Origin of the sequence: [Clostridium] fimetarium (genome assembly GCF_900111235.1) — a bacterium.
Lineage (GTDB): Bacteria > Bacillota > Clostridia > Lachnospirales > Lachnospiraceae > Clostridium_N > Clostridium_N fimetarium.
Genome location: NZ_FOJI01000003.1, coordinates 1 through 57,671, shown reverse-complemented (window position 1 = coordinate 57,671; position 57,671 = coordinate 1). Strand labels below are relative to the sequence as shown.

At 33.5% G+C, this 57,671-nt stretch carries 56 protein-coding genes (1 of these 56 running past the window's edge); 53 read left to right on the top strand and 3 right to left on the bottom strand.

Translation table 11 applies throughout. The features are described 5' to 3' along the window. The 27 genes from BMY18_RS04725 to BMY18_RS04610 all read left to right on the top strand — a co-directional run. Nucleotides 1-299, top strand: the final stretch of a protein-coding gene (locus BMY18_RS04725) for a DUF4007 family protein (RefSeq protein ID WP_092451124.1). Its footprint begins 583 nt before the window's first position; the window shows 299 of its 882 coding nt (coding positions 584-882); its start codon lies off the left edge, out of view; the stop codon is at nt 297-299. Between the two features lie 6 nt (nt 300-305). Further along, complete coding sequence (locus BMY18_RS04720; protein WP_092451122.1) at nt 306-3,854, top strand: hypothetical protein; 3,549 nt, start codon at nt 306-308, stop codon at nt 3,852-3,854. Nucleotides 3,855-3,868: 14 nt separating this feature from the next. Beyond that, nucleotides 3,869-5,473 carry a phosphoadenosine phosphosulfate reductase domain-containing protein gene (locus tag BMY18_RS04715; RefSeq protein WP_092451120.1) on the top strand — a complete coding sequence of 535 codons (1,605 nt, stop codon included), beginning with the start codon at nt 3,869-3,871 and terminating at the stop codon, nt 5,471-5,473. Then, on the top strand, nt 5,470-6,594 hold the full coding sequence (locus BMY18_RS04710; RefSeq protein ID WP_092451118.1) for an aminotransferase class V-fold PLP-dependent enzyme: 1,125 nt from the start codon (nt 5,470-5,472) through the stop codon (nt 6,592-6,594). The genes BMY18_RS04715 and BMY18_RS04710 overlap by 4 nt, the downstream gene beginning before the upstream one ends. Nucleotides 6,595-6,598: 4 nt before the next feature. Beyond that, entirely contained in the window at nt 6,599-6,787 is a 189-nt protein-coding gene (locus BMY18_RS04705; RefSeq protein ID WP_092451116.1) for a putative Se/S carrier protein, read from the top strand. 10 nt (nt 6,788-6,797) lie between these two features. Continuing rightward, nucleotides 6,798-8,954: a DEAD/DEAH box helicase family protein gene (locus BMY18_RS04700; RefSeq protein ID WP_092451114.1), complete on the top strand. Its 2,157-nt coding sequence runs from the start codon at nt 6,798-6,800 to the stop codon at nt 8,952-8,954. After that, on the top strand, nt 8,944-9,108 hold the full coding sequence (locus tag BMY18_RS20960) for a hypothetical protein (RefSeq protein WP_170841298.1): 165 nt from the start codon (nt 8,944-8,946) through the stop codon (nt 9,106-9,108). Before BMY18_RS04700 ends, BMY18_RS20960 begins: the two co-directional genes overlap by 11 nt. Next, complete coding sequence (locus BMY18_RS04695; RefSeq protein WP_092451112.1) at nt 9,105-11,126, top strand: AAA family ATPase; 2,022 nt, start codon at nt 9,105-9,107, stop codon at nt 11,124-11,126. Before BMY18_RS20960 ends, BMY18_RS04695 begins: the two co-directional genes overlap by 4 nt. Further along, nucleotides 11,119-11,706: a hypothetical protein gene (locus BMY18_RS04690; RefSeq protein WP_092451110.1), complete on the top strand. Its 588-nt coding sequence runs from the start codon at nt 11,119-11,121 to the stop codon at nt 11,704-11,706. The genes BMY18_RS04695 and BMY18_RS04690 overlap by 8 nt, the downstream gene beginning before the upstream one ends. A gap of 29 nt (nt 11,707-11,735) precedes the next feature. Then, nucleotides 11,736-12,611: a hypothetical protein gene (locus BMY18_RS04685; protein WP_092451108.1), complete on the top strand. Its 876-nt coding sequence runs from the start codon at nt 11,736-11,738 to the stop codon at nt 12,609-12,611. Further along, nucleotides 12,608-13,744, top strand: a complete 1,137-nt coding sequence (locus BMY18_RS04680; protein ID WP_092451106.1) for a hypothetical protein — start codon at nt 12,608-12,610, stop codon at nt 13,742-13,744. The genes BMY18_RS04685 and BMY18_RS04680 overlap by 4 nt, the downstream gene beginning before the upstream one ends. Before the next feature lie 44 nt (nt 13,745-13,788). After that, complete coding sequence (locus tag BMY18_RS04675; RefSeq protein WP_092451104.1) at nt 13,789-14,793, top strand: HNH endonuclease signature motif containing protein; 1,005 nt, start codon at nt 13,789-13,791, stop codon at nt 14,791-14,793. Then, nucleotides 14,786-15,370, top strand: coding sequence for a class I SAM-dependent methyltransferase (locus BMY18_RS04670; RefSeq protein WP_092451102.1), 585 nt, complete (start codon nt 14,786-14,788; stop codon nt 15,368-15,370). The genes BMY18_RS04675 and BMY18_RS04670 overlap by 8 nt, the downstream gene beginning before the upstream one ends. Before the next feature lie 145 nt (nt 15,371-15,515). Then, nucleotides 15,516-16,802 carry a DNA sulfur modification protein DndB gene (locus BMY18_RS04665; protein ID WP_170841297.1) on the top strand — a complete coding sequence of 429 codons (1,287 nt, stop codon included), beginning with the start codon at nt 15,516-15,518 and terminating at the stop codon, nt 16,800-16,802. Between the two features lie 54 nt (nt 16,803-16,856). After that, a complete protein-coding gene (locus BMY18_RS20955) occupies nt 16,857-17,033 on the top strand; it encodes a hypothetical protein (RefSeq protein ID WP_170841296.1) in 177 nt (58 codons plus the stop codon). A gap of 232 nt (nt 17,034-17,265) precedes the next feature. Next, nucleotides 17,266-17,664, top strand: a complete 399-nt coding sequence (locus BMY18_RS04660) for a type II toxin-antitoxin system PemK/MazF family toxin (protein ID WP_092451098.1) — start codon at nt 17,266-17,268, stop codon at nt 17,662-17,664. A gap of 707 nt (nt 17,665-18,371) precedes the next feature. Continuing rightward, nucleotides 18,372-18,551 (top strand): hypothetical protein, encoded by a 180-nt coding sequence (locus tag BMY18_RS04655; protein WP_092451096.1) that lies wholly within the window; start codon nt 18,372-18,374, stop codon nt 18,549-18,551. A gap of 208 nt (nt 18,552-18,759) precedes the next feature. Beyond that, the gene (locus tag BMY18_RS04650) at nt 18,760-18,969 is read left to right on the top strand and encodes a hypothetical protein (RefSeq protein WP_092451094.1); all 210 of its coding nucleotides are present in this window, start codon (nt 18,760-18,762) and stop codon (nt 18,967-18,969) included. A gap of 187 nt (nt 18,970-19,156) precedes the next feature. Further along, the gene (locus BMY18_RS04645) at nt 19,157-19,495 is read left to right on the top strand and encodes a helix-turn-helix domain-containing protein (protein WP_092451092.1); all 339 of its coding nucleotides are present in this window, start codon (nt 19,157-19,159) and stop codon (nt 19,493-19,495) included. Nucleotides 19,496-19,659: 164 nt separating this feature from the next. Beyond that, the gene (locus BMY18_RS04640) at nt 19,660-20,016 is read left to right on the top strand and encodes a recombinase family protein (RefSeq protein WP_092451089.1); all 357 of its coding nucleotides are present in this window, start codon (nt 19,660-19,662) and stop codon (nt 20,014-20,016) included. Further along, nucleotides 20,003-20,134 (top strand): hypothetical protein, encoded by a 132-nt coding sequence (locus BMY18_RS21500; RefSeq protein ID WP_278280980.1) that lies wholly within the window; start codon nt 20,003-20,005, stop codon nt 20,132-20,134. Before BMY18_RS04640 ends, BMY18_RS21500 begins: the two co-directional genes overlap by 14 nt. Before the next feature lie 94 nt (nt 20,135-20,228). Continuing rightward, nucleotides 20,229-20,513 (top strand): hypothetical protein, encoded by a 285-nt coding sequence (locus tag BMY18_RS04635; RefSeq protein WP_092451087.1) that lies wholly within the window; start codon nt 20,229-20,231, stop codon nt 20,511-20,513. Nucleotides 20,514-20,631: 118 nt separating this feature from the next. Beyond that, complete coding sequence (locus tag BMY18_RS04630; protein ID WP_092451085.1) at nt 20,632-21,054, top strand: sigma-70 family RNA polymerase sigma factor; 423 nt, start codon at nt 20,632-20,634, stop codon at nt 21,052-21,054. Between the two features lie 45 nt (nt 21,055-21,099). After that, entirely contained in the window at nt 21,100-21,360 is a 261-nt protein-coding gene (locus tag BMY18_RS04625) for a DUF6870 family protein (RefSeq protein ID WP_092451083.1), read from the top strand. Between the two features lie 99 nt (nt 21,361-21,459). Next, nucleotides 21,460-23,133 (top strand): recombinase family protein, encoded by a 1,674-nt coding sequence (locus tag BMY18_RS04620; protein ID WP_170841295.1) that lies wholly within the window; start codon nt 21,460-21,462, stop codon nt 23,131-23,133. Further along, complete coding sequence (locus BMY18_RS04615; protein ID WP_092451079.1) at nt 23,133-24,827, top strand: recombinase family protein; 1,695 nt, start codon at nt 23,133-23,135, stop codon at nt 24,825-24,827. The genes BMY18_RS04620 and BMY18_RS04615 overlap by 1 nt, the downstream gene beginning before the upstream one ends. Further along, nucleotides 24,811-26,424, top strand: coding sequence for a recombinase family protein (locus BMY18_RS04610; protein ID WP_092451077.1), 1,614 nt, complete (start codon nt 24,811-24,813; stop codon nt 26,422-26,424). Before BMY18_RS04615 ends, BMY18_RS04610 begins: the two co-directional genes overlap by 17 nt. Nucleotides 26,425-26,697: 273 nt before the next feature. On the opposite strand, the gene BMY18_RS04605 is transcribed toward BMY18_RS04610, so the two are convergent. Further along, the gene (locus BMY18_RS04605) at nt 26,698-27,705 is read right to left on the bottom strand and encodes a LacI family DNA-binding transcriptional regulator (RefSeq protein ID WP_092451075.1); all 1,008 of its coding nucleotides are present in this window, start codon (nt 27,703-27,705) and stop codon (nt 26,698-26,700) included. A 201-nt stretch (nt 27,706-27,906) separates the two neighbouring features. On the opposite strand from BMY18_RS04605, the gene BMY18_RS04600 reads away from it, so the two are divergent. From BMY18_RS04600 to BMY18_RS04580, 5 genes are all read left to right on the top strand, one after another. Then, nucleotides 27,907-29,307, top strand: a complete 1,401-nt coding sequence (locus BMY18_RS04600; RefSeq protein ID WP_092451073.1) for an L-fucose/L-arabinose isomerase family protein — start codon at nt 27,907-27,909, stop codon at nt 29,305-29,307. Nucleotides 29,308-29,317: 10 nt separating this feature from the next. Then, nucleotides 29,318-30,142 (top strand): transketolase, encoded by an 825-nt coding sequence (locus BMY18_RS04595; RefSeq protein WP_092451644.1) that lies wholly within the window; start codon nt 29,318-29,320, stop codon nt 30,140-30,142. 1 nt (nt 30,143) lies between these two features. Further along, nucleotides 30,144-31,082 (top strand): transketolase family protein, encoded by a 939-nt coding sequence (locus tag BMY18_RS04590; RefSeq protein ID WP_092451071.1) that lies wholly within the window; start codon nt 30,144-30,146, stop codon nt 31,080-31,082. A gap of 15 nt (nt 31,083-31,097) precedes the next feature. Continuing rightward, nucleotides 31,098-32,579 carry a glycerol kinase GlpK gene (gene glpK / locus BMY18_RS04585; RefSeq protein WP_092451069.1) on the top strand — a complete coding sequence of 494 codons (1,482 nt, stop codon included), beginning with the start codon at nt 31,098-31,100 and terminating at the stop codon, nt 32,577-32,579. A gap of 319 nt (nt 32,580-32,898) precedes the next feature. After that, nucleotides 32,899-33,897: a nucleoside hydrolase gene (locus BMY18_RS04580; protein WP_092451067.1), complete on the top strand. Its 999-nt coding sequence runs from the start codon at nt 32,899-32,901 to the stop codon at nt 33,895-33,897. A 380-nt stretch (nt 33,898-34,277) separates the two neighbouring features. On the opposite strand, the gene BMY18_RS04575 is transcribed toward BMY18_RS04580, so the two are convergent. Beyond that, nucleotides 34,278-35,645 carry a methyl-accepting chemotaxis protein gene (locus BMY18_RS04575; RefSeq protein WP_092451065.1) on the bottom strand — a complete coding sequence of 456 codons (1,368 nt, stop codon included), beginning with the start codon at nt 35,643-35,645 and terminating at the stop codon, nt 34,278-34,280. A 106-nt stretch (nt 35,646-35,751) separates the two neighbouring features. After that, a complete protein-coding gene (locus BMY18_RS04570) occupies nt 35,752-36,960 on the bottom strand; it encodes a helix-turn-helix transcriptional regulator (RefSeq protein WP_092451063.1) in 1,209 nt (402 codons plus the stop codon). 266 nt (nt 36,961-37,226) lie between these two features. Here BMY18_RS04570 and BMY18_RS04565 point away from each other — a divergent pair, with 266 nt between their 5' ends. The 21 genes from BMY18_RS04565 (at nt 37,227) to pgmB (ending at nt 56,935) form a co-directional block, all read left to right on the top strand. Continuing rightward, on the top strand, nt 37,227-38,714 hold the full coding sequence (locus BMY18_RS04565) for a sugar ABC transporter ATP-binding protein (RefSeq protein WP_092451061.1): 1,488 nt from the start codon (nt 37,227-37,229) through the stop codon (nt 38,712-38,714). Nucleotides 38,715-38,729: 15 nt separating this feature from the next. Then, nucleotides 38,730-39,722, top strand: a complete 993-nt coding sequence (locus BMY18_RS04560) for an ABC transporter permease (RefSeq protein ID WP_092451059.1) — start codon at nt 38,730-38,732, stop codon at nt 39,720-39,722. A gap of 46 nt (nt 39,723-39,768) precedes the next feature. Continuing rightward, nucleotides 39,769-40,932 carry a sugar ABC transporter substrate-binding protein gene (locus tag BMY18_RS04555; RefSeq protein ID WP_092451057.1) on the top strand — a complete coding sequence of 388 codons (1,164 nt, stop codon included), beginning with the start codon at nt 39,769-39,771 and terminating at the stop codon, nt 40,930-40,932. Between the two features lie 71 nt (nt 40,933-41,003). Further along, complete coding sequence (locus BMY18_RS04550) at nt 41,004-42,008, top strand: ABC transporter permease subunit (RefSeq protein ID WP_092451055.1); 1,005 nt, start codon at nt 41,004-41,006, stop codon at nt 42,006-42,008. A 32-nt stretch (nt 42,009-42,040) separates the two neighbouring features. Beyond that, nucleotides 42,041-43,783 (top strand): glycoside hydrolase family 3 protein, encoded by a 1,743-nt coding sequence (locus tag BMY18_RS04545; RefSeq protein WP_242940958.1) that lies wholly within the window; start codon nt 42,041-42,043, stop codon nt 43,781-43,783. A 13-nt stretch (nt 43,784-43,796) separates the two neighbouring features. Further along, nucleotides 43,797-44,849: a mannonate dehydratase gene (gene uxuA / locus BMY18_RS04540; RefSeq protein WP_092451053.1), complete on the top strand. Its 1,053-nt coding sequence runs from the start codon at nt 43,797-43,799 to the stop codon at nt 44,847-44,849. Between the two features lie 2 nt (nt 44,850-44,851). Continuing rightward, a complete protein-coding gene (locus tag BMY18_RS04535) occupies nt 44,852-45,703 on the top strand; it encodes an SDR family oxidoreductase (RefSeq protein ID WP_092451051.1) in 852 nt (283 codons plus the stop codon). A 113-nt stretch (nt 45,704-45,816) separates the two neighbouring features. Beyond that, the gene (locus tag BMY18_RS04530; RefSeq protein WP_092451049.1) at nt 45,817-46,665 is read left to right on the top strand and encodes an HAD family hydrolase; all 849 of its coding nucleotides are present in this window, start codon (nt 45,817-45,819) and stop codon (nt 46,663-46,665) included. A gap of 48 nt (nt 46,666-46,713) precedes the next feature. Next, nucleotides 46,714-49,413, top strand: a complete 2,700-nt coding sequence (locus BMY18_RS04525) for an alpha-L-rhamnosidase (protein ID WP_170841294.1) — start codon at nt 46,714-46,716, stop codon at nt 49,411-49,413. Nucleotides 49,414-49,440: 27 nt separating this feature from the next. Further along, nucleotides 49,441-49,677, top strand: a complete 237-nt coding sequence (locus tag BMY18_RS04520) for a polya polymerase (protein ID WP_092451043.1) — start codon at nt 49,441-49,443, stop codon at nt 49,675-49,677. A gap of 42 nt (nt 49,678-49,719) precedes the next feature. Continuing rightward, the gene (locus BMY18_RS04515) at nt 49,720-50,049 is read left to right on the top strand and encodes a hypothetical protein (protein WP_092451041.1); all 330 of its coding nucleotides are present in this window, start codon (nt 49,720-49,722) and stop codon (nt 50,047-50,049) included. Beyond that, nucleotides 49,989-50,444 (top strand): hypothetical protein, encoded by a 456-nt coding sequence (locus BMY18_RS04510; protein WP_139197214.1) that lies wholly within the window; start codon nt 49,989-49,991, stop codon nt 50,442-50,444. Before BMY18_RS04515 ends, BMY18_RS04510 begins: the two co-directional genes overlap by 61 nt. A 230-nt stretch (nt 50,445-50,674) precedes the next feature. Next, nucleotides 50,675-50,806, top strand: coding sequence for a hypothetical protein (locus BMY18_RS21495; RefSeq protein WP_278280979.1), 132 nt, complete (start codon nt 50,675-50,677; stop codon nt 50,804-50,806). 21 nt (nt 50,807-50,827) lie between these two features. Beyond that, nucleotides 50,828-50,929, top strand: a complete 102-nt coding sequence (locus BMY18_RS21690; protein WP_278280984.1) for a class II aldolase/adducin family protein — start codon at nt 50,828-50,830, stop codon at nt 50,927-50,929. Between the two features lie 176 nt (nt 50,930-51,105). Continuing rightward, nucleotides 51,106-51,759: a fructose-6-phosphate aldolase gene (gene fsa, locus BMY18_RS04505; protein WP_092451037.1), complete on the top strand. Its 654-nt coding sequence runs from the start codon at nt 51,106-51,108 to the stop codon at nt 51,757-51,759. A gap of 44 nt (nt 51,760-51,803) precedes the next feature. Beyond that, nucleotides 51,804-52,637, top strand: coding sequence for a transketolase (locus tag BMY18_RS04500; protein WP_092451035.1), 834 nt, complete (start codon nt 51,804-51,806; stop codon nt 52,635-52,637). Between the two features lie 2 nt (nt 52,638-52,639). Next, nucleotides 52,640-53,620, top strand: coding sequence for a transketolase family protein (locus BMY18_RS04495; protein ID WP_092451640.1), 981 nt, complete (start codon nt 52,640-52,642; stop codon nt 53,618-53,620). A 32-nt stretch (nt 53,621-53,652) separates the two neighbouring features. Next, nucleotides 53,653-53,820: a hypothetical protein gene (locus BMY18_RS20950; protein WP_170841293.1), complete on the top strand. Its 168-nt coding sequence runs from the start codon at nt 53,653-53,655 to the stop codon at nt 53,818-53,820. 186 nt (nt 53,821-54,006) lie between these two features. Continuing rightward, the gene (locus BMY18_RS21770) at nt 54,007-54,156 is read left to right on the top strand and encodes a hypothetical protein (RefSeq protein WP_408644894.1); all 150 of its coding nucleotides are present in this window, start codon (nt 54,007-54,009) and stop codon (nt 54,154-54,156) included. A gap of 119 nt (nt 54,157-54,275) precedes the next feature. After that, on the top strand, nt 54,276-55,970 hold the full coding sequence (locus tag BMY18_RS04485; protein WP_092451030.1) for a glycoside hydrolase family 3 protein: 1,695 nt from the start codon (nt 54,276-54,278) through the stop codon (nt 55,968-55,970). 323 nt (nt 55,971-56,293) lie between these two features. Further along, nucleotides 56,294-56,935: a beta-phosphoglucomutase gene (gene pgmB, locus BMY18_RS04480; protein ID WP_092451028.1), complete on the top strand. Its 642-nt coding sequence runs from the start codon at nt 56,294-56,296 to the stop codon at nt 56,933-56,935. Nucleotides 56,936-57,671: the final 736 nt, after the last annotated feature.

Below are 57,671 nucleotides of genomic sequence, written 5' to 3'. Positions count from 1 at the left end.
AAAAGAATCAGTTATCAAAGCATGATGTACCACTTGAAATTCTTATATATTCTATAGCTATGGATAATTTAGAAGCCAGTAGGAGTAAAAAACAGGTAAGTATAGATACAATCATGGATGAAAAACTCCAAATTGGCAAGTATTTTAACATGAAGTATTCGAAATTAATAGAAATGCTCATTGAAGCAGAAAATAGGAAATACATTTCTCTAAATAATAACTTTGGAAATAGATTTATTGAGTTTTTAGATATGGACTATTCAAAACTGCTTAACAAATATTATATGGATAAGGAATGATGATTTATGAATTATTTAGATTTAATATCAAAGAAAAAGCAATATAAATATTCTGCTAATATTTGTTTTGACTTAAAGGATGAAGAAAAGCTGGCAAACTTTATTCCTAATGTTACAACAACAGAAATAATTAGAGAGTATTTATTGGGGATAATAAATGGAACTGCAAACAATCATTCGAGAATACTATATGGATCTTATGGAACTGGAAAATCACATCTGTTAACAGTACTGTGTGCGATTCTTGGTTTAATTAATACAAGTGGAAATGGGTTTAAAGAATTTGCTAGATCAATTGAACAATATGATAAAGATCTGACAAATGATTTGCGAACATTTGTAAAAGAAGATAAGCCGTTTTTAGTGGTTCCAGTTTTTGCAGATTTTGATGAATTTGATAAGTGTATTTCATATTCATTAAAAAAAGAATTAGAAAGAAATAATATTAAAATTTGCTTTAAAAGTTATTTTGATGAAGCAAGAAAGCTTCTGAAAAAATGGGAAACTGGCGAAGAATCAGCAAAAAGGATAGAAGAAGAATGCGGAAAGAATTCAATTGATTTAGGCGAATTATATCAAGGTCTAGAAAATTATGATTCAAAAAGTGAAAAAAAGTTTAATGATATATTTAAAGGGATGACATACGGAGCAACGTTTGTAAGTGGAACAGGTAATCTTATTGATAATATTGAACTTGCAAACGAGACAATAAAGGGTACACATAAGGGAATAGTGTTTGTATTTGATGAATTTGGTAGATATATAGAGGATTTTGGTGAAACAATCAAAGTAAAAGTTGTTCAAGATTTAGCAGAATTCTGTGATCATGGAAAGTTTAACAACTACTTAATTATGGTTTCACATAAACAGTTGTCAATGTACACAGATAAAATGAAAAAAGAATCAAGTGAGGAATGGAAAAAAGTGGAAGGGCGATTCCTGTCTACTTCAATTAATTCAAAATATGATCAGTGTTTATCGTTGATTCCATATATTATTCCAAAGACAAAAAAATGGGATTCTTTTAAAGAAATGCATCAGCAAGAGCTGAATGAATTATACAACCAGGGATGGGATTTTAAGGGTTTTTTGTTACCTCCAAAAAAGATTAACAAGATGGGCCCATTTGAGGGTGGATATCCTTTGCACCCTATTACACTTTATTCGTTGGATAGACTATCGAAGAAAGTAGCGCAAAATGAAAGAACGTTCTTTACATATTTAGCTAGTGATGAAGAACACTCGTTATCAGATCAGCTTAAAAATATGCAGGACGATAGATTTCATTTTGTAGGATTGGATTCAATATTTGATTACTTTGAAGCAAATATCAGAGCATATAAATCTGAAGAAATTTATGCGATATATAAAAAATTGCAATTTGCAATTAATAAATTGGGTGTAATTGATAATAACGAGATTCAAGTGAAAATTTTAAAAGCAATGGCCGTTATATATATCATTTCTGACTTGTCAGTTTTGACTGCCGATAAGGACACATTAATTAATGTGATTGATGAGGATAAGGAACTGCTCTCAATTGCTTTGTCAAAATTAGAAAAAATGAAAATTGTTAGATATATGCGTCAGTATGGATATTTTGATTTTTTAGATAGTAGTATTTATGATCTTGATTCTATGATTGATGAAAAATCAGCAAGCGTAACTGATGATATGGCAATCTCAATATTAAATGAGGATTTCTCGGGATTTGTTGTCTATCCATATGAGTACAATTCAACATTTCATATGAACAGAATATTTGTACCGGTCTTTGTTCAAAAACAAGATTTGGGGAAAAAGACGTTTTTTAATTCATTACCAAAGTTCTACGATGGTGTTATAGCTTTTGTGCTAGATCAGCAGTATGACCCAAATGAGTATGCAAAAATTATAGATATCCCTGAAAGAATGGTAATGCTTATTAATGGAGATTCTAAATTGATTAAGCAGGAAGTAAAGCGATATGTTGCTATTTTATATTTCTACTCAAAAAGAGAAGAACTAAAAAAAGACGATCCAACAGTTGAAAAAGAACTATTAATGTATTTGGGAGAGCAGGAAAGCGTTGTTAATGATTTAATACGAAAATGGAGAAGCATTAGTAATAATAATGTTATTCCAATGGTGAATGATAAGGTATTAAATATTAATTCAGAATTAGAGCTGGTTAAAAAGGCGTCAGAAATAATGTTTGATAATTTTTCAAAGACTGTCATTATTAATAATGATTTAATTAATAAAAATGTTATTTCGGGTGCAATTAAACAGGCACGCTATAAAGCCATGAATTATGTTTTTAACAATGAAAATATTTATGATAATTGTTCAGTATTATCGCCTGAGCATACAGTGTTGCGTTCTGTATTGTCAAAGACCGGCATTAGCGATGATGGAACTGTTGTGGTACAAGATATAAATAAACTTCCGAATGGAACGATTGCAGGACAGCCTGTAATGCATGCGTTAAATAAATATTTAAAAAAATGTGAAAAAGCGCAGGTGAATTTGGAGGAAATATACAGTGAACTAAAGCAGGCTCCATATGGTTTAAGAGATGGTTACCTTCCAGTTTTATTTGCATATGCCCTTAAAAACTATCAAAATGTTTCATTGTTTTTTCATGGTACAGAAAGAGATTATTCAGAAGACGAATTAGTTAAAGCTATCGAAAGTCCTGAAGATTATAGCTTGTATATATGTGATTGGAATGATGGTCAAACGGAATACATAGAAAGTCTTGAAAAGATGTTTGGACAATTTATTAATCAGAATAACGATTCAAAAAACAGACTTAGAGATCTATTATATGCCATGAATACACATTTTGCATCGGTTTCAAAGGCAGCAAGAACAACTGATAAATATGTTTCTGAGATAACAAAACAATATAGAAGTATAATGAGCATATCGTACAAAAATTATAATAAATTCTTTTTTGAAAATTTACTTCAAATTGACGATGATCTACAAAATTTGATTGTTCAGATTTCAAATATTAAGTTTGAATTAGAGTCTGTAGTAGTAAAGCAGTATAGAAATGTTGAAAGGTCAATCAGAGATGTACTAGCACTTAATAATACGGAAAGTATTGTTAAGTATATTTCAAAAAAATATGAAGAAGATTGGCAGGTAAAAAGCTACAAAGCATTTGATTATAATACAAATACATACATGGAATATATGTCATCTATGAATAAAACGGAGACTGATCAAAGCTTTGTTAAGGATGTCGCAAAGATGGTTACGGGTTTTGAAATAGATTATTGGTCAGATTCTAAAATAGATGATTTTGAAGATGAATTTACAAAAATTATAAATCAACTTGAAAATTATCAGGCACAGGATAGTCTGAATCAAAATGAGATGAAAATTATTATTGAAACGGGAACAGATGAGACACGAATCACTCAATTTGATAAAGCAGAGCTTAGTACGAATAGTCAAATGATGTTTAATAAGATTAAGGCTACAATGGATAGCTTTGGACAAGGAATTAGCTATGAAGAAAAGATGCAAGTCGTGGCAAAATTACTCGGAGAAATAATGCAGTAGAAGGGAGATTCAAAATGATTTACTGGTGCAAAAAGTGTAATGAACCCATATTTGATATAGAATTGCATAAGTGTTTTTGCGATGGGGAATTGCGTAAAATATCAGAGGGAACGATTTGCAATCCAGTATTTAAACAGGAGCGCAAGTTGCTAAGTAAAATAGTTGGATGTAACTTGAATGAAAAGAAAATATGGTATTTTGGTGCTAGCAAGTATTTCTATGATGGAGTAATGAACAGAATACCATATAGAGAATGGTATAAAGGAAAGAAACATTTGCAGTATGCTGAAGAACTTAGGACAGACATTGAAATTGAAAGAGGTTATGAAGAATATATAGGAGTTGTGGAAGCTAATAAAAATTATATTCAGAACCTAATCTATGAAGCAGAGCAATATGTTATAGATACACTTAAACATTATCTGAAAAAGGAGTATATTCCCACTGTATCGTTTTCAGGTGGAAAAGATTCAACAGTAGTTAGTCGTATTGTCCGAGATGCATTGCAAGACAATACAATAGTACATTTTTTCGGCGACACAACTTTGGAGTTTCCAGAAACATATTCGTATTCATTGGAAAAATTCAGAGTCGAGAATCCTCTGGTTCCAATGATTCCAAGTGAAACTGAAAATGATTTCTTTAAGATGTGTAAAGTATTTGGTCCTCCTAGTCAGCATGAAAGATGGTGCTGTACAATATTTAAGACAAGTAGCCTAAATAAAGAACAGGATTATATGACTGGAAATAGTCTGACATTTTTAGGAATTAGGCATAGCGAGTCAGCAGCAAGAAAATCTTATGAAAGAACACAGGAGCATTCAAAAATATCTTCACAAGTAAATGCAATGCCAATTATTGAGTGGACTGATTATGATGTATGGCTGTATGTACTTTACAAAAACTTATTAATTAATGATTGTTATCAATATGGATATAAGCGTGTAGGATGTTGGTGCTGTCCTAATAATTCAGATTGGTCGATGATGCTTACGGAAATATATCACCCAGATTCAATGAAAAAATGGAAGAATATGGTTTATGAGTTTGCAATTAAAACAGGTAAAGATGACCCTGATGATTACTATGAAGAAGGACGTTGGAAAACTCGCAGGGGAGCAAGTGGCTTAAAAGTAAAAAATGTATCAATTATGGATACTCCATGCAATTTGTCTGATAGAGCTAGAAATATTATTATTGAAAAAAAAATAAATAAAGATGTAATAGAGTTATTTAAACCTTTTGGAGATTTGAAAATTGCTGAAAAGAAAGATGCTACTTATATTTCAGTATTTGATTTCGATAAATCAGATGTATATAGGAAATGCTTTGAGATTATTATCACGTTTGGAACAAATGTTATAAAAGTTGTTCCAGAAGAAAGAATAGATATTGCAAATTTAGTAAATCGAATAAAATGTCAAATGAGGAAGTATCAGTTTTGTATTAAATGTTCGGCGTGTGATTCAGTTTGTCCATATGGTGCAATTGACACGGTACATGGAAAATATATAATTGACGAAAAAAAATGTACCCATTGTAAAAAGTGCATTGCGAAATTTTACAATGGTTGTATAACTTGTGATGTTTTAGCAGCTAAAAAAAAGGAGGCAAAATGATCTATTTTGATAATGCTTCCACAACTAAGTACAAGCCTGAAGAGGTATATGAAGCCTTTGAATATTATATTAGAGAAATTGGTGTCAGCCCAGGAAGAGGAAGTTATCAACTTGGTATTGAGGCATCTCGAATGTTGTTTAAATCAAGAAAAATAGTTGGAAAATATTTTGGTATGAGTAAACCTGAAAATGTGGTTTTTACAAAGAATTCCACGGAAGCAATTAATTTGTTTTTTTATGGGTTTTTAACACAAGGCGATCATGTTGTCATTTCTTGTTATGAACATAATGCCGTTTTGAGACCATTACAGAAGTTGAAGGAAAATGGAATAATAGAATACTCGGTTATTTCAAGGAATGATTTAGAACTTTCAGCATCTGAAATCTGTAAAAAGTATTTTAAAAAAAGTACAAAGTTATTTGCGACAACTTTAGCGAGTAATCTTTCTGGAAGAATTATATTCCGTGAGGATGTTGCAGAAGAATTTAAGAAAAATGGTGCTACTGTGTTTGTGGATTCGTCGCAAGGAGCAGGGAAGATTTTTCTAAACATGGAAAGGCAGAATATAGATTTTTTAGCATTTACGGGACATAAAGACCTTTTTGCAATCCCAGGGGTCGGAGGACTATGTTTCAATAGCAGCAGAAATCTTGAACCTCTTATTCAAGGTGGAACAGGAATACATGGTGAAGAATATACAAATCCAAATGTTTTTCCAGAAAAATATGAAGCTGGAACTTTAAATATGCCAGCAATTTGGAGTCTTCATGCGGGAATAACGTTTATTCTGAATAATAAAAATTGTATTATAAAAAAAGAAAAAGAATTAACAGAGTATTTGATCATGAAATTAAAAGAGTTAGAAAATATTCAATTATACGACATTGAACATACTAGAGTTTCTACATGCTGTATTAATGTAAAAAATATGAGTTCTAGTGAGGTTGTTGCATATTTAGATAAAAATGAAATATGTGTTAGGGGAGGAATTCATTGTGCGATTTTAGCTCATGAAGCATTGGATACTGTGAAAACAGGGGCGATACGTATAAGTTTAAGCTATTTAAATGAGAAGGAAGAAATTGATGAGTTAATTAGACTATTGAAAGAATGTAGGTGAGGTAATGCATATTGTTTTTTTTAGTACAAGTGATGTATTTTCGGGAGAAGAAATACTTATAGATGCAGGTATATCATATAAAGTTGTCCCGACGCCTGTAACAGATAAAGCATATTGTGGAGTTTGTTTAAAAACAAATAGTGAAAAAGTTGTTGAATTATTGAAAAACTTTGAATTTAAGATTGTAGAATAGAGGTGGTTTGATGTCCTTGCGTGATATAAACTTATTGAGAGAATATCGCTCATATAAAAATAATGTAGTTAAAGAATTTTATATACCAACTCTCAAATCGGCAAAATTGTATCAGAGAGCAGTAGGATTCTTTACGTCAGAAGCATTAATCGAAATTTCAAAAGGGATATCTGGGCTGATGCAAAATGATGGTAAGATAGAGCTGATAGTATCCCCTATTTTGAGTCGAGAAGATATAGAAGCAATTGAGGCAGGATATAATCAGAGAAAAATAGTTTCTGATGCTATGTTGAGAGAATTTCACGAGCCCGATTCGGAATTAGCTAAGGAGCGTTTGAGCTGGATGTCGTATTTGATAAGGATTGGAAGGCTAGAGATAAAAGTTGCATTTACAAAAAGTAATTCACAACTATCAATGTATCATGAAAAAATGGGTATTATTACCGATATTAATGGAGATAAAATTGCCTTTGCAGGATCAATGAATGAAACAGCAAATGCATTTTTCAATAATTATGAGTCCTTTGATGTTTACTGTTCATGGAATCTGTATGAAAATAATCGTGTGAATGATAAAGAAAAAGCTTTTTTTAATATCTGGAATAATGAAGAAAAGAAATTAGAAGTAATGGAATTCCCAGAAGCAGTAAAAAAGGAATTGCTTAAATATTCTACTGAAAATATCAGAACAGAACTTGATGCTGATTTGGAAAATCAAAATATTGAAAACAAATGTAAAGTGAAATTTGGAATCAATAAAGATATTGATTTATATGACTACCAGATTGATGCTATTAACCAGTGGGAGGAACAAGAATATAGAGGTATATTTGATATGGCCACAGGCACTGGAAAAACGTTTACAGGTTTAGGCGCAGCATCTTGGCTTTTTAGAAAAAGGAAGCGTCTTGCTGTAATCATTGTTTGCCCATATCAACATCTTGTAGAACAATGGGTTGAGGATATAGTTAGATTTGGATTTGATCCCATTATTGGGTATTCTACTTCCATGCAAAAAAATTGGAAGGAAAGACTTAAAGATGCGGTCATTGATTTTGATTTACAACTGGAAGATGTTATTTGTTTTGTGACTACAAATGCAACTTTTAGCTCTGATTTTGTAAAAAACCAGGTACAAAAGTTAGGGAAAGATACATTAATAATTGTAGATGAGGCACATAATTTCGGGGCATATAAACTTGGGAAGTCATTAAATCCTAATATTGAATATAGATTAGCATTATCTGCTACGTTGGAAAGACATGGTGATGATGAAGGAACAAAATTGCTTTATAATTACTTTGGTAAGAAATGTATTGAATATGGATTAGAAAGAGCAATCAAAGAAGACAAGTTAACACCATACTATTATTATCCAATAGTTGTACATTTATCGGAAGACGAACTACAAGAGTATATGAACCTATCTTATAAAATATCAAAGTGTTGTGGTATGTCTAATAATGTAGATTCTATAAGCGAAGCAGCAAAATCATTATTAATTAAAAGAGCACGTATTGTTGCAGGTGCAATTTATAAAATAAAAGCTTTAAAAGAAGTTATGAAAAGTTATAAAAATGATAATCAAATGCTGATATATTGTGGTGCAACGAAACCCTATAGCGCAGGTAAAGAATGGGACGCTTCAGAACAAAGTGATGAAAGGCAAATAGTACTGATTTCAAAGATGCTAGGTGCAGAGCTAGGTATGAAGGTTCGACATTTTACTTCTAATGAAAATTCTATGGAACGTGAACATATCAAAGATCAATTTGCAAAAGCAGATCCATATCAAGCATTAGTGGCAATAAAATGTTTGGATGAAGGTGTAAATATACCTAGTATAAAAACTGCATTTATTTTGGCAAGTAGTACAAATCCAAAAGAATATATTCAACGACGAGGAAGAGTATTACGAAAGTATCCAGGAAAAGAATATGCTAAAATATATGATTTTATTACTCTACCACGGAATTTGGATGAAGTGGACGCTTTTGAAAATAATAAGTCGGAAATATCATTAGTAAAAAAAGAAATGGAGCGAATGGGAGAGTTTGGAAGGATATCGAAAAATCCGGAGGATACTGACCGCTTGTTAAAAGAAATTAAAAATGTATATGGGCTAAATTTATTAAATATTGAGGAGGAACCTGACTATGAGTTATGAGTATGAAGATAATGAATATGATGAAAAAAAAATAAAATTTTTAAAAAAACAAATATTGCAGGAAGAAAAAAGTAATATTGTAACAAAAAAAGATTCAGATCAAATGGTTAAGGATATTCGTAAACTAATAGAAAAGGTGGTGGATGCAAATTGAGAATAGAAAATATTGAACTAAATAATTTTAGACAATATATTGGAACTCAAAAAATTGAATTTTCGCAAGATCCGGAACGTAATGTTACCGTTTTAGTTGGAAAAAATACATCTGGAAAAACCACGCTTATTCGTGCATTTGAGTGGTGCTTATATAGAAAATATGGATTTGAAGATGAGATCTTGTTAAATAGTCAAGTGGCTGAGCATATGAACGAAGGCGAGACACAAGATGTATCCGTAACAATATCATTGTGGCATAAGTATTCAATAGATGATAAAGCGACAAGGTATATTATTAATAGAAAAGCTACTTATTTATGCGCAGGATTAGATGCTATTAATGGTAAAAGAAAAATATCTCTAGCTAGACCAATTTCTGGAAGTGTTCAATGGTTAAATGATGATGGGCAAACCTATTCTGATGTTGATGCTGGAAGTGTAAATGCATCTATTACTAGATTATTACCAGAGGATTTATCTGGATATTTTTTCTTGACAGGAGAGCGCATAGGTGCAATTACAGAAAACAAAGATTTAAAAGAATCAGTTAGAGGGCTAATGGGACTTAATGTTCTTGAAAATACGATGAATCATTTAAAGAAAATTTTGTCTACATATAATAATGCATTAAAGCAATCCGGTAATAGTAATATTGAAAATGCTCAGAAAATGATGGAAGAAAAACAAAATCAATTAGATAGATTAGGAGAAGAAATATTTAAAGTACAAGATGCTGTAGATTTTTATCAAAATGAAAAGGCGGAATGTTCTGCAAATTTGAAGAAAAATAATAACGTAATAGAGGATCAGAAAAGAAGAGAACAATTAGAGTCTATTATTGAAGATACTAAAAATACTGTTGCCAGTGGTAAAACAGGAATGGCAAGTGGATTTAGTGTAAATGCATTTTCATTTTTCTTAAAGCCTCTGACAAATAGGGTTAATGAATTTATGGAAAAAGTGGCAGATGAAGTAGATTGTGTTCCGGATATGTCACAACCTTCTATCGATTACATTATAAATATAAGGAAAAAATGTATATGCGGAACAGATGTTTCAAAGGGAACGTTAGCATATCAGCAATTGATTTTTGAAAGACAAAAAATGCCACCAGAAAATATTGGCTCAGCAGCAAGAAGATATCAGGAGTATACTAATCAATATTCAGAGATGGGAGATAACTATTTTACCATTATTGAATCAAAATATAGGGATTATCGAAGAAATAAAAAAGAGTTGGCTAGAAGGATAGATGAAAAACAGAATATTGATAAATCATTGGGAAATGGTAGTATTGATGCAAAAGCACTAAATTATGCATATACTAATGCTGTTTCAATGTTGGAAAAGAAGAGTAGGGAGATTAAGAATTTATATGAACAACAAGGGGCATTAAAAAAAGAAATAGATAATTGTAATAATATTATTAATGAACTCCTAAAAAAAGATAAGAGTAATGTTAAATTGCGGGGATATATAACATATACACAGATGTTATTTGATTGGGTTAATGAGGCATATGCTTCAAAAGAAGTTTCTATACGCTCTCAGCTTGAAATGAAAGTAAATTCTAATTTTGTTAAAATGTATCATGGGAATAGAAATATTTTGATTGATTCAAAATATCGAGTGAAATATTCTGATGTGACGACTGAAGAATCTGACGGATTAAAAGCAGTTAAAAATTTCGCATTTGTTTCAGGGTTGGTAGAAATGGCCAAAGAGGCATTAACAGGGGAAGATGACATTGAATTAGGGACACAATCCTTCCCGATGGTTATGGATGCACCATTTTCAAATATTGATGAAATACATATAGCAAATATTTGCAGTATTTTACCGGATATTGCTGAACAAGTTATTATCGCCGTTATGAAAAAGGATTGGGACCAAGCATCAGATAGATTGTCAAATAAAATAGGAAAAACATATTTAATAGAAAAAGATATTGATTCAAAGGGAAATGAAATTGAAACATCCACACACTTTAAGGAGGTGAAGTTGCTTAATGTTTGATACAGATTATAAGATTAATGGTATATATGCCACATATTGGAAAGAACTATGTAGACGACAAAAAAGAAAAGATGAATCGGAAGAGGAATATAGAAAGGTACATTACAAAATTTTTAATACATATATGGATTGTTATATGGCAGCAACTGTATTAGGTATAAGATATGGTCGGGTAGGCAATCTTGTGCTCCAGGAAAATAAAGATGATGCAGGTATGTTGTCAGAAATATGTATAAAGAAGGCAGAAACTCTAAAATATATATATCAGCTTGTAATGATTCTGGAAAATGAAAGAAATTTGTCTGATGAAGAAAAGTTAGAAAATGCATTTCGAATTTCAGAATATGATGAGAATGGGAATATCGATGAACCGGCGGCTAAAAGAATAAAAGAAAATATGATGATTTTCGAAAAATATTTTTTTGGTGGACTAGAGATTTTGCATGAAGCATTTGTAGAAAAGTGTATTACTGATGATGATTATATTGATGAAATATATAATTTTACAAAGCGATATCAAGATGAATACTCATTTGATGATAGCAAAGAGGTTGATATTGATGCAATACTAAAAGGTTGACGTAGTAAATTGCATGGGGAGGAGGAGCAATGAGTGACGATAAAATAGTGAGAGAAATAAATAAAACACTTCAATTTCTCGATGAATATGCAGTAGCTTTGTTATCAGAATATAAAAAGAAAGATGATATAAAAATTGCAACTGAAACTGAGAAAATATATTTTCGTCTGGAAAAAATTATGAATTCACAGCAAGAATTCAAAAAATTAAGAAGAAAAGTTGATGAAGGTAGAATTGTTGAGTCAAGAGAATATATAGCAAATATCTTAAAGAGTTTTAATGATATTTTACTTCTTAGCAATATTAATAGCCAGACATTTCTAAAAATAGAATTATTGGATAAGAAAATCCAAAGAATTCAAAAAGAAAATAAGATTGATGAATTAGTAAAATCACTTGATTACAGCCACTTATTAGAAATAAGTCCGACAAAAGCTGTATATGCCATTATAACAAAACTATTCTATGAAAATAAAATCACTGAAACCGACCTCAATAACTTGACTAATGATGACTGGTGCCAGGAGAATTTTTGCTTGAAACGAGCAGCTATTTTGCCAATAAAAAAAACAGAAAATGAAGAAAATATACACATTATTAACGGCATTCGAATGTATTTCAGTCACCCATACGTTCTAGGGGTAAGAGAGTATTATGTGTATTGTCTTGGAACAAACAAAATAAAAGAGCGGTTGATTAACTTTTACAAATATAAAATGGATATGATTTCTTTAGATGAATATTTGCAGCTATTAATGGGTGATCAGACAAAAATAACTATGAGTGATGAAGATGATACGAATGATACATTTGTTTTTGATTTCGATGTCGAAAATGTTAATGATGATATTTTTGATGATGCAGAAAAACTCCTTTGTTGGATTAATAAAGGAGGCGCAAATTGAATATAGTAGATGCAATAAAAAAAGATATGGAGATTTTAACATTATTGTTAAATAGACTAAATAAAGAAATAGATAAATCAAACAAAGCTGTTGATATCGGCATGTCTTTGACTCATAATGTGGATTATTTGAATTACATATTAGAAACCATATCAACTATTGAAAATGTAGAAAAATGTAAAAAAGGATTAGAAGATAATTTGAATCTTCTATTAGCAAATAATTTGATTACCAAAGAAGTTGATAACGATACAAAACAAATTCTGATTGAAGCTGTTGAAAGTGGTGATTTTGATGGAAGATTACCAGATTTATCTGTTGAAGAAATACTTGAATTAAAACCACAGGATATGTTAAAATTTATCTTTTCTAAATTAGAATTTGATAATAAGTTATTTTTGACAGACATGGAAAATTTGGAAACTGATGACTGGTGCCAAGAAAATATAGAATCTCCATATGCATTATTAAGAAAGGTTAATTGGAAAATAGATGCGAATTTTCAGAGATGTGTTGATGGAAAAATAAAGTATGCATCTACAACAATCACGATTTTTGGAGATACATATTTCTATTTGTCAGGTATAACAAATAAAATGTCTATACGGTTAATGAGAATGTTCAAAACAAGATATGGTTGGTATGATAAGTATATCAAAGAACAGATGAGTAAATTGAAAAAGATTTCAGTAAAAAACAAGTTAAACAACATCATTATTGAGAATAGTTTAAATATTAAATATTTAGAATATAATGGAATGTTGTTTGATGAATATACATTACCATCATGCTTTTATATTCTTTTTACAAATATGTACAAATCGCATGGTATAGATGGTCAATTTATGGAAGAGATTAATAGTCATGGAGTAAAATGCATTTCGAATAATGCGCAAGAACTAAAGAATCCAAGAATGGTAGATGATAATTTATTCATACAATGTAATTTCTCTGTCAGTGTAACGGCAAACTTAATGAAAGTTGCCCTGAAATCATATGATGATGATGATGCTTACGTTTATGCCGAAATAGTGCCTAAAAAAGCTCTTGATAAAAATATATCATATGAAAATGATTTGTATTCAGAAGATGCTATCATGGAAAAATTGGTAAGAGTATTGGCAGAAAAGTAATGTACATGAATTAATAATACAAGGGGGTAAGGAGGTGGAAATTCATGGCGGGATTTGAGCTGAAAGAAGGGAAATATGTGAATAGACTTGCTTCGGATGATGATTTATGGGCAGCCTTGAGTAGCGTTTTTTCTTCATGTTCAAAAAATGATTCAAGCTATAAATATGGTTTTTTAAAGTCAATCATTGATAATATATATAACGTAGATGAAGAATTAATATTGTCTTTTGATCAATTGTTTTCAAAGTTTGCTGAAATATATTGGAACTTGATACTAAAATATGAAATTAAGCAAAAGTCAATTACTAATGATAATAGACAAACACATTTGGAGCAGATTCTTCATGAGACAGCTCGAAAGTATAAAATATATGAAGGTGTCCCCTTTGAATCTTTACCTAAAAAAATCATTGCCGAGGTATCTCATAAGGTGAAAATGAAATGCAAAACATATGTTGTTGGAGCGTTATATGAAGATACAAAGCAATTGTTCTACTCATTTTCTAAAAAAGATGAATGGATACAAATTAATCCATTAATGTATGAGTTTATATGCAAACATAAATCAATTATAGAAAAATTAAATTATTATGAATGGGCTAAATTTCTGGAAAAAGTAAACAATGATTCGGTAATGTCACATTTATTGGATAAACTTGATGAAAGTGCAAAAAGAAATAATTTATCTGCTTATAGGCAAATATTATTTGAAGAATTTGAAGAAAGAGTTTGCTTTTATTGCGGAAGAAAGTTATCAATAGGAAAGATAGAAGTTGACCATTTTATTCCATGGTCATTTATTAAAGATGATAATTTATGGAATTTGGTTTTATCGTGTTCAGAGTGTAATCGTCAAAAAAGTGATAAGTTGCCAGACAAAATTTATTTAAATACGCTTGCAGAACGAAACAATGTTATTATGATTGAATCAAACTATGGTGGAATGAAAAATTATCGAAATGATAAGTTAAAATATATATACTACTGGGCAAAGATGAATGGATACAATAAAATATGGAAGCCCACAAATGTTGTAAGTCATGAATAGTACACGAAAGTATTATGAGAAAAATTCTAAAACATACTTTGATGCAACGTATAGCATACCAGTAAATTTATATAGTCCTTTTTTAAAATATATTCCAGAGGGTGGTTTAATAATTGACATAGGTTGTGGTAGCGGAAGAGATAGTAAGTATTTTTATGAACATGGATATATAGTAGAAGCTCTTGATGAATCTACAGCATTATGCAAAATTGTCAAAGAAAATATCAGGATAAAGGTCATTAACAAAAGTATTCAGGACTGGAAACCAGAAAAATTATATGATGGTATATGGGCATGTGCCTCATTTTTACACTTGAATATTGAAGATTTAAGTAGCGCTTTTGGGAAACTGAAAAAATGTATAACTGAAGAAGGGGTAATATTTGTATCTGTAAAATCAGAAATTGAAACTGGGTATCAAGATGATGGCAGATATTATATTAATTTCACAGAAGATTTACTTGAAGATATTTTACATCAAAATCAAGAATTGCATTTAGAAGAATTATGGTACACAAAAGATAATATGGATCGAAATGATTTCAAGTGGATGAATTTTATACTGAAGAAACTATAGTTTGGAGTATGTGTTAATAAAAGCATACTCCTTTGTTTTACATAAAAATTGATATGTTTTATAAAACATTTGACATGCTTCGGAAAATGGTGTAATATTCCAGTATGAAGTATAAAATAATTTATAAAACATGGGAGGTATGAAAATGGGATTAACATTGTTAGCTCAAAAATGTAAGATGGGAAATACAGAATATTATCTTACAAAAATTAAGGCAAGTACATTGATTCAAAATGTTGGTTATGCTTCTGAAATGCCAAACTGGCCAGATATGAGTATAGATGAAAGAATGCAAAGAGAAATAAAAGGTGAAAGAGTAGCCTCTGATATAGTACCGTATATAATTAATGATCCTAACTGGTTTTTTGGGGCGCTTATCGTAGATATATATTCAGGATGGGAAAATGTAAAATATCAGCCAATAAAAGAAGTTGTAGACGTGAAATTAGCAGCATATGATGACACTTTAAATGAAGCAGGTTTTTTGACACTTCCAGATAATAAAGTTTTAATTGCATTGGATGGTCAACATCGATTAGCATCATTAAATATGGCGATACGAGGACGAAATGGTGTTCCGGGAAGTGTGAAATTGTCTGAGACAATTTTGAATGAATTGGAGGCACATCCGGAGTTTGCTGATGCAGATATAAGTGTTATTTTTGTTGAACATAAAAATGATAACAATAAAATACGTAAAATATTTAATAAAGTTAATCGATATGCCAAGCAAACCTCAAAAAGTGATAATATTATTACATCTGAGGATGATGTAATAGCAGTTGTATCAAGAAAAATGTTTAATGGAGAAAATGCACCATTAAAGAAAATTAATAATGTTGAGATAGTTAATTGGACATCAAATACTATTCCGTTAAGAAGTAAGCAATTAACAACACTTAGTGCTCTTTATACAATAACAGAAGCAATTTTATCTCATTACGATATAACTGCAAAATCCGCTTCAAGTGATGAAAATATATCAGAAGCAGAAGGGATTATGAAAAATTTTTGGAATCTGTCAATGGAAGGAATAACAGTATTCAAAGATTACATTTCATATGTTAAGAACGGAAAACCACTTGAAAATTTGAGAAAAGCAGATCTATTATTAAAGCCAGTAACCCATATGGCATATGCGCAAGCAGTGTATACGATTTTAGAAATGGGCTTTGAGTATGAAGATGTTATTGAAAAGTTTAATAGAATTGATTGGTCATATGATAATCCTGTATGGATAAATGTTTTGATAACTAATAGTGCATCAAGAAATATGATAACTGGGGGACAAGCAATAAGAAATGCGGGAAAAATTATAGCATACATGATTATTGGAGAGAGTTATTCAAAGAAAGAAAAAGAAGAATTACTTAATATACTTAGGGATGCTGCTGATGATAATACTGTAGAACTTCCCCAAATAATAAAATAAAGTCAACTTAACTGAATGTGATTAATGAGTGTGTAAGTAGAAAGGGTGATTTGAATGCAAAATGTGTCAAGCAAAGAAAATATAATTCATACGCAGGGGATTCCAACAGGACTAGTTATTGGAGAAAAAAAGGATATTAATGGTAGAAGAGCATTAGAAGTAAAGAATCACAATAAAGTAGATTATATTTATGCAGATGAACTTGTGAAGATGTTATTTAGTCCTTTATAGAAAGAATGGATGTTAGGCAATCCTATACGAGAGATTGTCAGCAATAAAAAAATATACAAACTACTTGGACGAGCTGGTCCGATATGAGTCAAAGCCGGAGTAGTGTTATACCATCAGAAGTGATGGTATAACACTGCTTTGGCTTTTTGTTTTGAAAATTAAGGAATCCGGATCCTTTAAATATAGATGTAACTATTAACATAGCAAAATTGATAATGTGGAGGAATATAAAATGGTTAAAAATAATCATAGCAGAGATATTGCCTTAAGACGTGGAAATATCGTGTGGGTGGACTTTGGAATCTACGCAAACAGGAGCAAGCAGGGTGGAATAAGACCTGCATGTATAGTATCTAATAACAAGTGTAACGAACATAGTCCAGTCGTTACAGTAGTACCGATTACATCAAAAAGTAAGAAGAAAGGGTTACCCACACATATAGATGTAGACAAAAAGGATGCCAGTGGACTTATTCGTGATTCTGTTGCATTAACAGAGCAGATTCAATCAATCGATAAAATGGACATCAGAAAAGTGTCAGGCATGATTACTAATCAAAGTGTAATGAAAAAGATTACAGGAGGTATTGCAATTCAGTGCGGTATATATTTGATGCCGGAATTGGATTAAAGACGAATTGAGGTACTACCTATGGTATGAATAACAATAAGATATGATAAATGTAATTACAATCCAAACAGATTAATGGATTTGCGAATAACAAAGGATGGGTATGTATATATTGAAGCAAAGTGCAAGAGAGATGGAATTGTTCAGGTGGATATTACTGAGGATGTACAGAGATCATTTTCATTCTGGAGTGATCAAAAGAGTGCATAGATTTCATTTAAAAAATGGATGCTGCGAGGGTTGTGCTTAATCCTCTGCAACATCTAATAAATAATAAATGCAAATAAGTATCAATATTCAAATTATCTATAAAGCGCAAAATAACTTCGAGACAAATACACTAAATTGATATTAAATATAATATTGTAATAATTATTCAAAATGTAGATATTTAATTAATTAGAAAATACATAATTTATTAGTATGCCCAAGTTAAAATATAAATATACAAATATTTACAAATATTATTGCAATATTTGTAAAATCATGGTAATATATTTTTATATTAAGAAGATAGATATTTTATAATAGTATTTTTTATTATACATAAATAGAATAGTTTTAATTAGGTTTCTCTAATACATAGTTATAAAAATTTGAAATTGGTTATTTTGACAACAATTCTCAAGTGAACTATGTCTTTAGGGATTTTTTTATGCCCTACAGGAGACTTGTTGATCTAACAAACCTAAGGAGGAATCTATTATATGCTAGAAAGAGTAGTAAGAGTAGTTGTAAGAGAAGAAGGATACAAAGGTATTGTATGTGTATTTATTTGCGAGGAAGATGGTTCTGTATATTTAGAAATAAAGGAACCTGGTGTAAAAGAAAAGAAAATAGTTAAATTTAATAAGTATCTTAAAATCATAGAAAGAATTGTAGCATAAGTTATTAAAAAGATAGCGGTGAATGTGTTAAAACTATTAGAACACCACTGCAAAAGCAAGTATCAAATAAAGGACACGAAGCATAAAATAATTCTTGACACAAACGTACGTTCGATTTATAATTATCTCATCGCTACCAAGGAACCGATGGAAAGGTTACCTCAAGATTTTGTTAAGCAGCACCTGAAAATTTCGAGGAGGTGTTTGAATGAGTTTTGCAGATGAAGAAATACACGTACATTGCCCCAATTGTTCTAATAAAAGATTATTTGATTGTGGAGTAGCTTCCGAAGGTGTTATTAGAATTAAGTGCCCTTGCTGCACAGAAGTATCCGTTATTAATTTAAAACATGTGACAGAACAACAAAGACAAAGAAGAATTGTAGCATATAGCAGAATTGCTACTAATTTCATATAGTGACTACTGAGCCACGCATCCGCATAGAGGTTTGACAGGATCAAATCCGTTATAGGGCAAGTTTGAAAACCGCAGCCTATAGCCACGAGAAGCAAATTGCCAGAGTAAGAATGAGACGAATAAAGTCTCTTCTTATTCTGGCATTTTTTTGTTTAAAAAGAATTCAAAACTGGAAGGAGGTAATACCGTGCAATATTTTGACAGCATCAAATATGGTGAACGAATAAAAGAAATAAGAGAAATAAGAAATATGAAACAACTAGATTTGGCAATAGCAGTAGGCTATTCAGATTCAAGACAGATTCAACGTATAGAAGTTGGCAGTAGTACAAGCAGCATAGATAAGTTAGTAGAACTAGCTCAGGCATTAGATATTAGCACGGATTACCTTCTATTTGGAAAAGAGGAACACATAACCGATAATAAAATCTCTGACTTCTTAGTAGACAAATCACAGGCAGAACAGGAATTCGCATTTAAGATGTTAGCAGCATTCTTTGAAAATAAAAACCTATTAGTTAGTTGAAACACGACATCAGATGTCGGGTGCAGCGACATACGGTGTCGTTTAGAAAAAAGATAAAGTAATCTAAAATTAAATCATGGTTGATGGTCACACCGGTTACAAACCTAAAATTGAGTACAAGCGCGCAAAGTAACTCAAGAATTATGAAAGCACAGGTGATTAATATGATTTTAATTTTAATAAAAGAAAGAGCATTTGGATTTGTGAAATCACGTAAAAGTGATTTGAAAGTGATGGATATGGGAGCACAGATGTATCAATTTGCAGAGGATAATGGACTGAAGCTACTAGATGTAATAGTTGATCGCAAGGGTAGTTATGATGTAGATAGACCAATAATTAATGAGCTAATGGAAGGCTTAGAGTCAGGGAGATATTCTGTAATTCTTGTCAGAGATATCAATGATATTACGGCGGATAAGGATGAGCAGAAGTATTTCTTAATGCAGGTTAAGAGATATGGCGGTGAGGTTGTATCTATTTATGATGGTTCAATGAAATGCAACTATGATGAATGCTGATTCAGATAATTATTCATATGTGATTTATGCAAGTGAAGTAGTTGTTTATGCGGCAGATGGCAAGAAGGTAGTTAGCTGTCCAACTGAAGATGAGGCAGTTGAATATATCAGAAATTAGGTAGAAGGCCAATAGAAGTTGCCAGAGCATTACAAAAAAATATTAATTTTGCTCTGGCATTTGTATTAGATGCGTTAAAGAAAGAGGCGTTTAGATGAGAATTATTCGATGCAGAAAATGTAAGCAGAGATTGTTTGATATAGAAGACGATGATTGCAGGAAGATTGCAATTAAATATGAAGACAAGAAACCAGTTCATATAGACTTTTCGAGGGTTTCAAAGGATAGCGTCAATAGTAGAGATGATTTTCTAAGACATGGATTCAATGTTACCTATCATCCGGCAACAACATCAGTGGAATACGCATGTCCACGGTGCAAATTAAAATTCTTGATTAGTTTACACACTGGAAGAATGAAAGAAATAGTAACTAAATAATAGGACCACCAGATATTTACGCTGGGGAATTGCTGTAAAGGGTTTATAGCAGTCGAATTAGCGTAGATTGTCATGGCTATTCAGGCTCCCCCTTTCGCAAAAGAAGGAGGAAGCAGATATGTCAAAGAAATATATAAGTGTAGAAGGTACTTTAGTTGAAGTAACAGAAGCGGTATACAAGGAATATTACAGATTAGCTCGGTTTGAGAGATACCAAGAAGAAAGAGATTTGGAAAAAGGGACATTTGCTTATGAAAATCTTTTAAATGGTGAAACGTCAAGAGGAGATTTAGTCGCAGATATGTTACAGAAATCAGTGGAAGAGCAAGTGGAATTAAATATTCTGAGTGAAGCACTCAGAGAAGCCATTAATATATTAAAGAAAAGAGATCAGGAGTTTATTTATCAGATATATTTTTTAGGCAAGTCAATTCGTATGCTTGCTGATGAAACTGGAAGATCTTCTTCAGCACTTTCAAGACAGCATATAAGAATTATGAAAAAGTTAAAAGATATGATGAGTTGCAAATATTATGCATAGTGGAAAAGCTGTATTGAATAATCTGTATAGATTTGGAGGTGTGAAATGACTCGTATTGAAGCTGAAAATGAGATAAATGCAATGAAAAATGTAGATATCAGAACGGTTGATAAAGGGCAATTAGTTGACATTAGGACAATAAGTATTGACGAGAATCTCCCTTTGGAAGAAAGAATTATGGATTTCTTACAGAAAATTCGTAATCCATATTGTTACCGAGTGGGGAAGATAGCAGTGAAGATTGAATATGAGGATACAGATATCACATTTGAGCAGAGATTTGAAAAAATTTTAGCAAATGGATAAAAAAACTATGGAAATTCTTTGAAAGTTATGTTAACCTAAAAAAGGACTAAACTTTGTGGGATTTCCATATTCCGTTGATAGAATATGGAGGTTCACAATATGAATAAGAATACAAGTACAAATATTATCTATAATGCTGATATCTATGTACGATTATCTAAGGAAGACGGCGACGTTGACACAGGTAATAAGTACGAGAGTAATAGCATTTCAAATCAAAAAGAGCTGATAAAACAGTTCTTAATTTCATACCCGGAAATAAAAGTACATGCCATTCGTGAAGATGATGGTTACACAGGTACTAATTTCAATCGTCCGGGTTTCCAATTAGTATTACAAGATGTAAAAGAAAAGAAAATTAATTGCATAATAGTTAAGGATCTTTCCCGCGTAGGGAGAAACTATCTGAAGGTAGGTCAATACGTTCAAGAAGTCTTCCCATCTATGGGGATTCGTTTTATTGCAATTAACGACAATTATGATTCGTTAAATTCCGTTGGAGTTGATGATGATATTATTGTGCCCTTTAAGAATTTATTGAATGATGCATATAGTAGGGATATTAGCGTAAAGATTCGTTCCAATTTGGAGGCAAAGAGAAGAAAGGGCGAATATACGGGTGCGTTTACTTCTTTTGGATATAAGAAGTCTGAACAAGATAATAATGAGCTAGTAGTAGATGATTATGCTGCTAAAGTTGTAAACGACATCTTTATTTGGAAATTAGATGGGATAAATCAGACTGGAATTGCGGATAAGTTGAATTCGTTAGGAATTCCTTCACCAATGGAATATAAAAGGGTGAAAGGCAGTAATTTTCAATGTAGCTTTAAGACAAATAATAAAGCGAAATGGTGTGCACAGACGGTATCTAGAATTTTGAAAAATGATATTTATATTGGAACACTTACACAAGGAGTAAGATCAAAGCCAAGTTATAGAGCGGATCATCTAGTGGTTAAAAATAAAAAGGATTGGATTATCAAGGAAAATGCAATTGAACCAATTATAGATAAAATGAATTTCATCAGGGTTCAAGAAATAATGGAACGAGATACAAGGACAGCACCAGATGAAACCAAAGTATACGCATATGCTGGTCTATTGTTTTGTGGTGATTGTAAACATAGCATGATTCGTAAGACGGTTCCTGGTCCTAATGGTAAGAAATATGTATATTTTGTCTGTTCCTATAATAAGAAAACAAGTAGTTGCAAGTCACATTCTGTAAAAGAAGAATCATTAAATCAAGCCATATTAATGTCTATACAAAAACATGTTGGTTCTATTTTAGATATGGACACAATTTTGGATGAACTTTCAGAATTAGATTTCAATAAAAGAGAATTAGCAAAACTGGACGAACGTGTTTTATGGAATGACGAAGAGATTGCTAAGTGTAAGAGTCTGAAATTGTCACTATATGAAGACCTGCGAGAAGAAATTATTGATAAAGATGAATATATGTATCTTAAGCAGGAATATCAGCGCAGGATTGATGAGGCCCAAGGGGGAATCAAGCATTTACATGAAGAAATCTCACAGGTATTTGACGATAAAGGTGAACGTAAAAGGTGGGTTGAAATATTTGAAAAGCATAAAAATCTTGATGAGGTATCACGTAAAGTGGCTACTCAGCTGATTGACATTATTTATGTGTATGAAGATGGTAGAATCAGTATTCGGTTTAAGTTTCAGGATAAATTTGATACTTGTACACGATATATTGAAAAACTTCAGAAGCTTTTACAAATGAAAAGGGAGGCAATCTAATGGCAAGAAAATCAAAATATGTTGATAATGTAGTTGATAATCAGACTACAAATATAGAACAAAATGTTGTTCTCACAGCAATCTATGCTAGAAAGTCAATAGAAGATGATAGTTCGCTAGAAATTCAGATTGCGATGCTTAATGATTATATTAATGCACAACATGATTTTGTGTTATACAAAATATATTCAGATAATGGCTTTACTGGAACCAATTTTGAGAGACCAGGCTTTAAACAGATGATTGAAGATATGGAAGCGGGGAAGTTTACAGCAGTTATCGTAAAAGATGGTTCAAGGCTTGGCAGAAACTACTTAGAGGCTGGTGTATATATGGAAAATGTATTTCCAGCTTATAAAATTCGATTTATATCTGTTAATGATCATTATGATAGTGCAGATTTAAAATGTAAGAGAGACACAATATCTATTCCCTTAAAAAATATGATGAATGAACAGTATTCAAAGGATCTCTCAAGAAAGCTAACGTCTGCTTTCCGCACAAAACAACTATCTGGGGAGTATATTGGAGCATATGCACCTTACGGATACAGTAAAGATATAGGTAACTGTAATAAACTTGTAATAGATGAAGAAACAGCACCAGTTGTAAGGCGGTTATTTCAAATGAAAATAGATGGTATAAGCGATTGTGAAATAGCAAAAATACTCAATAAGGAAAGCGTACTATCTCCATTTGCACATCGTTATGAAAAAGGTCTTGTAAAAGCTGATAAATATAAAGGGATGCCTTGGAAAAAGGGAACTATTGCACAAATATTAGTAAGCCCAATGTATCTCGGAAATATGGTACAAGGTCGTTTTAAACAATCACTAAGTAATAGAGAAGTACAACATAAGCGCCCAGAGAATGAATGGATTATAGTAGAAAATACGCATGAAGCATTGGTATCAAAAGAAACCTTTGATGAGGTTTTGCATATTATCAAACTCCGTAAGGAGAAGTATCAAATAAATTTGGAGCAAGCAGGAAATAAGTATTCATATGAAAATCTTTTTAAAGGAAAAATATTTTGTTCAGATTGTGGAAGAGCAATGGTGTTAGGAATTAATCACATAAAATCAGGAACACAATATTATTATCGATGCAGACTTTATGGAGAAAGTAAAGGAACAGAGTGTAAGCAGAGAAGTATAAGAAAAGATCGGCTAGAGGCAGTTGTATTAGATACTATTATGATGCACTTCAAGAATTATTCTGATTATGGGAAAGCCATTCGTGAAATGAATAAAACACCTGAAGCAAGAGTAAAGAAGAAAGAATATCTAGAAAAAATATGTACCCTTGAAAAGGAAAAAGCTAGAAATGTTACGTTGGCTGCTGGGTTACATAGTGATTATAAAGAGAGCCTTTTGGATAAAGAAGAATATCAGTTTGCAACAAGCCAATATAACGACAGAATTAGTAATCTAGATAGTCAAATTGAGGCTTATAGAAATAAGAACAATTTATATTCAGAAGAGTATGGGGGCAGTGATAAATTAAACAAGAATATTCGTAAGTATTGCAAAGTTAAAAAATTGAATCAGGAAATGGTAGACCAGTTAATTAGTAGAATCGAGGTTTGCCAAGGCGGTGATATAAAAATCAATCTTAATTTTAAGGAAAAATTTGATGAGCAGTTGTCAATAGTCATTCAAAGGAGGAACGAAATATATGGAATCGCAGAATAATACAATAGCAGTTTATTTACGGCTATCAGAAGAAGACTATGATGTTGGAAGTAAAGATTCATTGAAAGAAGAAAGCAATAGTATTTCTAATCAACGAAAATTGGTAAATGATTATCTAAAACGTCACAAAGAATTTGCGCAATTAGTTACATTAGAATATTGTGATGATGGATATTCAGGAACCAATTTTGATAGGCCTGGTTTTCAGAGAATGATTAGTGACGCATCTACTAGAAAAATAGGAATCATTATTTTAAAAGATTATTCAAGATTAGGAAGAAATTTTCTTGGGGTTGGACATTATCTGGAAGAGGTATTTCCAGAATTAGAAATACGGGTTATCTCTATAAATGATGGTTATGATAGTGAAAATGTAATGGAAACATCAGATGGTATCAGTATTCCAATGAAGAATCTTATTAATGATTATTATGTAAAAGATTTGTCTAAGAAGGTAAAGAGTGCTGTTCATAGCAGACAGAAAAAGGGTGAATTTATTAGTCCATATGCTATATTTGGATATAAGAAGGCTCCCACTGATAAACATAAGTTGATTATTGATGAAGAGACAGCACCAATTGTCAAACTGATATTTAAGTATGCACTAAACGGTTTAAATGGTTCTAATATAGCACGTAAATTGAATGGACTAGAAATCTTTACGCCAGCGGGTTATAGTAATACTAACAGACACAGAAAGTATGTGATTGATGATAAGACTGTATGGACATCACCGAAGGTCTTGAAGATTATCAGGGACCAAAGGTATGCTGGCGATATGATAAGTAATGTCAGAGTACGTACGAAAATCGCAAAGCAAGAGAGTGAACGTGTAAATAGAGATGAGTGGATTATTGTTAAAGGAACTCATGAAGGGATCGTTAGTAAGGAAATATATTGGAAAGTAAATAATGATATTATGCCCCCTACGGAGAAGGAAACTATTCTGCTTGGTGACTATAGGAGAAAAGGATTCTATTACTGTGCAGATTGTGGAAGATTGCTCAGAAGGAGCCATACGACGATTAATCCTTATTATGAATGTGCTAGAAGTAGATACACTGAAGATAAATGTTCAGAAATTAAGGTGTATGAAAAGGATATGATGAGTACGATGGTTGAATTAATACAAAATCATATTAAGCTGCTATGTGATACAGAAAAACTTATTAGAGACTTGAAACAGAAGATATATAAAGAAAATAAAGCAGAAATGACGGTAGCTGATGCAGATAATGCGATTAATAAATTGCAGCAGACAAAAATGAATCTGTATGAAAGATATCGATTAAACTCAATTTCAAGGGAAGAATATATATTGCGTAAGAAGCAGCTTGCAATGCAAATTGAAGAATTGGAAGAAAGAAAACTGAAAATTTGCAATGGAATTGGTGATAGGGAAGAACGGGAAATATTAGAACATAAATTGAGTGACTTAATAGAAAAATATAAGAATGTAAGTGTTTTTTCAGATGCGGTTATGAATGATTTGATTGATAAGGTGATCGTCTATTCAGAAGAGAGAATTGAAATCAAATGGAAATATCAGACTGAATTTGAGGATATGCTGATGAAGTTGCTGGAGCAGGTGGCATAGTAGTGGGGGAGACGCAGAAATACGTCTCTTTTTCTATGTCCTTATTACTGGAAGGTATGTATGTTAAATTAAGTAAGGTATAATTAGGTAAATAAACAACAAAAGAACAACAGTTCGAAAATCTTGTTGATACATACAATAATTTGTATTATACCTAGATTGAAAAACTAAATTCTATAATGCAAGAGTTCAACCTTTAATTAGTCTTTATATTCGTCAGATGAAAATGTTGCTATTGATGTATCTTCACTTATCCTATGTTAAGAAAGAATTCTAAACGGAAAAACGTTTTACTAGTGTTGTAGAAACCTCGATTTTTGTTGTGTAAGGAACTGGTGTATTAATACATTCCACCAGTTTTCGAACTGCAATCTCAGCCATGTGTAATCTGGGAATGCTGATGGTAGTCAGTGTTGGATCGATGACCCTGCTTTCTGAAATATTATCAAATCCTACGATGGAGATATCTTCCGGAAGCCGATAACCACGGAGCTTTAAGGCCTTCATTGCACCGATGGCAATAAGGTCGTTATCCGCGAAATAACAGTCGGCCAAGGAAACATTCTGATCCAAAATTTCCAACATATCTGCAAAGGCTCCATCAATGGATGGAGCTACTTTATGAACAATACAGTTGGAAGCAGCCATACCATTATCACGGACCGCTTTCTGGAAACCTTCCTCACGCTCCGTAAAATTACGAAGTGGTAGCGATGACTGTAAATGTCCAGGTTGTTTCATTCGGCGAGAAATTAGATAATCTGTAGCAAGATAAGCCCCATGACGGTTATTGATCAACACACTGTTGCAGTTTAAGGAATCATAATAGGAATCCAGGATCACCGTTGGGATGGAAAGGGTGAGAAATGATTTCCCTGCTTCCTCGCTCAGTTCAGTGCCCAGAAGAATAATCCCAATGCAGTCAGAAACACGTAGATCTTCTAATAATCTTTGTAATACATCTCTTTTTTCATAAAAATTAAGGATTTTCACTTTATAGTTCTGAATCTGACATTCCCGTTCAATTCCATCCATCAATTCATTAAAAATAGGAGAATAGGATATAACTGCATTACTGTTCCGGTACCAGATGGTATAAATGCTTCCATTTTTATTTGACTTCATGGATAGCTTGGAAAAGTCATATCCATATTTTTCGGCTGCTTCCATAACCTTTGATCGGGTTTCCGTACTTACTCCAGCTTTATTATTTAAAGCCATGGAAACTGCGGTGGTAGATAAATTTAGTTTTAGTGCAAGTTCTTTTGCTGTGATGGACATATTTAGATCCTTCCCTGGTTACATTCTTATATTCTTATATTCTTATTATATGAAAATATGAAAATATAGCAAGTGTAAAGTTAAAATAAAGTTATAAATAAAGTTTATTCCACTTTATTATTCATTGTAATAAAGTTTTAACAAAACTATACTTTAGTCATAGATAAACTAACAAAACTGATTTTAAGGAGGTTAAGAACTATGGATAAAATCAAGCTTGGCTATGCGCCAACTAGAAGAAGTATTTTCAGTGCACCTGATGCAATCAAATATCGAGGACTGACTGCGAGACGACTAGAGGAGTTGGGAATTTGCTTTGTAGATATCACGGATATCAATGAAGAGGGTCTTCTATATAGAGATGAAGATATGTATAAGATTGCAGAGAAGTTCAAAAGAGAGAAAATCGATGGACTTTTCCTTCCCCACTGTAACTTTGGAACAGAATATGAGTGTGCTAGACTTGCAAAAGAGTTAAATGTACCGGTTCTATTATGGGGACCTTTGGATGAGAGACCGGAAGCCGATGGAACGCGTCTTAGAGATACCCAGTGTGGTCTGTTTGCTACAGGAAAGGTATTAAGGAGATTTGGAATTCCATTCACCTATCTGACCAACTGCAGATTAAGTGACACTGTATTCGAGAGAGGCCTTCGTGATTTTCTTGCAGTATGTAATGTAGTGAAAACTTTTAAGAGTATTCGTATTCTTCAGATTTCCACAAGACCATTTGATTTCTGGACCACCATGTGCAATGAAGGGGAATTGTTAGAGAAATTTAACATTCAGTTGTCACCAATCCCAATGCCAGAGCTGACCAATGAAGTGAAGAAGGCAAAAGAAGATAAGACAGAAGTAGAAGAAGTAATGCAGTTCTGCCGTGATAATATGGAAATCTGTATCAAAGACAACGAACTGGAAAATGTCGCAGCGTTGAAAGTAGCAATGAAGCGTCTGGCCGTTAAGTATGGCTGCAAAGCCATCGCCATCCAGTGTTGGAACCAGCTGCAGAGCGAACTTGGCATTATGCCATGTGCAGCAAACTCTTTATTAAACGATGAGGGAATCCCGGTTGCGTGTGAGACTGATATCCACGGCGCCATTACATCACTTATGGTGGAAGCAGCAGGAATGGGCGAGATCAGAAGTTTCTTCGCAGATTGGACTATCCGCCATCCTGATGTGGATAACGGTGAGCTGTTACAGCACTGTGGTCCATGGCCTATTTCCATTGCAAAAGAGAAAGCAAAATTGACCTATCCACTGGCATTTGATTATCCAGGAAGCATCACTGCAGAGGCAAAACACGGAGAGGTGTCATTGGTACGTTTCGATGGAGATAATGGAGAGTATTCGTTATTATTAGGTAATGCAAAAGGAATTGATGGTCCGAAAGGAATTGGGACTTATCTTTGGGTAGAAGTAAAGAATATTAAGCGTTTGGAAGCAAAAATTGTGGAAGGGCCATACATTCATCATTGTGTAGGAATCCATAAAAATGTGGTCCCAGTTTTATTTGAAGCATGCAAATACATAGGCGTAAAACCTGATTTTTATGACCCGATTGAAGAAGATATAAAAGCTTATCTGAGAGGTGAATGATATGAGTGATATGAAAGAATTAAGCAGACTTGCTTATGATCTTAGAAAAGAAACTATTGATATGATTGTAGCTGGTAATAACGGTCATATTGGTGGAGATATGAGTGTGATGGAGATACTCGTAACACTGTATTTTAAACAGATGAATATCAGTGTTGAAAACATGAATGACAATAATAGAGACCTATTTGTTATGAGCAAAGGACACTGTGTAGAGGCTTATTATGCAGTACTTGCTAGAAAAGGTTTTCTGGATATCAAAAAAGTAACAGAGGACTATAGTAAATTTGGGTCCCAATTTATTGGACACCCAAATAATAAACTGCCTGGAATCGAAATGAATTCTGGTTCTCTAGGGCATGGACTTCCTGTCTGTATAGGAATGGCATTAGCTGGAAAAATGGATAAAAAGGATTACCGTGTTTATACTGTGATGGGTGATGGAGAACTGGCAGAGGGATCTGTATGGGAAGCTGCAATGGCAGGAAACCAGTATCATCTGGATAACCTCTGTGCCGTAGTAGACCGCAACCGTTTGCAAATCTCCGGTAATACAGAAGATGTTATGGGACATGATGATCTTTATACTCGTTTTGCAAGTTTTGGCTGGCATGTGATAAATGTGGCTGATGGTAATGATATTGAACAGCTCAATGCAGCCTTCGAAGAAGCCAAAGTGACCAAAGGTAAACCAACTATACTGATTGCCAACACTGTAAAGGGAAAAGGTTCGACAGTAATGGAGAATAAACCTGCATGGCACCATCATATTCCAACAAAGGAAGAATATGATTTGATAATGAAAGATTTTGAAGCTAGAAAGGAGATGTTATAATATGAATAAAATTCCAAATCGTAAAGCAATCTGCGATGTGTTATTGAAAGAAGCAGAAACAGATAAAAGCATTGTAGTACTCTGTAGTGATTCCAGAGGTTCTGCGTCCATGACCCCATTTGCTGATGCATATCCAGACCAGTTTGTTGAAATGGGAATTGCAGAGCAGGACTTAGTTAGCGTGGCAGCAGGTCTCGCAAAATGTGGAAAAAAATCATTTGCAGCATCTCCTGCATGTTTTCTTACTACCAGAAGCTATGAGCAGTGCAAGGTAGATGTGGCGTATTCCAATACTAACGTAAAACTGATTGGTATCAGTGGAGGTGTCAGCTACGGAGCCCTTGGCATGAGCCACCATTCTGCACAGGATATCGCAGCATTATCAGCAATTCCAAATATGAGAGTATATCTCCCAAGTGATCGTTTTCAGACTATAAAATTGGTAGAAGCATTATTAAAAGATGAGAAGCCTGCATATATACGTGTGGGAAGAAATCCTGTAGAAGATATTTATAGTGAAGAGAATTGTCCTTTTGAAATGGACAAAGCCACAGTGATTTGTGAAGGAACGGATGTAGCAATCATTGCCTGCGGAGAAATGGTTCACCCAGCATATGAAGCCGCTGCGTTACTAAAGGAGTCAGGCATTAGTGCCACGGTAGTAGATATGTATTGCGTGAAGCCTTTGGATAAGGAAGCAGTAGTGAAAGCAGCTCAGAATGCTAAGGTCGTAATTACAGCAGAGGAGCATGCACCATTTGGAGGACTTGGCTCCATGGTAAGCCAGGTGGTCGGAAGTGAATGCCCACGTAAAGTGGTCAACATTGCATTACCAGATGAACCAGTAATCACTGGAACTTCTCAGGAAGTGTTTAGTTACTATGGAATGAATGCGAAAGGCATCGCAAAAACTGCTAAAGAAGTACTTGCAAAAATATAAAGAGAGGAACAACCAATGGAAAAGAAGTATGTTCTTGCAATTGATCAGAGTACCCAGGGAACTAAAGCAATTCTTTTTGATAGAACAGGTTCTTTAGTATGTAGAACAGACTTGCCACATAAGCAGTTAATCAATGAGAAGGGATGGGTATCCCACGACCTCGCGGAAATCTATCAGAATACCATCCAGGTAGTAAAGAATCTGGTGAAAAAATCTGGAATCAAACAGGAAGAGATAGCCTGTCTTGGTATCAGTAATCAGCGTGAAACTTCAGCAGCTTGGGACAAACGGACAGGGGAACCACTGGCACCAGCAATTGTATGGCAATGCTCCAGAGCGGAAGATATTTGTGAACGTGTAAAGAATATCGGTGTGGAAGAGCAGATTCATCAGAAAACAGGCATGTATCTATCTCCATATTTTCCGGCAGCAAAATATGCATGGTTACAGGAAAATGTGGAGAGTGTGAAGAAAAAGAAAGAGAATGGAAGCCTCTGTTTTGGAACCATTGACACCTGGTTGTTATTTAAATTAACTGATGGGAAAATATATGCAACGGATTATTCTAACGCCTCTAGAACGCAGCTTTTCAATATATATACTTTAAAATGGGATGAGGAGATCTGTGACTGGTTTGGCATTGATGCTTCAATGTTACCTGAAGTAAAAGATTCCAGCTATTGCTTTGGAGAGACTAATTTTAATGGCTTTTTCCATAATCCAATTCCAATCTGCAGTATGATTGGAGATTCCCAAGGAGCTTTATTCGGACAAGGGTGTATCAAAAAGGGCATGGTGAAAGTTACATACGGAACTGGATCTTCTGTGATGATGAATTTGGGAGAGACTCCTATCCAGTCTAGTCTTGGATTGGTAACTTCTCTGGCCTGGGGAATTGAGGGAAAAGTATCCTATGTACTAGAAGGTAATATAAACTACACAGGAGCAGTAATCACCTGGCTGAAGGAGGACATGGAATTAATTAAGTCGCCAAGTGAGACACAGGAGTTGGCTTTTCAGGCTAATAAAAATGACAGTACTTATCTAGTTCCTGCATTTTCTGGATTAGGTGCTCCATTCTGGAAACCGGAAGCAAAAGCCATCATCTACGGTATGAGCCGAATCACCGGGAAGAAAGAAATCGTGAAAGCGGCTTTAGAATCCATAGCATATCAGGTTACTGATGTCATCAATATGATGAAAGCAGAGGAGAGAATTGAAATAAAGGAACTTTGTGTGGATGGCGGACCAACTCGAAACCAGTATCTGATGAAGTTTCAGAGTGATATTCTTGGTATTGTTGTAAATCTTCCGCATTGTGAAGAGTCCTCCGCTCTTGGGGCAGCTTATATGGCAGGTCTTTTTAGTGGAATTTACAAAAGAGAAGTAATATTTGCTACAATGAAGCGTAATCGGTTCGTTCCCTCTATGTCCAATAATGAACAGGAAAAAAAATATAATGGATGGAAGAATGCAATTAAAAAAGTAATTGGATAGAATATTTTATGAGAGATTAGTAAGAGAATAGAATTTAGAAATTTGTATACGAGAATAAAATATATGAGGTTATTTATTGACATAGTAAATGTAGAGGATATAATACTAATTGCACGCTGATCCAGCATTAGTAAGGATATCCCAAAATGATATTTTTATAAAGGGCTCCGCCATAGATTTATTGATATTTGTCAAGATATTTATAAAGAAACCCATAAAATTAATAAAACATAGGGTAAATAATAAAAAAAGAAAGAAATGAGTACATACGGAAGTAGAGCTTTCGAGAGTGCTATAAATAAAATTAGGAGGTATCACCATGTTAAAAGAAAAACCGGTTCCATTTCCATTTGAAAAAGCAATACGAGTAATAGTAGATACAGATTGCAACTGTGAGTGCGATGATCAGTTTGCAGTGGCACATTTTCTTATGACACCTAAATTTGATATGAAGGGTTTTATCGCTGAACATTATGGAGAAGAAGATTCCGAGCAGATGAGTTATGATGAAATTGTCAAAGTTACAGAACTAATGGGCCTGGGTGGGGAAGTGAACATTCTTCATGGAGCTGCAAAGGCTATGATAGACGAACATACACCGATTGACAGTGAAGGCGCCAGATTTATTATTGAAGAGGCAATGAAAGATGATCCACGCCCGCTGTATGTATGTAATCAGGGTGCAGTCACTAATATTGCTTCTGCATTTCTGTTGGAACCCAAAATTGCTGACAGATTAACGGTTGTCTGGATTGGCGGCGGTGCTTACCCACATGGAGGAACAGAATTTAATATGAAAAATGACCTAAATGCTGCCAGAGTTGTATTTAAATCAAATCTAAGACTATGGCAGATACCTGCAAATGTATATTCCACGATGGCAATCTCCTTTATGGAGCTGCTAACCAGAATATATCCTTGTGGAGAAATTGGAAAATACCTTTATGAGAATACCATGATTAAAGGTAAGATTATCATGGGTAAGATTAGAAAAACGGTTAGCGTCATTGCGGAAAGAGCCAAGAAGGAAAACAACCAAGATATGCTACAGGCCTTTTTGGGAGGAGATGCATTAGATATGGACCTTGCATTAAGTACTGAAAGCTGGTTGTTAGGTGATTCCCCTTGTGCGGGGCTGTTACATAATCCCAAGGCTGGTAAATATCATATGGCGGAGGCTCCTTGTGATTTGTTTGATGATGGTAAATATGATATGTCGAAGCCGGGAAGCAAGAGAATACGTATCTATGATGAAGTAGATGTCAGATTTATTCTGGATGACATGTGTAATAAGTTCAAGTTCTATTTTGGTGATTAGAGAGAATAATCAGGTAAAGGGAAAAAAGATTACATTTGAAAAATGTCTGGGATGGTTAGAGACGGCATAGTAAAAAGTTCATGCGAATTGTTAGAAGTATGTGCTACAGGGATATTTTCGTTAGCCTATATTATTTCGTAATGGATGTTGAAAAGTTAAGAGACCATAACGGTAACAAAGATTGATTTAGCATTAGTAGGGTCACCTTTCGTAGATGTTAATAGAACTATTCTTACAGAAAAAACAGGAGCATGGGTCCATAACTGAAAATTAGTTATGGACCCATGCTCCTGTTTTTATATGGAAATGCTTCGTTATGAATCATCATTCCAAAGCATTTCCATATAAAAGAAAAGAATCGTGATAGAAGAAACTATAGTTTAGTTAGTTGCATATTTCAAGCCTTCCATCAATATTGCCATATTAGCATTCAACTCTCGGATATTATCTTCAACATTGCTTCGATCACCATTGTTTATATTCCTTATTATTTTTTTCGATAATATATGTACATTTTTATGTGGCTCATATAATTTGGCTAAAGGAGAGTTTGGATTTTGTGAACGGGAACTTTCTATATATAAGCCAAGCGTACATTCTGAATATTCATTAATACTGTTTTCATCTGCTTTTGTAAAACCGCATACTACATTGTATACTTTCCATTTCCATAGTAAATGTTCTGCAATGACCGGTTTTATATTTTCTATTCCATGGAAATCTTTAAACCAAGGTATTCCAAGGTGCCTGCTTTCCTCGGAAAGTAGGCTGAGATTATAAATTCCCTGGCCTGCTTGCATACATATCTCATATAATTTCCCTGTCTGGTTGTTCATTTCTGATATCTTTGCAACAAACTCCTGTGTGGTAGCAGTTTGTTCCTCAATATTAGCGGAAATCCCATTAAACGAATTCTCAATGGTATTTAAGGCTGTTCCCATTTTGTCCATTGACACAACAGCTTTGTCAATATGCCCTTTACCTTCTGAAAAAACTTGGACAGCTCCGGTTATAATGTGCTCAGAAGAATCTATTTCTTCTCTTAATTTTTTTACCATTGTTCTAATATAATTTGCTGAGTCTTTTGTGTTTTCAGCAAGTTTCTTGATTTCTTCGGCTACAACTGCAAAGCCTTTTCCTTTATCACCGGCTCTAGCAGCTTCTATGCTTGCATTAAGTGCCAGAAGATTTGTCTGCGCAGCGACTTCATTAATTATGTTTACGATATTCTCGATTTCTTTTGTGTCGTCAACAACATTATGCATTTTATCCTGTAGAGTTGTAATCTCATTAAATGATTTATTAATATAATCAAATGACTTATTAATAGTCTTTAATGACTCGGTTGACATTGAAACTGTATCAGTAGTTGTTATTAGTGATTCTTGTACAAATATATCAACTTCTTCAATAGCATGGCTCATTTGTTCACTACTTGCGGCAAGGTCTTCGGCAGATCGTTTCTGAGAGTCAATACTATCAACTAGTTCCTTAATGTAATCCATTTGGGTTACATATTCAATCATCTCAGAATTCTTAATAAATAACGTTTTTACTTGGGTAGTCTTTATTAGAAGTAATTTGTTGATTGCTTTTTCGAGCTCATCGTTTCCTTCTAGATAACCAACATCTCCTTTGACTAAGACATAGTTATCAGTAACCCTACACAATACATTAATTCTTTCAATTAGATTTATTTGGTAATTTTCTAACTCATTTACTTTCCTTTTTTTCTTTTTGCTAAACATAATTAGCTCCTTAATTTTATTATTTTAAAACAAAACTATGAGTGGTTGACACCAATGATAGTTTGAAGTTTTTTAACCGGTTAAAGCTATCGGAGTAGCAGATATGTTAGGTGTGGAATTTTTTGCGGTAGTCTCTTGGTGTAACTCCAATCTCTTTCTTGAATATTTTAGTGAAATAATTTATATCATGAATACCTACAAAAAAGGCAATATCCTGAATTTGTTCATTTGTTGTACTTAATAATTTTAGGGAAGTATGAATGCGCTCTTTGTTAATGAAGTCAGTGATTGTAATACCCCTTTCATGTTTGAAAAGACTGGATAAATAGGGAGAACTCACATGAAGCTCATTAGCCAATATGGATAAGGAGAGTGATGAATTTAGATTGAGCTCGATATAGTTTATTGCATTACGAATGATTGGTGAGTATTGGATACGAGATTTGTTTTTAACCATAAGACAATAATCACGGATCATTTTTTCGGTAAGAGCCTCAACTCCTGATAAATCAATTACTTGCTCAATTAACTTAGCAAATTTGCTGGACATTTGGTGTAGGTACAGTGGATGCACTTTACTCTTTTCAGCTGCTTTTCGAAAGAGAGTATTTGCAGTATAAAGCAGGGCTTTTCGTTCATGGAAGACGTCTTTATGACGTTGTTCAAAATTAATATTGGACATTCTTTTATAGGCGATCAACGCTTCTTCATGGTTGCTTTCAGAGATGCATCCTAGCATTTCAGACTCTATTTCATAGCGTTTTTTAACTGAGTCTACAAATAATTCAAAATCGTTAATCGGTATATAATCTTCAGATTCAGGCTCACTAGAAAGATTGATATATTGAAGCTCATATGATCCAGCATTTGGATTGATATAGGTGATTATATCGTTGATGATGACAATGAGGTTTATGTTATTAATAAAAAAGGGAAGTCTATGCATAAATCCCTTTAAAGATTCAATTGCTGTAAAATCTAAATGATTTAATTTAGATATTCCAATAAAGAAATTTTCATTAATAGGTTGACTTGTATATGGACCAATTGAGATTATATCATTGTTATCTTTGAATGGTCGAAAAATGATATATTGCAGCATATATTTATCACGAACAATATAAAAATAATTGTTTTCAGCCATGCTGAATATATCAAGTAGGTTAGAATATAGCTCGTCCGCATGAAATAGGCCTTTTCTTAAATAGCGATCAGATGTTGAAATATCAGTAAAAGGTGCTTGAAAATAATGAAAATCAATGAATAATGTATCAAATAGTATATTTTCTATAAAACTTTGTGTTTTAGAATCCATCTGTTTATTCCTTCCTTAGTTCTGGAGTTTGACTGCATATATGTAACGAAATATAATATACTGATATTTGATGCTACATATATATATATATAACAATAAAATTAGAATAATATCAACCCCAAACTAAAAATGATGTTAAAATAATACGAATTACAATAAACGTATTCTAATAAAAATCGTAAAAAGATGCTAAGATAGCAATATAAAGTAAATCAATCTTTTCTTAAAATATAATTCAAAAGAATAGAAAGTGAGAAGATATGGAAATGGATATTATTTTAGAAACAAAAGGAATAACTAAGACATTCGGCCCAACGGTAGCTTTGAAAAATGTAAGTATTTCAATACGTTCAGGTGAAATCAGAGGCTTGATTGGAGAAAATGGTTCGGGAAAATCAACGTTAACTTCTATTATTGCAGGTATGCAGGAAGCTGACAGTGGAGAGATGTATTACTTAGGAAATGCATATAATCCCAAAAGTATGATAGAAGGGCAAAAGAATGGAATCAGCATGATCCTTCAGGAAGCTGGAACCATTTCCAATATTTCTGTTGCTCAGAATATTTTTCTTGGTAATGAAAGAAAATTCACGAAGCTTGGTATTGTCAATCGAAAACAGATGATTAAAGAAGCACAGTCGCGTATTGACTCCTTCGAAATTTCTTCTATTAAGGCTTCTGATAGAATTAATACATATGGTTTTGAAGATCGTAAGCTATTGGAAATCGTAAGAGTTGTGAATGATGACACTGAAATTTTAATTGTAGATGAAACTACAACTGCATTATCACATGAAGGAAGAGAATTATTATATAAATTAATTCGAAAAATGGCATCTGAGGGAAAAGCAGTAATTTTTATTTCTCATGATTTGGATGAATTATTAGAGGTATGCGATGTTTTAACTGTACTCCGAGATGGAGAAATCGTTGGAGAATTGAGTAAAGAAGAAATGAATGTGTCGATCATTAGAAAAATGATGGTAGGGCGTGATATTGGTGATAAGTATTATCGTACTGATTATAATGGAAGCTTTGGAGATGAAGTAACCTTATCACTAAATAATGTCAGTTATGGTCCTCTTAAAAATTTCAACATAGAGTTACATAAAGGTGAAATCTTAGGTATTGGAGGTCTCTCCGGAAGTGGAATGCATGATGTAGGCAGAATCGCATTTGGAATTGATAAACCAATGTATGGAACAGTAAACAGTCTAAAAGGCAAGGTTTTAAATTCAAGAAAAGCAATTCAGCATGGAATGGCCTATATCTCTAAAGACAGAGATACTGATGCCTTAATATTACAAGGAAGTGTAAAGGATAATCTCGTTTTGCCTTCACTACCATATTTAGAAAAAATATTTTTAATTTCTCCATTTAAAGAAAAGAAACTTGTAATGGAAGAAATAAAAAAATTAAGCATTAAAACAAATCACATGAGCCAAGACGTTAATCAATTGTCAGGAGGAAATAAACAAAAAGTTTCTTTCGGAAAATGGACAGCGATGAACTCGCAGGTATTAATCATGGATTGTCCTACACGAGGAGTGGATATTGGTGTAAAACAAGCGATGTACCAATTGATAGAAACGATGAAGAAAGAAGGGAAATCCATTCTGTTGATAAGTGAAGAATTATCGGAATTAATTGGTATGTGTGACAGAATTGCAATAATGAAAGATTTTGAAGTGAAAAAAGAATTTATAAGAAGCGCTGAATTATCTGACAGCGATATTATAGAATATATGATTTAAAGGAGGTGATTTGAAATGCAGAGTACAAGAAATGAAATAAGTTCAGCAAAATCTAGCTGGATAGATGCAGAAATTATAAGAAGAAATGCAAAGAATATCCTTCCGATTCTCGGTTTGGTTCTGATTTGCCTGATTTTAGGAATGACTAGTAAGGGGCTACTGTTTTCAGCTTATAATATTAAAACGATAATACGAGATACGACCCCTATATTGATAGTAAGCCTTGGCGCAGTATTCATATACTCTTTGGGAGCTATGGATATTTCTATAGGTTCTGTTATTGCATGTGCAGGAATGTTTGCAGTCTTAATAATGAACAAAACTGGTTCTTTGGCATCAGGAATTGTTATTTCAATATTCACTACAACTATTGTGGCACTAATTATCGGATTGATTAGTATAACCTGTAACCTGATGCCAATTATGACATCCATGTGCTTTTTACTGATTGGTAGAGGGGCAGTTGTTATGACAACCACCCAAATTGGTGGGACATCTGTTAGAACTATTGTAAATGTATCTATGTTCAAAAACACATTATTCCAAATAGGAACGATTGTTGTGATTTCTATTGTTTTGGGAATTATATATAATTTCACAAGAATAGGAAAGAATGCCAAAGCAATTGGAAGTAATAGAGTCTGCGCTGCACAAAATGGCATCGATGTAGTTAAATTCTTTGTTTTGCCTTATTTGATTTTGGGAATTACAGTAGGGATTGCATCAATTTTTGTATTATCTACAACTGCTAGTATTTCAAGAACAACAGGGACTGGGTTTGAAATGGATATTATGGTTTCGTTAATACTTGGGGGTATGCCTCTTGCAGGAGGAATGAAATCAAAAATCAGTAGTGCTATCATTGGTTCTTTTTCGTACATTATATTAAAAAACGGATTGTTACTTTCATCATTAATTAGTATTAACCAGGTGGATATGGTTAAAGCAGGAATTTTTATAGTAATTATCTGCTTAACATGCAGTAAGAAGACAAAAATGTTACCTTAATAATTACCCTTAAGGGTTATTATAAAAAACAAAAGGAGAATGTGAAATGAAAAAGAAAAGTATTTCAGTTTTATTAGTTATGATAATGGTACTTTCATCACTATTTGTAGCAGGTTGTGGGAGCACCAAGGATACTACAACAACAGTTACTAGTAAAAATGTAAAAATCGGTGTAATGATGTATGCAACAGATGGATTCTTCCCATCTATTAAGGCGTACTATGAACAATTGGCAAAAGAAATTGGAGGTTTGGAATTCGTCTTTGCTTCAGCAGATTCTACGAATGCAGCGACTAACTTAACTACCTGTGAAGCACTTATTTCTCAAGGATGTAATGGTATCATTACAACAGTTAGTACGGGACTTGCAGATATGGCACAAGCTTGTCAAGAACAGAATGTCTATATTACAACAGCCTTATCAAAACCAGACGCTGTGGATAATGATGCACTCAGCAAATTAACAAACTTTCTTGGAGGTGTGACAGATGGTCCATTAACTGGCGATCAGAGAGGTATTGATGCTGCCAAGTTTATTATTGCGAAAGGATATAAGAACATTGGGACACTTTCCTTTCCATTAACAGTAATGGCAAGTCACAAGGAATCTTATGACGCCTTTGTAAAAACAATTAATGACTACAATGCAACAGCAACTGCAGCAAATAAGATTACATTAGCAAAAAATACAGAATTGTATTTCAAACCAGTAGATGCGTCTTATTTTGCTAATAATAAAGACATCGACTGCGTATACTCCTTAGCTGCAGGAATTAATTTTGCATATCCAATAATGGTTCAAGCTGGCGTCAATGGAAAAGTAAAATTAGTTACTACCGGAATACGCTTTGATGCAGATTGCTATAAGGCAATTACTTCTGGAGATATTGCAATGACAACCTTTACATCAATTGAACAGACATTCTATCCGGTAGCATTAATTTTTGATGCAGTAAATGGACAAAAATATGCTGATGCACCCGCAAATGGAACGATGGTTGGATGTTCATCAATAGATATTAGTGGTGCTGATCAGTTAGCTATACTTCAGGAAAAATCTTACTATTTTAGAAGCAGTGATGATGAAATTAGTCGTCTTCTTTTAAAACCAGCAGATGCAAAGATGTTATTAAAAACATATAATAAAGATGCTACCTATACAGGTTTAACAGCTTATTTAAGCAAACTTGGATTAGACGCATTTAAATAGTACTTATTACTGTATATGTGGTTGCTTTAAATGAGAGTAACCACGCATACAGATACTATAGGAGTGTGAAGATGAAAAAAAAATTAATTATAATTTTAAAAAATATAGTTTGTAGCTTGATTTTACCTGTTGTGGCGTTCATTATTTTTTATTATATTGCAAGAAGTAAAGGAAATAGTAGTTATGGTGATTTCTATACATGGAGAGCGATTTTAACGAATGCGGCAATGCCAATATGCATAGGAAGTGTTATTGGACTTAATTTGAAAAATGGTCGTATGGATCTTTCAAGTGGTGCCAATCTCGCTTTGACAGCTATTATAGCATGTACACTTACGCAAGCAGTGCATGGGAATGGATTCGTTTTATTAGGATTGTGTATTATTTTTGGAGTTTTGTTTAGTATATTAACAGCAACTATTTACATTAGTTTGAAAATCCCTATGGTTATTACTGCCATTGGTATGGTTTTATTTTATGAATCACTCACTAAAGTCGTAAACGGTGGAAATGGTTCTAATATAGTATCGACATCAAATTTAAATTATTGGGGTGCCGTTCCTTATTCATATGTTTTGGCCATTATCGCATTATTGATTTACTATATAATAACAAAATATAGTATTTTTGGATATGAATCGGATGCTATTACAAATAATCAGAATGTAGCAGTAAATGTAGGTATTAAAGAAAAAAGAACCGTTTTAGCTATTTTTATATTTTCTGGTATAATTCTTGGTTTAGGTGCGACTATTTATGCATCAAATAATATTATTGACCAACAATCAAATTTGGCATCAGTAGGCATTGTGTATTCAAATTTCATTCCAATTATAGTTGGACTATATTTGGCAAGATATAGCAATGATGCGGTTGGAATTTTCATTGGTAGTATTACTATTGCAATTATTCGATATAGTTTAAATTTAGTAGGATTTAGTAGTTTAGAAAATATAGTTATAGGTGTATTCATCATTATCTTTAGTATTTTCACTAATAATCAGGATGCTATCATAAAGAAGTTTAAAAATAGAAAATTAAATTTGCAACGGAATGAAATAAATATTTCAAACTAAATAATTTGGAGTGTTTTAGGAGAGATAAATTTATGATAACAGATTTAAGAGAAAAGCCTTTTTTTTTAAGTAATGAGGATGTGCAATGGGTTAAAAAGACCATTGCAGAAATGAGTATAGAGGAAAAAATAGGGCAGCTATTTATTAACCTTGGAAAAAGAGGCGATGAATGCTATATTCGTGATCTGGTAGAAAATTATCATATTGGTGGCGTTCGATTCACTGAAACGGATGCAGAGAAAATCTATGAACAGAATAAAATGTATCAGCAGTTTAGCAAAGTACCCGTTTTAATTGCTGCAAACTGTGAATCTGGTGGAGATGGTGCTTGTAAACAGGGTACTTTCGTAGCTTCTGAAGCACAATGTGCTTCCACAGGTAATATAAAAGCAGCATATGAAATGGGTAGAATCAGTGGAATAGAAGCTACTGCAATCGGATGTAACTGGACGTATGGCCCAATGGTTGATATTTTATTTAACTGGAGAAATACGATAGTGAATACAAGAGCATTTGGAAATGAACCAAATGATGTCATGAATATGGCAAAAGCGTATATTGAAGGCGTACATAAAAGCAATATGCTCGCGTGTGCAAAACATTTTCCAGGTGATGGTGTGGATGAACGAGATCATCATCTGGTTATGGGGTGTAATGATTTAACCTGTGAGGAATGGGATGATTCGTTTGGAAAAGTATACAAAGAATTAATTGATAGCGGAGTAGAAAGCATAATGATTGGACATATTGCGCTTCCTTCTTATAGTAAAAGATTCAAACCAGATATTACTTTGGAAGAAATAATGCCGGCTACCTTGTCGCCTGAACTTGTAACTGATTTATTACGTAAACAATTGGGATTTAATGGACTTGTACTTACCGATGCATCTCATATGGGAGGCTTAATAAGTACAAAACCACGAAGTGAACAGGTGCCAGGAGCAATTGCAGCAGGGTGTGATATGTTTTTGTTTTTCCATGACGTAAAAGAAGACTTCCAATACATGATGGATGGATATAAAAAGGGTATTATTACGGAAGAACGTTTGCAAGATGCATTGGAACATATTCTTGGAATGAAAGCGAAACTAAAACTACATAAAACACATGTTGCTGGTGTTTATGCAGGAGATAAAGATAAATTATCCTTAATAGGGTGTAAGGAACATCGTGACATAGCGAAAACTATCGCGGATGATAGTATAACATTAGTAAAAGATGCCCAAAAGCTCTTACCGATTAATATAAACCATAAAAAACGGGCTCGACTTTACTATTTAGAAAGTGAGCCTGTATCATATGCAAGTGGAACAGATCCAGCGAAGAAGATAGTAATCGAAGAGCTAGAGAAGGCCGGTTTTGAGTTGGATGTTAATGAATCTTATTATGAAATGGAAGAAAAAGGAGCTTCACCTTTTAATAAATTTAGAGCGATGGAATTACAAACTGTTGAAGATTTCAAAGAAAAATATGATGTTATTTTTGTATTTGTACATATGAAAGGTTATGCTCAGGAGAATAATGTCAGAGTGAAATATTCGTCCCCTCATTCCAATGAACTTCCATGGTGGGTTAGAGAAGTACCTACGATTTGTGTATCTTTGAATTATACAAATCATCTATATGATTTACCTATGATGAAAACGTATATAAATGCATATGCGCCAACTAGAGAATGTATACAAGCTACTATTGAAAAAATCTTAGGCGAATCTGAATTCAAAGGTAAATACAATGATAATGTATGGTGTGGCAGGTGGGATACCAGATTATAGAAAGGAGAATAAAATGAAAGCAAGTTTTCGTTGGTTTGGTGACAATGACCCGATAACATTAGAGTATATTTCACAGATACCGGGAATGCGAAGCATTGTATCAGCTGTATATGATGTGAAACCTGGAGAAATATGGCCAGAAGAAAGCATTAGATATATCAAAGAAAGTTGTGAAAAGAAAAATCTTATCTTTGATGTAGTTGAAAGTATTCCTGTTCCTGAAAATATAAAATTAGGAAGTATAGATCGTGACGAGTTAATCGAAGTATATTGTGAGAATATACGACGGGTAGCGAAATATGGAGTGAAATGTGTATGTTATAATTTTATGCCAGTCTTTGACTGGACACGTACACAGCTTGACAAAATGGCTCCAGATGGTTCAACAAGTTTGGTTATGTATTGGGATCAGTTAAATGGCCTAGATCCATTAAAAGATGATATTAATTTACCAGGTTGGGATACAAGTTATACAAAAGATGAAATCAAGGAATTATTTGTAAAGTATGCAAAACTTGGAGAAGAAGGATTATGGGATAACCTTACATATTTCCTCGAAAAGGTTATACCTGTGGCAGAAGAATATAATGTTGTTATGGCTATTCACCCAGATGATCCACCATATCCAATTTTTGGATTACCAAGAATCATTACTTGTGAAAAAAATCTTGATAGATTTCTTGAGATTGTAGATAGTCCTTCCAATAGTCTGACATTTTGTACTGGATCGTTGGGATGTAGCAGAGAAAATGACATTCCGAGTATGATAGCAAAATATAGTGCTATGAATCGAATTGCATTTATGCATATCCGAAATGTAAAAATATTAGAAGATAATTCATTTGAAGAAAGTGGTCATTTGACGAAAAATGGTTCGCTTAATATGTATGAAATTGTGAAATCATTAGTGGATAATAGTTTTGATGGTTATGTTCGACCAGACCATGGCCGCATGGTATGGGGAGAAACAGGAAAACCTGGATATGGACTATATGATAGAGCAATGGGAATGACATATTTAAATGGATTGTTTGAAGCATGTGAAAGTGTAAAAGGAGAAAATTAATCATGGAAAAAAATGTTCTTAATACAGACTTAACTGGAAAAGTTGCAGTTATAACAGGTGCAGGAGGTGTTTTGTGTAGCTCCTTTGCAAAAGTAGTTGCACGTGCTGGTGCAAAAGTAGCACTCCTTGATCGTAATTTAGAAAGTGCAAGTAAGTTCGCAGATGAAATTATGGCAGAAGGTGGTATCGCAAAGGCTTATCAATGTGATGTTCTAAATAAGGAGATTTGTTATGAAGTTGCAGATCTCGTAAAAAAGGATTTTGGTAATTGTGATATTCTAATTAATGGCGCTGGTGGAAATAATCCGAAAGCAACTACAGATAAAGAGTACTATGAGATAGGGGATATTGATGCTGATACAAAGTCGTTCTTTGATTTAGAATCAAGTGGTATAGAATTTGTGTTTCATCTAAATTTCCTCGGAACATTAATCCCAACTCAGGCATTTGCGCGCCAGATGGTAGATCGAGAAGGATGCAGTATCATTAATATAAGTAGTATGAATGCTTATACCCCATTAACTAAAATTCCTGCATATAGTGGTGCTAAAGCTGCAGTTACAAATTTCACGCAATGGCTTGCAGTACATTTTTGTAAAGTGGGTATTCGTGTAAATGCAATAGCACCTGGCTTTTTTAGTACCAAACAAAATGCAGCATTATTATTTGATTCAGATGGAAATCCAACACCTCGTACCGGAAAGATATTGGCAGCAACGCCAATGGGACGATTTGGCGAAAGTGAAGAATTAAATGGTACTTTACTTTTCTTATTGAATAATGAAGCGGCAAGTTTTATAACAGGTGTATGTATACCGATTGATGGCGGATTTTCTGCATATTCAGGAGTATAAGTAATAAGAACTCGCATGCATTTGCTGCGGGTTCTTACTTATATAGTATGAAATTTTAAGACATCATATTATTGAGGATATATGCTTCAAAATAATTTTAAGGAGATAAAGTTATGAATGATATAATGAATTTTAAGCCTCAAAAACAATTTCTTTTATGTGTTGATTCTGATGGCTGCATAATTGATGGAATGACAATTAAACATTTGGAGTGCTTCGGTCCTTGCCTTATTGAGGAATGGGATTTTAAAGAACATGATTTTGAGGTTATAAAATATTGGAATAAGATTAATCTATATTCTATGACAAGAGGTATTAACCGCTTTAAGGGTTTATTAATGGCACTGGAATTTAGCATTAAAGAAGGATATAGTAAGATTGATTCTACAGATATAAAAAACTGGATTGAAAAGACAAAAGAATTGTCAAATAATAGCTTAAAGCTGGAAATAGAAGCAACTAATTCAGAAACATTAAAAAAAGTGTTGCATTGGTCAGAAAATGTAAATGATAGAGTAGAAAACTTACCAGATGAAAAGAAAAAAGCTTTTTTAGGGGTAAAAGACTGTTTGAGGGTTGTATCCCAATATGCGGATATAGCCGTTGTTTCTTCAGCAAATGCGCGTGCGGTAGAAGTGGAATGGAGCCAAAACCATTTATTTGATTATGTTGATGTTGTAATGACCCAAGAATTCGGAAGTAAAGCAGATTGCTTAAAAATAATGCTTTCAAAGGGTTATGCGAACAATAAAGTATTAATGGTTGGAGATGCACCTGGTGATATAGAGGCTGCAAAAGACTGCAGAGTTTTATATTATCCAATTATAGTAGATAGAGAAGTAGAGTCATGGGTAAATTTTAAAGAAGATATTCTAGATTCTTTTATTCATGAAACTTATGAAAAAGAATTGATGAAAGAATGCGAAAGTCAATATATAAAGGATTTAATGAAAAGAAATTAGATTATAAAGCAAATAAATTTATAGATTATTAAGCGAATGGAGAAAACTATGAAATTATATGATCTTAAAATTAATAGAATGTTAAATCCGATTGGGTTAAGTGCAGACTCTTTGCAGTTTTCATTTAAAGCAGCAGATGGAGATAAATTTAGGGTAAAAATATACAGTGAAGATAAGGTGACGGAAGTTTATCAAAAGATAATAAAATTAAAACAAATTAGCTGCTTTTATCTTCCTTATTGCTTTGAATTAGGCAAAGTATATTTTTGGATGGTGGAATGCGAAAGTTACCAAAGTGAATTTGCTTCTTTTGAAATTGCTCTACCACTTGATTCCGAATTTATTACGCCAGTCAAAGATATTATCTGCCCGACTTTTATAAAAGAGTTCAGACTTGATGAAATTAGTAAAGCAAGGCTTTATATTACCGGACTGGGGCTTTATAGAGCATTCTTGAATGGTAAGAGAATTGGTGATAGTTACTTAACCCCTTTTTGTAATGATTATGATGCTTATCTTAGATATCAGACCTATGACATCACAGACTTACTAAAAGAGAACAATAAACTAGAGGTCGTTCTTGGCGACGGGTGGTATAAAGGAAGATTTGGAATAATTGGACATGGTGGTAATACCTACGGCGATAAATACTTATTAAAGGCTAAACTTGTGGTAGAGCAAATGGATGGTAGTATTATTGAGATGAAGTCCGACGATTCATGGTTGGCTACCGATTCAGTTATTCTTGATACCTCGATTTATGATGGGGAAACAAGAGATGATACAAAAAAACTTATGGAGCCAACTGCGTGTATAACATACAATGCAAAGTTTATGACTGTTCCTGATTTTTCATCTCCCGTAAAGAATAAAATGGAACGCAAGCCATCCTTATATGTATCACCGAAAGGAGAGCAGATTCTTGATTTCGGTCAGAATATGGTTGGATTTTGTAAATTTATGTGTCACGAGGAGAAAGGAAGCGAAATACAGTTGCAGTATGGCGAATTATTGCAGCAGGAATGCTTCTATAATGATAACCTGAGAACTGCAAAAGCGGAATTCAATTATATATCAGATGGAATAGACAAGGAAGTAGAACCATTTTTTACTTTTTACGGATTCCGTTATGTTAAGGTTAGTGGTATGAAAAATGTCAATCCTGAGGATTTTACTGGGACAGTTTTATATTCTGATCTTACGCAGACACTTCAAGTAGCAACAGATAATGATAAAATAAATCGCTTAATGCAAAATTCTTTATGGGGCCAGAAAGGTAATTTTGTTGATGTACCGACTGATTGTCCACAACGAGATGAAAGACTTGGCTGGACGGGAGATACACAGGTATTTGTAAATACAGCATGTTATCATATGGATTGTTTCAATTTTTATAAAAAATACATGAAGGATCTAAGATATGATCAATCTACATACTATGAAGGTGATATACCGATGTATTCTCCATCTATCAAAAAAATGGCAGGTAAAGGAGGAGCAGTATGGGCTGATGCCGGTACGATTGTTCCATGGAATGTATATCAAGCTTATGGAGATGCCCAATTGCTCTCTGAAAATTACAGTATGATGAAGGATTACGTTGATACCGTCATTGCTGCAGATATCAAGGAAGGTAATCATCATATTATAACATCTGGATTCACATTCGGAGACTGGCTTGCACAAGACGGTGTATGTGCACAAGCATCACTTGGTGGAACAGACAGTAATTTTATTAAAACAGTGTACTATAGAAATAGTCTGGAATTAGTATCAAAAGCAGCTAAGGTATTAAAGAAAAAAGAGGATGTTAAATACTATGCATCTCTTGCAAATAAAGTAAAGAAAGCTATATTAAATGAATATTTTTCTGATAACGGAAGACTTGCAGTTGATACGCAGACAGCTTATGTGATATCTCTTCATTATAATATCTATAAAGATAAAAATAAGTTAATAGAAGGTTTTAAGATTAGATTAAATAAAGACTTCTATAGGATGAAGAGTGGATTTACGGGTACTCCGCTTATGTTGCCTGTTTTGTTCGAAAATGGCATGGTTAATGATGCATATCGAATTTTATTTAATGAGAAATGTCCTGGATGGTTATATGCGGTCAATCTCGGTGCAACAACCATCTGGGAAAGATGGAATTCAATACTACCGGATGGAACAATTAGCGGTACCAATATGAATTCACTAAATCACTACGCTTATGGAGCAGTTTGCGAAGCAATTTATGCGCATATTGGTGGTCTTAAATGTGCAAGCCCGGGATGGAATAGTGCTTTAATTGCACCGAAACCAAATCATAGGCTAAAACATATGAAAATAGTATTTGATTCACCGAGGGGTATTTATCAGGTTGAATGGAAAATCCTTGACGATGGTAACTTTAAGTTAGATGTAGTGATTCCATTTGGAACGACAGCAACAATTCAACTTCCTGATCATGAGGGAAATCTTTCAACTATAGTATCAGCCGGAGAATATAAATATTGTTATATGCCAGTTATTGATTATCTTCACCCATTTAATCAATATTCTATTATGTTAGATATTCTTTGTAATGAAGAAGCAGCCAATATTTTTAAAGAAAAATTGCCGAAAGTATATGATCAGGTTACTGGAGAAAATGAAGAATATCTTTCAATGAACTTTGTAGCATTAGGTTATCTTCCGATATTTGCAACGAACTCGAATGAGGTAGCGACAGTAGGGGAAATGTTTAATAAAGTAAAAGTCTAAATAATAAGAAAAGAGGAGTAAAATAAAATGAAAATAATGAATTTGAAGGATGTTAATGGACTATTTAAGGTAATAGATGCTTGCTCAGGTACAGTAGAGTTGATTTCTAAAGAAGGGGATCGCCTGAACTTAAAGTCAAAGCTAACACAGTATGTTGCATTAGTAAATGTATTTTCTGATGATATTATTAATGAGCTAGAGCTTGTAGCATATGAAGCTGAGGATATTCAGAAATTAGCCAATTTTATGTATAATCAAAAGTAAGAATAACAAATATAAATTTGAATTTATACCTGCAGGCAGATCGTGTATAAGATGAAGGAAGAAGCACTTAATCCTTATTTACCAAGTGCATCAATAGACAATTTAAGAAATTGGAAAAGAGAAGGAACAATTTATAAAAAACGTAGGATTCAATGGGACAAAAAGGCCATCGACTATTATTTTGTTTATTTATCCATTAACGGATATGAAATGTGCTACACAACATCTAAGAGTTCAATATGTGATTTCAGATTTAGAGGCACAATTGTTTCTAAGGGTGATATTTATATGAATGGAAGAGGAAGATTTGGATGGAAGAGGAAGATTTGGATGAAAGAGGAGAATATGCTGCAAGTTTGGCCTGCAACCTAATGAGTATTACAGGTGCAATCCCATATAAAAAATGGAGGGAAATTGATTCATCACATCCATATTTCACTAAAAAAAGGAAAGATAAAGACGATAATCCCAATCTATATATTGCAAATATGTCAAATGGAGCAGCTGCTAGTTTTAAGTATTTTCAAATTGAAAATGTTATGGAGATTCATGTAAAAGTGAGAGGCTACGGAATTGGAGAGATCCAGGTAAGTACCGCAGATGGTAGTGGTTTAGTGGCTAGAGTTATTATTTTGCCTTCGCGGGAATGGAAGGTCTTTAAAGAAGATTTAAAGATTGAAAAGGAAGTAAAAGTATTGTATTTTACGTATATTGGGATTGGAGTAATTGATTTTTATTCATTTACGCTAATACAAATATTTTATTAAAATAATGTTTGGCGTATTTTATATTCTTTGGGAAATATTCAAAGGATGCTTATGAATATTTCTCAGAAGCAGTGGAACGGATATTAACCATCTTTGATGTGGCAAAAGTAATGGATAAAGTAAAAGATTAAATGTTTACTCCGATTCCGGAAAATGTTGCAGCCTACGGAAAACTTTATGCAGAATTCAGATAGCTTCGTGATTATTTTGGATGAGGAGAAAATGATGTAATGAAACGTTTGAAAACGATCAAACCGGAAGCTAGAAATAGTTCGGAAAGAATTAATTTTATGTTAGAAGCGTTGAAAAAGGCAGTATATGAGGCAAATATAAAACTGATAAAACGTGGACCGATTACATAAACGTGTGGAAATTGAGATGAAATTAACTGCGAGCCTGGATACTTTGTAATTAAACCAAGTGGTGTGGATTATGAAACCATGACAAGTGAAGATATGGTTGTAATGGACTTTAATAAAATATAGGGTAACTATAAACTTTTCTCCTATACAACAACTTATATTGAACTATATAAAAAATACCCTGAAATCGATGTGCAACCTATACCTCAAAAAATAGATAATAACAAACATTTTATATGTAAGCATGGAGGGAATTCATATTACGAACAAAACTAATCAATTATGAAAGGAATATAATTATGAAATTTTTTATAGATACAGCAAAAGTAGATGATATAAAGAAAGCAAGTGATATGGGAATTATCTGTGGAGTAACAACTAATCCATCGCTTATCGCAAAAGAAGGAAGAGATTTTAAAGAAGTGATTGCGGAGATAGCTTCTATCGTTGATGGTCCAATCAGTGGCGAAGTTATGGCTACTACAGTAGATGCAGAAGGAATGATTGCAGAGGGGAGAGAAATTGCAAAGATTCACCCTAATATGGTTGTGAAGATTCCAATGACTGTAGAAGGTTTAAAAGCGACAAAAGTTCTTGTAAGTGAAGGAATTAAAACAAATGTTACATTGATTTTTACAGCTACTCAGGCACTCCTTGCAGCCAGAGCTGGTGCAACTTATGTATCTCCATTTCTTGGACGTCTTGATGACATCTCTGTATCAGGAGTTGATTTAATTAAAACAATAGCAGAGATTTTTAACATTTATGGGATTGAAACGGAAATCATCTGCGCAAGTATAAGAAATCCAATTCATATAATTGACTGTGCACTTGCAGGGGCAGATATTGCAACCGTTCCCTATAACGTTCTGGAGCAAATTACAAAACACCCACTTACTGATGAGGGGATAAAGAAATTTCAGATGGATTACAAAGCAGTATTTGGAGAATAAGATGAATGTTTGCAATCAGAAATGATGAAGGAAGGAAACAATAAATGAAGAATTTAGAGTTAAAAAGAATTTCAAATGAGATTCGTAAAGGAATTTTAACTGCAGTTCATAGTGCAAAAGCCGGACATCCAGGAGGTTCATTATCTTCAGCTGATATCATGACGTATCTGTATTTTTCAGAGATGAATATAGATCCTAGTAAACCTAATATGCCGCAAAGAGACAGATTCGTATTATCAAAAGGTCATGTTGCACCAGGATTATACGCAACCCTTGCTCACCGTGGATTTTTCCCGGTGGAGGACCTTGTGACACTACGTCAACTTGGTTCTTATCTACAAGGGCATCCGGATATGAAAAACATTCCGGGTGTTGATATGTCTACTGGCTCATTAGGGCAGGGAATATCTGCGGCAGTTGGAATGGCACTATCCGCAAAATTATCAGGAGAAGATTACAGAGTTTATACCCTTCTTGGAGATGGAGAAATTGAGGAAGGGCAGGTGTGGGAAGCAGCCATGTTTGCGGGACACCGAAAATTAGATAATTTGGTCGTAATCATAGATAACAATGGACTTCAAATTGATGGAAATATTGAAAATGTATGTTCTCCATATCCAATTGATAAAAAATTCGAAGCATTTAATTTTCATGTAATCCAAGTGGATGGACATGATTTTGAATCCTTAGCATATGCTTTTGAAAATGCCAGATTAATTAAGAATAAACCAGTTGCTATTATCGCAAAAACGGTAAAAGGCAAGGGAGTCAGCTTTATGGAGAATAATGCTGCGTGGCATGGCACTGCACCTAATGATGAACAATATGAAATAGGAATGTCAGATTTAGCAAAGGTAGGTGAAGCAATATGTCAGTAGTGATGAAAGATGCTATTAAAATTGCAACCAGAGACAGTTATGGAAATGTTTTGGTTGAATTAGGAAAAGAATCAGAAAAATTAGTAGTATTAGATTCGGATTTAGCGGCTGCCACCAAAACAGGAGTATTTAAAAAAGTATTTCCTGACAGACATATCGACTGCGGCATTGCAGAATGCAATATGATGGGCATTGCTGCGGGGCTTGCGGCTACTGGTAAAATTCCATTTGCCAGTACATTTGCCATGTTTGCCGCAGGACGTGCATTTGAGCAGGTACGCAACAGTATTGGTTACCCGCATTTGAATGTTAAAATTGGAGCAACCCACGCCGGAATTTCAGTTGGGGAAGACGGTGCAACACATCAATGTAATGAAGATATTGCGCTGATGCGTACAATCCCAGGAATGGTAATAATTAATCCTTGCGATGATGTTGAAGCCAAAGCTTCCGTAAGAGCTGCATATGAGTACGATGGTCCTGTGTATCTTCGTTTCGGAAGACTTCCGGTTCCAGTGATCAATGATGCTACAACTTATGAATTTAAGATTGGAAAAGGTGTAGTATTAAAAGAAGGTAAAGATGTAACAATTGTGGCTACGGGTCTTGAAGTCAGCGAAGCACTAGCTGCAGCAGAGATGCTTGCACAAGATAAAATTGATGCAAAAGTGATTAACATCCATACGATAAAGCCTTTAGATGAAGAACTAATTCTTTTTGCAGCAAAAGAAACAGGGAAAATGGTAACTGTGGAAGAACACTCTATAATCGGAGGACTTGGAAGCGCAATATGTGATTTGTTATCAGTCCAAGAACCAATTAGTGTTTTAAAAATAGGAATGGAAGATGTATTTGGTGAATCAGGTACTGCATTACAGTTGCTAAAGAAATACGGTCTGGATGCAGAAGGCATCTATAAAAAAGTGAAGGCTTTCGTTACAAAATATAATGCAGACGCTACTGGTGAGAATGTCGTGAAATAACAAGAGAGATGGGTGTAGAAGGCGTATATTCAATGTTTCAGTCAGATTATAGAACGGCAGCATTTGAAGTTGTAAAAACTTCTAAGGACGTCGCAATTCATGCAGATTTAAAAACGGTAGTAAGAGAAGAAGATATTCCATTCCTTGCGCAGTCTGGCTTTGACGATGCATATAGACCTGGAAATCCGAAGAAAACTTGAGTAGAAGACATTGTTAAACTATAAATAAAGGTTATAAATTAATATTCATAAAAAGGAGTACGTGTCTTGGATGAATCAAAAGAATTAGGAACAAAGAATGTAGGGGTGCATCGAAATTGATTTTATAAATTCATGGTATTGCAAAATCTATATATAAGCAATAATTTGACATAGTATACATTAACTATTGACATACAGATTCACAGCTTGGATAATTTCTACGACGCACACCATCCGACAGTTTCAAAACTTATTAAAATGGCCATTGAAAATATTTATAATGCTGGTATCTGGGTAGGTATATGGGGATTTGTTTGCTCTTTTGCATATAATTAGCTTGAACTGGATAGTCGATTTCACACAATTATATGGAGATGAATTCATGATTGACAATATATTAGCTGGTAATAAGCTCTCAAATTTCAGAATAGAAGACAAGAAGGGAAGGTATAAGAATGTTAAATTTAAAGACAAAGCCGTTTTTCCTTTCAGAGGAACAGATAGCATGGGTTGAGAAAACGTTAGGAGAACTTACAACGGATGAGAAGGTAGAACAGTTATTTTGTCCATTAATTTATACAAATAATCCGGATGTACTCAAAAATATTATATCCAAACAAAAATTTGGAGCAGTTATGTTCCGTAGTGGAAATGCAATTGAAATTCAAACTGCCATCAATGCATTACAGGAAACATCAAAAATTCCGCTTTTAATCTCTGCTAATTTAGAGGATGGTGGAAACGGAATCGCTGATGAAGGAACTTATATGGGACGGCAGATGTTGATTGCAGCAACGGATGATACTCGGAAGGCGTATCAACTTGGCAAAATTTGCGGACGAGAAGGAAAGGCTGTTGGAGTTAACTGGGCATTTTCACCCGTGGTTGATATCGATATAAACTTCAGAAGTCCAATCACTAATGTAAGAACTTACGGAAGTAATCCGGATAAAGTCCTTTCAATGGGAAGAAGTTATATTAAGGGTCTGACAGAAGAAGGATTGATACCTTCAATTAAGCACTTTCCGGGAGATGGTGTAGATGAACGTGATCAGCATCTTGTGACCAGTGTCAATTCTCTTACTATTGAAGAATGGGAAGAGAACTATGGTAAGGTTTACCGAGCGTTAATTGAAGATGGAGCTATGACAGCAATGGTAGGACATATAGCAATGCCTGCTATGGAAGAATATTTTGATAAGAAACCTTGTACAAAAGTTATTCCGGCTTCCGTATCCCATAATGTGATTACAGGATATTTGCGAGGAGTGCTTGGATTTAATGGTTTGATTTCAACAGATGCTTCTCCTATGGTTGGGTTTACTTCAGTTACGCAGAGAAGAACAGCAGTACCGGCAGCAATAGAAAATGGATGTGATGTATTTTTATTTACAAGGGATTTGGAAGAAGACATCCAATATATGAAGAAAGGTGTCGAAGATGGTCTACTTAGTGAGAAAAGATTGAATGAAGCCGTTACCCGTATTTTAGCTACGAAAGCGGCCATGGGACTGCCAACGCAGCAGAAAGAAGGACGCCTTTATAGAACAGAAGAAGAACTAAAGGTATTTCAGTCGCAGGAGCATTTAACCTGGGCTAAAGAATGTGCTGATGAAGCGGTTACATTGGTTAAAGATACACAGAATCTACTTCCGCTTATTGTTAATAAACACATAAAAGTTCTTTTGGAGATACTGGGTGATTTTACTTCCAATGATAGAGTATACGAACAATTTGAAACACTTCTTAAAAAGGAAGGCTTTCAGGTGACAAAATACATACCTGAGACCATGCAAACAATATTCCAAAATACAAAAGTTGCTGATTTTAAGGCAAAATATGATTTGGTCGTTTATATTGGTAATATTGAAAATGCCAGCAATAATACAGTAGCAAGAATTAACTGGCACACTTTGTTTGGAGCAGGTAATAACCTCCCGTGGTTTGCAGATGAAGTGCCTACTTTGTTTATCAGTGTAGGCAACCCATATCACTTATTTGATGTACCAATGATTAAGACGTATATAAACGGATACTGTAATTCACCTTATGTTATTGATAGTGTTGTAGATAAAATTATGGGAAGAAGTAGATTTAAAGGTCAGAGTCCTGTTGATCCGTTCTGTGGTGTATGGGATACTCGACTATAGTACTTAAGAAATTAGATCTAACAGTCAACGGCTTATATTGATTACGATACAAGCCAGTTTATCAAGTACTTATTAAAGCTTGTATCAACGAGATCCCGTAGTGTACATATGTCATTCAAGAGATCGATGACAGCGACAATCATCAGAGAATTTTATCAATAATATTTAGTTACTATCTCGAAACTAGAAGCTACTTCATCGAAGAATATCTGGCAATGTATTTAGAACACTAGGGTATCTGTCAATGTTTGCAACTAATTTTGTTGAAGTGGCTGAGGTGGGTCGTATACTAACCACAATAAAAGAATGAGGTGAAACCGATTATGAATAAAAAAGCGGTGATATTTGATCTTGATGGAGTCATTGTACACACAGATCATTACCATTATCTGGCTTGGAAAAGCGTTGCAGACCATTTGAAATTGCATTTTGATGAGAAACTCAATAACCAGCTACGCGGAGTTTCGCGTATGGAGAGTCTAGATATTATCTTGCAAAGTAATTCCTTGATCATTACAGATAAAGAAAAAGAGATACTAGCAGAACAAAAGAATGAGATTTATAAAAAGTTTCTACTGAAAATGTCCCCTAAGGATATTGATGCTTGCGTATTAGAAACATTATTAAAATTAAAGGAAAGTGGATTAAAGATAGCAATCGGTAGTTCAAGTAAAAATGCCAAATTGATTTTAGAGAGAACAGGAATGCTTAATCTGTTTGATGCAATATCGGATGGTAATAATATTACTCACAGTAAGCCAAACCCAGAGGTGTTTCAAAAAGCTGCACAATACATGGATTTTGAACCACGAGATTGTATTGTAGTTGAAGATGCTGTTGCAGGTATAGATGCCGGGATAGCCGGAGGCTTTGAAACTGTAGCTATCGGTGATGCAACAAAATACGAAAAATCATCCTATAAAGTGAATCAGTTTAGTGAATTGTTAGAGGTATTATTTAATTAGTGACATGAATTCAATCCATATAAAGTGGACAGTTAGATCGATCAGAAAAAAGCATTATGAGCAATAAACAGATGCCAGAGCGTTTTCATGAATATGAAAATGAGCCATGGAAAAGTTGGGGACTTAGAATGATGTCAGTTGATAATTATTGTGTATTGTATATTAACTGATATGGAACGGGTAATCGTATCAATTGTACGAGTTATGTATGGCGGAAGAGATATTGATTCACAACTTAGAAAATACACAAAGTAATAATGAGAACTAATAGATATTAAATTAGCATTTACGTTTATCATAGATGTATCTATTGATTTAGAATAAATGAATATTATATGTTCGGATTTAAGCCGGATAGATGATATTCATTTATTTTTTTATCCGCTCATTTATCAATCCCATCAGTAAAGCAGATTGAAAGACTATGAGAGGACTGACTCGACGAAGACATCGAAAGAGAATATACTTAAGGTTTCTACACTTACCGTAACCATACATTTCACCATCAAAAGATGGGTCATCACAGTAAATATAATGTTATATCTTTACTGGAATTTTTTCTTGTGATTTAACGCAATTATGATTTATAATATCTCTAAACAAGTTTCAATATTTGGGATATCAATAAGAACCTGTGTTATAATCTAAATTTTCAGGAGGGAAGACTATGCTATCAATAGAAGATTATATAGCTTCAAGAAAAAAGAAAGATAAGCTGGATGAATTCGATTTTAAG

What these genes read in the sequence shown, in the direction of transcription:
- BMY18_RS04720 (WP_092451122.1), top strand. Translation starts at nt 306, where the DNA reads ATGAATTATTTAGATTTAATATCAAAGAAAAAGCAATATAAATATTCT.
- BMY18_RS04715 (WP_092451120.1), top strand. Translation starts at nt 3,869, where the DNA reads ATGATTTACTGGTGCAAAAAGTGTAATGAACCCATATTTGATATAGAA.
- BMY18_RS04710 (WP_092451118.1), top strand. Translation starts at nt 5,470, where the DNA reads ATGATCTATTTTGATAATGCTTCCACAACTAAGTACAAGCCTGAAGAG.
- BMY18_RS04705 (WP_092451116.1), top strand. Translation starts at nt 6,599, where the DNA reads ATGCATATTGTTTTTTTTAGTACAAGTGATGTATTTTCGGGAGAAGAA.
- BMY18_RS04700 (WP_092451114.1), top strand. Translation starts at nt 6,798, where the DNA reads ATGTCCTTGCGTGATATAAACTTATTGAGAGAATATCGCTCATATAAA.
- BMY18_RS20960 (WP_170841298.1), top strand. Translation starts at nt 8,944, where the DNA reads ATGAGTTATGAGTATGAAGATAATGAATATGATGAAAAAAAAATAAAA.
- BMY18_RS04690 (WP_092451110.1), top strand. Translation starts at nt 11,119, where the DNA reads ATGTTTGATACAGATTATAAGATTAATGGTATATATGCCACATATTGG.
- BMY18_RS04685 (WP_092451108.1), top strand. Translation starts at nt 11,736, where the DNA reads ATGAGTGACGATAAAATAGTGAGAGAAATAAATAAAACACTTCAATTT.
- BMY18_RS04675 (WP_092451104.1), top strand. Translation starts at nt 13,789, where the DNA reads ATGGCGGGATTTGAGCTGAAAGAAGGGAAATATGTGAATAGACTTGCT.
- BMY18_RS04670 (WP_092451102.1), top strand. Translation starts at nt 14,786, where the DNA reads ATGAATAGTACACGAAAGTATTATGAGAAAAATTCTAAAACATACTTT.
- BMY18_RS04665 (WP_170841297.1), top strand. Translation starts at nt 15,516, where the DNA reads ATGGGATTAACATTGTTAGCTCAAAAATGTAAGATGGGAAATACAGAA.
- BMY18_RS20955 (WP_170841296.1), top strand. Translation starts at nt 16,857, where the DNA reads ATGCAAAATGTGTCAAGCAAAGAAAATATAATTCATACGCAGGGGATT.
- BMY18_RS04660 (WP_092451098.1), top strand. Translation starts at nt 17,266, where the DNA reads ATGGTTAAAAATAATCATAGCAGAGATATTGCCTTAAGACGTGGAAAT.
- BMY18_RS04655 (WP_092451096.1), top strand. Translation starts at nt 18,372, where the DNA reads ATGCTAGAAAGAGTAGTAAGAGTAGTTGTAAGAGAAGAAGGATACAAA.
- BMY18_RS04650 (WP_092451094.1), top strand. Translation starts at nt 18,760, where the DNA reads ATGAGTTTTGCAGATGAAGAAATACACGTACATTGCCCCAATTGTTCT.
- BMY18_RS04640 (WP_092451089.1), top strand. Translation starts at nt 19,660, where the DNA reads ATGATTTTAATTTTAATAAAAGAAAGAGCATTTGGATTTGTGAAATCA.
- BMY18_RS21500 (WP_278280980.1), top strand. Translation starts at nt 20,003, where the DNA reads ATGATGAATGCTGATTCAGATAATTATTCATATGTGATTTATGCAAGT.
- BMY18_RS04635 (WP_092451087.1), top strand. Translation starts at nt 20,229, where the DNA reads ATGAGAATTATTCGATGCAGAAAATGTAAGCAGAGATTGTTTGATATA.
- BMY18_RS04630 (WP_092451085.1), top strand. Translation starts at nt 20,632, where the DNA reads ATGTCAAAGAAATATATAAGTGTAGAAGGTACTTTAGTTGAAGTAACA.
- BMY18_RS04625 (WP_092451083.1), top strand. Translation starts at nt 21,100, where the DNA reads ATGACTCGTATTGAAGCTGAAAATGAGATAAATGCAATGAAAAATGTA.
- BMY18_RS04620 (WP_170841295.1), top strand. Translation starts at nt 21,460, where the DNA reads ATGAATAAGAATACAAGTACAAATATTATCTATAATGCTGATATCTAT.
- BMY18_RS04615 (WP_092451079.1), top strand. Translation starts at nt 23,133, where the DNA reads ATGGCAAGAAAATCAAAATATGTTGATAATGTAGTTGATAATCAGACT.
- BMY18_RS04610 (WP_092451077.1), top strand. Translation starts at nt 24,811, where the DNA reads ATGGAATCGCAGAATAATACAATAGCAGTTTATTTACGGCTATCAGAA.
- BMY18_RS04605 (WP_092451075.1), bottom strand. Translation starts at nt 27,705, where the DNA reads ATGTCCATCACAGCAAAAGAACTTGCACTAAAACTAAATTTATCTACC.
- BMY18_RS04600 (WP_092451073.1), top strand. Translation starts at nt 27,907, where the DNA reads ATGGATAAAATCAAGCTTGGCTATGCGCCAACTAGAAGAAGTATTTTC.
- BMY18_RS04595 (WP_092451644.1), top strand. Translation starts at nt 29,318, where the DNA reads ATGAAAGAATTAAGCAGACTTGCTTATGATCTTAGAAAAGAAACTATT.
- BMY18_RS04590 (WP_092451071.1), top strand. Translation starts at nt 30,144, where the DNA reads ATGAATAAAATTCCAAATCGTAAAGCAATCTGCGATGTGTTATTGAAA.
- glpK (WP_092451069.1), top strand. Translation starts at nt 31,098, where the DNA reads ATGGAAAAGAAGTATGTTCTTGCAATTGATCAGAGTACCCAGGGAACT.
- BMY18_RS04580 (WP_092451067.1), top strand. Translation starts at nt 32,899, where the DNA reads ATGTTAAAAGAAAAACCGGTTCCATTTCCATTTGAAAAAGCAATACGA.
- BMY18_RS04575 (WP_092451065.1), bottom strand. Translation starts at nt 35,645, where the DNA reads ATGTTTAGCAAAAAGAAAAAAAGGAAAGTAAATGAGTTAGAAAATTAC.
- BMY18_RS04570 (WP_092451063.1), bottom strand. Translation starts at nt 36,960, where the DNA reads ATGGATTCTAAAACACAAAGTTTTATAGAAAATATACTATTTGATACA.
- BMY18_RS04565 (WP_092451061.1), top strand. Translation starts at nt 37,227, where the DNA reads ATGGATATTATTTTAGAAACAAAAGGAATAACTAAGACATTCGGCCCA.
- BMY18_RS04560 (WP_092451059.1), top strand. Translation starts at nt 38,730, where the DNA reads ATGCAGAGTACAAGAAATGAAATAAGTTCAGCAAAATCTAGCTGGATA.
- BMY18_RS04555 (WP_092451057.1), top strand. Translation starts at nt 39,769, where the DNA reads ATGAAAAAGAAAAGTATTTCAGTTTTATTAGTTATGATAATGGTACTT.
- BMY18_RS04550 (WP_092451055.1), top strand. Translation starts at nt 41,004, where the DNA reads ATGAAAAAAAAATTAATTATAATTTTAAAAAATATAGTTTGTAGCTTG.
- BMY18_RS04545 (WP_242940958.1), top strand. Translation starts at nt 42,041, where the DNA reads ATGATAACAGATTTAAGAGAAAAGCCTTTTTTTTTAAGTAATGAGGAT.
- uxuA (WP_092451053.1), top strand. Translation starts at nt 43,797, where the DNA reads ATGAAAGCAAGTTTTCGTTGGTTTGGTGACAATGACCCGATAACATTA.
- BMY18_RS04535 (WP_092451051.1), top strand. Translation starts at nt 44,852, where the DNA reads ATGGAAAAAAATGTTCTTAATACAGACTTAACTGGAAAAGTTGCAGTT.
- BMY18_RS04530 (WP_092451049.1), top strand. Translation starts at nt 45,817, where the DNA reads ATGAATGATATAATGAATTTTAAGCCTCAAAAACAATTTCTTTTATGT.
- BMY18_RS04525 (WP_170841294.1), top strand. Translation starts at nt 46,714, where the DNA reads ATGAAATTATATGATCTTAAAATTAATAGAATGTTAAATCCGATTGGG.
- BMY18_RS04520 (WP_092451043.1), top strand. Translation starts at nt 49,441, where the DNA reads ATGAAAATAATGAATTTGAAGGATGTTAATGGACTATTTAAGGTAATA.
- BMY18_RS04510 (WP_139197214.1), top strand. Translation starts at nt 49,989, where the DNA reads ATGGAAGAGGAAGATTTGGATGAAAGAGGAGAATATGCTGCAAGTTTG.
- BMY18_RS21495 (WP_278280979.1), top strand. Translation starts at nt 50,675, where the DNA reads ATGAAACGTTTGAAAACGATCAAACCGGAAGCTAGAAATAGTTCGGAA.
- fsa (WP_092451037.1), top strand. Translation starts at nt 51,106, where the DNA reads ATGAAATTTTTTATAGATACAGCAAAAGTAGATGATATAAAGAAAGCA.
- BMY18_RS04500 (WP_092451035.1), top strand. Translation starts at nt 51,804, where the DNA reads ATGAAGAATTTAGAGTTAAAAAGAATTTCAAATGAGATTCGTAAAGGA.
- BMY18_RS04495 (WP_092451640.1), top strand. Translation starts at nt 52,640, where the DNA reads ATGAAAGATGCTATTAAAATTGCAACCAGAGACAGTTATGGAAATGTT.
- BMY18_RS20950 (WP_170841293.1), top strand. Translation starts at nt 53,653, where the DNA reads ATGTTTCAGTCAGATTATAGAACGGCAGCATTTGAAGTTGTAAAAACT.
- BMY18_RS04485 (WP_092451030.1), top strand. Translation starts at nt 54,276, where the DNA reads ATGTTAAATTTAAAGACAAAGCCGTTTTTCCTTTCAGAGGAACAGATA.
- pgmB (WP_092451028.1), top strand. Translation starts at nt 56,294, where the DNA reads ATGAATAAAAAAGCGGTGATATTTGATCTTGATGGAGTCATTGTACAC.